This window comes from Acidovorax soli (assembly GCF_014207955.1).
Classification (GTDB): Bacteria; Pseudomonadota; Gammaproteobacteria; order Burkholderiales; family Burkholderiaceae_C; genus Acidovorax; species Acidovorax soli_A.
On record NZ_JACHLK010000014.1, the window covers coordinates 55,885 to 111,772 of the forward strand.

Sequence of the window (55,888 nt, forward strand, 5' to 3'; positions counted from 1 at the left end):
CATCGTGTTCCTCACTTTCGTGCGCGACAACTTCCCGCGCCGCGGCGACCTCACCTGGCTGCTCAAGGGCGGCGGCCTGCTCTCGGGCGCCGAGGTGCCCTCGCACCGCTTCAATGCTGGCGAGAAGCTGATCTTCTGGGGCGGGGTGCTGTTCCTGGGCGCCATCGTCGTGGCCTCGGGCCTGGTGCTGGACAAGCTGATCCCCGGCCTCATCTACGAGCGCGGCACCATGCAGATCGCGCACATGGTGCATGCCGTGGCCACGGTGGTGATGATGGTGATGTTCATGGGCCACATCTACCTGGGCACCATCGGCATGCAGGGTGCCTACCAGGCCATGAAGACCGGCTATGTGGACGAGACCTGGGCCAAGGAGCACCACCAGCTCTGGTACGAGGACATCCAGGCCGGCAAGATCCCCGCGCAACGCAGCAGCAGTGCCGGTACCACGGGTGAGGCAGCGCCAGCCAAGCCCATGCAGGCATGAGGAGGCCCCCCATGGCGATGAACACCCACTTCCTGCGCCCCGCACTGCTGGCCCTGGGCACTGCCTGCACCTGCGCTGCCGCGCTGGCCAAGCTGCCACCGCCCGCGCCCGAGGCCGCCGCCAAGGCGGCCGAAGCTGCGGCCAGGACCGCCTGGGCCGGCAAGGTCGACAACTACAAGCTGTGCCTGTCGCAGGACAAGGTCGCGGCCCATTACCGCAAGACCACCCCTGCGGCCAAGCCGGCGGCCCCGGGCGCAGCGGTCTGTGCGGACCCCGGCCCGTTTGCCTACACGCCCCCCGAAGCCAAGCCGCTGGAGGCGGCCGGTGCGCACTCGCCACCGGGCACGGCCAGCAGCCCACCCAACACCCAGGTGCCGGCCGCCGCGGCGTCGGCGCCCAAATCCTGACCACCGCCCGGTCCCGGCCGGCGTTTCCCCCCAGGGTCTGGCGGGGATGGGGTACGCTGCGCCCATGACCACCCACCCCGGCCTCCTGCCGCGGCTGACCCAGGCCCAGGCCCCGCTGACCCACCGTGTCGAGGTGGTCAACGAGCATGGCGAGCGCGAGGAGCTGTCCATCCCCGCCGAGCGGCCGCTCACCGTGTATGTCGACAAGCGCGAGCTCGTCACGCTGATGACCTTGGGCGCGCACCCCGAGCTGCTGGTGCTGGGCTACCTGCGCAACCAGCGCCTGGTGGAGTCGGTGCAGGACATCGAGTCGATCACCGTGGACTGGGAGGTCCACGCCGCGGCGGTGCGCACGCGCCATGGCATCGCGCGCATCGAGGAGCGCACGGCCAGCAAGGTGGTCACCACCGGCTGCGGCCAGGGCAGCGTGTTCGGCGGCCTGATGGACGAGGTGGACCGCATCGTGCTGCCCGAGGCGCGGCTCACGCAGGGCCAGCTCTACGGCATCGTCAACGCCATCCGCCTCAAGGAGAGCACCTACAAATCGGCCGGCTCGGTGCATGGCTGTGCGCTGTTCCAGGGCGAGGAGCTGCTGGTCTTCGTCGAGGATGTGGGGCGCCACAATGCCATCGACACCATCGCGGGGTGGATGTGGATGGCTGTCGCAGGCGCGGCGCCGATGGCCGGCACCGACAAGGTGTTCTACACCACGGGTCGGCTGACCAGCGAGATGGTCATCAAGTCGGCGCAGATGGGCGTGCCCATCGTGGTCTCGCGCAGCGGCATGACGCAGATGGGCCATGCCGTGGCCGAACAGCTGGGCCTGTGCGCCATCGGCCGTGCCACCAACCGGCGCTTCGTCTGCTACAGCGGCAGCCACCGGCTGGTGCTGCAGCCCGGGCTCGCGCAGGCCGCGCCTGCCCCCGGCTGACACCGGGCCGCCGCACGGCGGTGGCATGATCGGGCGATGCGCGACCAGAAATCCACCCACGCCTGGCCCGACACGCTGCCCAGCCAGTTTGGCCCCTACGACCTCGACGAGGTGCCGGAAACCCACCGCGCGCCGGTCGAATCCGTGCCGGCAGCAACGGACGGTGCCCCGCCCGCACCGCCCACCGCAGCCCCTGCTGTGGCCGCCGCGCCTGAGCGGCTGGCCGGGGCGCGCTGGTTGCTGGAGGGGTTGCGCGCCTCCGTGCTGAAACGGCCGCGCACGGGGGCTGCCGCTCCTGCGCCCGGGCAGGCCATTTGTCTCGTGCTGTTGTGCAGTGCCGTGCTCGTGGGTCTGGAGCGCCTGCACATCCCAGGCCCTGCGGCGTTCCATCTCGGGGGCTGGCTGACGCTGTGGTGGTCTCTGCCCGCACTGCTCGGGGCCGCCTGGTGGGCCCTGTCGCGCCCGCCGGCCGCTGGCACCGGGGACCGGCTTGCGGGCGGCGTGCCGGCCTGGCTGGTGCTGTCCACCGTGGCCGTGCTGCCGGCCTCGGTCGTGGCCTATGGGCTCATGGCCCTGGGGGCGCACGATCCCGCCCGCTGGTCCGCGGGCTACGGTTACTGGGCCTTCTGGGCCATCTATGGCGTGACGCTGCTCTGGGACCTGCTGGTCCAGACCGTGCTGATGGCACGCTTCACGCGCTCGCGGGGCCGTACCGCCGTCTTCGTGCTGGTGCTGCTGGCCGTGACCGGGGGCAGCCTGTACTACATGTCGTCCCAGTCCTGGGTGGCCCGTCCGGAAGCCAGCGAGGGGGATGCGCCCCACCCGCGCGCCTGCACCTGTCGCAGTCCGTCTTCGAGGCCCAGCAGGACCTGATGCAGCAGCAGGCCGAGGCCCTGGTCGCCGAGCGCCCCGGCGTGACCGATGTCTATGCCCTGGTGTTCGCCCCGTACGCCAGCGAGAACGTGTTCCGCCGCGAGAGCACCATGGTCAGCCAACTGCTGCAGGAGCGTTTCGATGCCCAGGGCCGGGTGCTGCACCTGCTCAACCACGCGGAGACCACCGACACCCATGCCTGGGCCACGCCCGAGAACCTCGAACGCGCCGTGCACGCCCTGGCCGCGCGCATGGACAAGGACAACGACCTGCTCGTGGTCTACATGACCTCGCATGGCGCCAGGAACCACCAGCTCGCGGCCTCGCACTGGCCGCTGGAGGTGGCGCCCACCACCCCCGAGATGCTGCGCGAAGTGCTGGACGCGGCAGGCATCCGCCACCGGGTGATCGCCATCTCGGCCTGCTACTCGGGCGGCTGGATCGACACGCTGGCCAATCCATCGACCCTGATCATGACGGCGGCCGACGCCACCCACACCTCCTACGGTTGCGGCGCGCTGTCGGAGCTGACCTTCTTCGGCCGGGCCGTGTTCGACGAGCAGCTGCGCAGCACGCACTCCTTCGAGGAGGCGTTCAAGAAAGCCGTGCCCCTGATCCAGCAGCGCGAGGTCGAGGCGGGCAAGAACGACGGCTTCTCCAACCCGCAGATCCGCGTGGGCGCCGAGATCGCTCCCGTGCTCAAGGGGCTCGAAGAGCGCCTGAACGCCACGCCACGCTGAGCCCGCCGGCCTGAAAGGGCCTGCGCGCCGGCTGGAAATGGGCCATTGCCGTGGTTGGACGCGCTTTTGCGCTAATGTCACGCCCATGAACCTCTCATTTATCCGCCTGGGCTGGCGCACCCTGCTGCGCGACCTGCGCGCGGGCGAGCTGCGCCTCTTGGTCGTGGCCGTGACGCTGGCCGTCGCTGCACTCACCTCCGTGGGCTTTTTTGCCGACCGCCTGCAGGGCGGCCTGCAGCGCGACGCCCTGCAACTGCTGGGCGGCGATGCCGTGGTGGCCAGCGACAACCCCACGCCCGCCGTGTTCGCCGAGCGCGCCAAGGCCCTGGGCCTGCAGAGCGTGACGACCATGGGCTTCCCCACCATGGGGCGGGCCGGCGACGACAAGGGCGGCGCCAGCAAGCTGGTGGCCCTCAAAAGCGTGCAGCCGGGCTACCCGCTGCGCGGCACGCTCACCGTGGCCGTGGGCCCGGGCGCGGCCGAGCAGACCACGCGCGACATCCCGGCGCGTGGCGAGGTCTGGGTGGACGCGCCGCTGCTCGAATCGCTGGGCCTGGCCATGGGCGACATGCTGCTCTTGGGCGATTCGCAGCTGCGCATCACCCGCATCATCGTGATCGAGCCCGACCGGGGTGCCGGCTTCATGAGCTTTGCGCCGCGCGTCATGCTCAACGAGGCCGACGTGGCCGCCACCGGCCTGGTGCAGCCCGCGAGCCGCCTGACCTACCGCTTTGCCGTGGCCGGGCCGGCCGCGGCGGTCAAGACCTTCAGCCAGTGGGCGGCCGACGAGGCCAAGAAACCCGAACAGCACGGCGTGCGCGTCGAGTCGCTGGAGAGCGGCCGCCCCGAGATGCGCCAGACGCTGGACCGGGCGCAGAAATTCCTGAGCCTGGTGGCTCTGCTGGCCGCACTGCTCTCGGCCGTGGCCGTGGCGCTGGCCGCGCGCGGTTTTGCCACCGACCACCTCGATGCCTCGGCCATGCTGCGTGTGCTGGGCCAGAGCCAGCGCACCATTGCCGGTGCCTACACCACCGAGTTCGCGCTCATCGGCATCTTCGCCAGCGCCCTGGGCGTGGCCGTGGGCTACCTGGTGCACTACGTCTTCGTGCTGCTGCTGGCCGGGCTGGTGGAGTCGGCCCTGCCCGCAGCCAGCCTGTGGCCCGTGGCCTTCGGCCTGGGCATGGGGCTCACCCTGCTGTTCGCTTTCGGCCTGCCGCCCGTGCTGCAGTTGGCCCAGGTGCCGCCGCTGCGCGTGATCCGGCGCGACGTGGGCGGGCTCAAGCCGGCCTCGCTGGCCGTGCTGGGCGTGGGCGTGGCGGGCTTCGCGGCCCTGCTGCTGGCGGTGAGCAGCGACATCAAGCTCGGTCTGATCGCCGTGGGCGGCTTTGCGGGCGCGGTGGCGCTGTTCGCGGGCCTGAGCTGGGTGGCCGTGAAGCTGCTGCGCCGCAGCGTCAACGAAGCCACTGCGCCGCGCTGGCTGGTGCTGGCCACACGGCAGATCTCCGCGCGCCCGGCCTATGCCGTGGTGCAGGTCAGCAGCCTGGCCGTGGGCCTGCTGGCCCTGGTGCTGCTGGTGCTGCTGCGCACCGACCTCATCAGCAGCTGGCGCCAGGCCACGCCGCCCGATGCGCCCAACCGCTTCGTCATCAACGTGATGCCTGAGCAGGCCGACGCCTTCCAGCAAAGCCTCAAGGATGGCGGCGTCAAGCGCTACGACTGGTACCCCATGATCCGCGGCCGCCTGCTGGCCGTGAACGGCAAGGCCGTGGGCCCGGCCGACTACACCGATGACCGCGCCAAGCGCCTGGTGGACCGCGAGTTCAACCTCTCCACCGCGCTGCAGCAGCCGCCCCACAACCAGATCGTGGCCGGCAAGTGGACCGAGAACGAGCAGGGCGCCGTCAGTGTGGAAGAGGGCATTGCCGAGACGCTGGGCCTGAAGATGGGCGACATGCTGCAGTTCGACATCGGCGGCGTGCAGAACGAGGCGCGCATCACCAGCCTGCGCAAGGTGGACTGGGGCTCCATGCGCGCCAACTTCTTCGTGATGTACCCGGTGGACCACCTCGAAGGCGTTGCGGTCACCTACCTGGCCGCCTACCGCGCGCCGGACAAGGCGGGCTTCGACAATGCGCTGGTGCGCCAGTTCCCCAACATCACCAATGTGGACATGGGCGCTACCATCACCCAGGTGCAGCGTGTGCTCGACCAGGTGATCCGTGCGGTGGAGTTCCTCTTCGCCTTCACGCTGGCCGCCGGGCTGGTGGTGCTGTTCGCGGCCGTCACGGCCACCCGCGAGGAGCGGGCGCGCGAGTTCGCCATCATGCGCGCCGTGGGCGCACGCGCCAGCCTGCTGGGCCAGGTGCAGCGTGCCGAGCTCATGGGCGTGGGCCTGCTCGCGGGCTTTCTGGCCAGCACCGTGGCCGTGGTCGTGGGCTGGGCACTGGCGCGCTTTGTCTTCGACTTCACCTGGACGGCATCGCCCTGGGTGCCGCTGGCCGGCGCCGTGGCCGGTGCCGTGCTGGCGCTGGCCGCCGGCTGGTGGGGGCTGCGCGAGGTGCTGCGCCGCCCCGTGGTGGAGACGCTGCGCCGCGCGGCGGAATAGCCGCTTTACGCCGCCCGCGCAAACGGCGTGCGGATGTCCGACAGGAACTGCTGCGCGCGCGGGTGCTGCGGGCGGGTGAAGAACTCGCCCGGCGTGGCGCGCTCGAGCACGCGGCCCTCGTCCATGAAGAGCACGCGGTCGGCCACCTCGCGCGCAAAGCCCATTTCGTGCGTCACGCAGACCATGGTCATGCCGTCACGCGCCAGGTCGCGCATGACCAGCAGCACCTCGCCCACCATCTCGGGGTCGAGCGCGCTCGTGGGTTCGTCGAACAGCATCAGCGGCGGCTCCATGGCCAGGGCGCGGGCAATGGCCACGCGCTGCTGCTGCCCGCCCGAGAGTTCGCTCGGCCAGGCGTGCGCCTTGTGCGCCAGCCCCACGCGATCGAGCAGGGCCAGTGCACGCTGCTCGGCCTGCGGGCGCGAGAGCCCGCGCAGCTGGATCGGTGCCAGCGCGCAGTTGTCCAGCACCGACAGGTGCGGGAACAGGTTGAACTGCTGGAACACGAAGCCGATGCGCGAGCGCAGCGTGTTCACGTTCACATCGGGCCCGTAGATGTGGTGCCCGTCGATCAGGATGCGCCCACCCTGGATGGGTTCGAGCCGGTTGAGCGTGCGGATCATCGTGGACTTGCCCGAGCCCGAGGGCCCGCAGACCACGACCACCTCGCCCTTCTCGATGGTCTCGGTCACATCCACCAGGGCGTGGTAGCTGCCGTACCACTTGTTGACGTCGTGCAGTTCGATCATGTTGCGAGGGATTGGGTGGAGGTGGATGTGGGGGGCGAAGCGGGGGAGGGCGCCGATGGCGCTGCGGCGCGCCGCGCCAGCCGGCGCTCCAGCGCATAGGCCAGGCGCGACAGGCCGAAGCACAGCACGAAGTAGGTCAGGCCCAGGATGCCGAAGACCTCGGCCGGGCGGACGAAGACCTGGCTGTTGATCTGCGTGGCGATGAAGGAGACTTCGGTGAGCCCGATGATGTAGCCCAGCGAGGTCTCCTTGATGGTGGAGACGAACTGGTTCACCAGCGAGGGCAGCATGCTGCGCAGCGCCTGGGGCAGCACCACCAGGCGCATGGCGCGTGGGTAGGACAGGCCCAGGGCGCGCGCGCACTCCATCTGCCCGCGCGGCACACCCAGAATGCCGGCGCGCACGATCTCGGCCAGGTAGGCCGCGTTGAAGACCACGAGTGCGAGCAGCATGGTGGTGAACTGCCCGGTCTTCACCCCGGTCACGCTGGGCAAAAAGAAATAGGCCCAGAAGATCACCATCAACAGCGGCGTGCCGCGCACCACGAAGACCAGGGCCGTGACGGGCCAGCGCACCAGGCGCCAGGGGCTCACGCGCGCCAGGCCGAACACGATGCCCAGCGGCAGCGCCAGCAGCAGCGCGCCAGCCGCGAGCAGCAACGTGAGCGCCAGGCCACCCAGCGGGCCATTCGGGTACTGGCCAACCAGGAAGTACAGCCAGTAGGTGTCGATGAGTTCCAGCATCTAGATCGTGCGTACGGGATAGCGGTGGTGGTACCAACTGGCCATGCCGGTGATGAGCAGAGAGACCGTGAGGTAGGCAGCGCTCGCAAAGGCAAAAGCCTCCACGCTGCGGAAGGTGGCGCTTTCCACCTTGGCGGCCTGGTACATCAGTTCGGCCACACCGACCACGGTGGCGATGGAGGTGTTCTTCCACAGGCTCAGCGACTGCGAGATCAGCGGCGGCACGGTCACGCGCAGCGCCTGCGGCAGCACCACACGGCGCATGGTGGCCAGGAAGCCGAAACCCAGCGCACGGCCCGCCTCCATCTGCACCGCTGGCACCGAGCGGATGCCGCTGCGGATGTCCTCGGCCATGAAGGCCGCGGTGTAGAGCGACAGTGCCACGATGGCGGCGGCTGCCTCGGCATGGCCGCTGTCGTAGAGCCACTGCTTGGCGGCCTCCGGCAGCAACTCGGGCGCACCGAAGTACCAGAACAGCATGTGCGCCAGCAGCGGCACATTGCGGATGCCCTCGACAAAGGCAAAGCCCGCCCAGCGCAGCGCTGCCACGGGTGCCAGGCGCAGCAGCGCCACGACCAGGGCGATCGGCAGGGCCGCCAGCAGCGATGCGGCCAGCAGCTGCAGCGACAGCAGCAGGCCACCCACCAGCATGAGGTGGTACTGGCCGCTCAGCAGCAGGGAATAGTCAAACACAGGCATGCATGCCGGCCCGACGCGCCACAGCCGCGAGAGCGTGCACCAATGGCACGTCCCCAGGCCCCGGCGCGGGGCCGCCCACCACCATCAGCCGTCGATCTTGTCCGACTCGAACTTGAACGGACGGGTGGTGAACTTGATCTTGGTGTTGGGGCCATACCACTTGAAGTAGATCTTCTCGGCCTCGCCCGACTTCTCCAGGTCGCGCAGCGTGTCGTCCACAATGGACTTCACGGCGCTCTCGCCCTTCTTGATGCCCAGCGCCAGCGGCTCCACGCTCAGGTTGGTGGGCAGGATGGCGTAGTCCTTGTTGCGCGCGCCGAGCTTGCCGAAGTCGTCGATCAGCGAGGACTCGTCGTTCACATAGCCCACGCCCTTGCCCTGCTGCAGCGCCAGGAAGGCCTGCTGCGTGGTCTCGAAGGTCACCACCTCCACGGTGGGCACGGCCTTGCGCACATTGGGCTCCTGCGTGCCGCCTTTGACGGTGACCACGCGCTTGCCGGCCAGGTCGGCCACGTCCTTGATGCCGCTGGCCTTCTTCACCAGCACCTTCTGGCCCGTGACGAAGGTGGTCAGCGAGAAGTCGATCTGCGCCTCGCGCTCCTTGTTGTGCGTGAGCGAGGCCGCCAGGATGTCCACATGGCCCTGTTGCAGCTCAGGGATGCGCGCGGCCACGGCCAGTTGCTTGAACACGGGCTTGACGCCGATCTTCTTGGCGATGGCCTTGCCCAGGTCCACCTCGTAGCCGATCAGCTCGCGTGTCTTGGGGTCGATGAAGCTGTTGGGCTCATCGGTGCCCAGCACGCCGACGACCAGTTCGCCCTTCTTCTTGATGTCGGCCAACTGGTCGGCATGGGCGGCGCCCGCGACGGCAAACGCGGCGGCGACCAGGGAGGCAATGAAACGGATGCGCATGGTGTTTTCTCTCTCCAGATGGGTTGGAGCACCAAGACTACGCTTCCAACTGAGAGATATGAACATCGCATTTCTTATAATCAAACTCGCCAAACGTGCTTGGCGCAGACTGTGACCCCATGGACGACGACACCCCCGAAAACACCACCCCCGCCACCACACCCTTCGAATGGATCGGCGGCGAAGAGCGCGTGCGCGCCCTGGTCGAGCGCTTCTACGACCTGATGGACCTGGAGCCGGGCTATGCCGCACTGCGCGCCGCCCATGGCAGCGACCTTGCCAGTGCGCGGCAAAAGCTGTTCTGGTTCCTCTGCGGCTGGCTGGGTGGGCCGTCCTACTACACCGACCAGTTTGGCCACCCGCGCCTGCGCGCGCGCCACATGCCGTTTGCCATCGGCCCGCTGGAGAGCCGGCAGTGGGTGGCCTGCATGGACCAGGCCATGGGCGAGACGGGCGTGCCCGAGGCGCTGCGCACGCGGCTGCGCGAAAGCTTCACGGGCACGGCGGACTGGATGGTCAACCAACCCCTGGTCGCCAAGAAGCTGATGTGAGCGGTGGTGGAGCGCGGCTGCAGGCATACTGCGGCTGTCCATTCCACTGAAAGGGTCCGCGCCATGCAGCGTTCGCTTGTCCTTGCCGCCAGCCTGCTGGCCTGTGCCCTGTCGCATGCCCAGCCGGCCCCCGCTGCGGCGGACACCTGGAGCAATGTGCCACCGGCATCGGACGACCGCTTCACCAACCCCAAGAGCAAGCTCTACGCGGGGCCCAACGGCTGGCACAACTTCGGCGAGGTGCGGGCCGAGGTGGCGAACGCGGCCAAGACCCGCTACGCCTTCAAGACCGGGCTCACCTACCTCACTACGCCCAAGGCCTTCGTGTTTGCCTCCAACTCCCAGACGCAAGTGGTCGAGGTGGACTTTGGCACCGACCGCCCGGCACCGGGCACCTACGAGGCGTCGGCCAAGCCCGACCCGGCGCAGAAGAAGGTGCGGGTCTCGCTCGGCGATGCGTCGGGTGGCAAGCTGCTGGGCTGGCAGAGCGCCGACAAGGCCGGCACCGTCACGCTGTCCAAGGTGAATGGCTACCTGTACTTCAGCGCGCGCAACCTGCGCCTCGGGCCCGTGGGCATGGGCAATACGGGCGATCTCAAGCAGCCCATGTCGCTGGGCTTTGAGGGGGCGGCCGTACCCGAATGAGCCTATTCAACCCCCGGAGAATCCATGTCCTGCGATGAACGTTTTGCACAGGAAGCCCAGGCGCTGGGCTACCGCTTCGACGGCGAGATCAAGATCGGTGGCAACTACGTGCCGCTGGTGCGCGATGGCCGCCACCTCTACCTGAGCGGCCAGATACCGCGCGTGGGCGATACCGTGGTGGTCACCGGCGCGGCTGGGGCCGATGCCTCGCTGCAGGACGCGCAGCGCGCCGCCCAGGTCTGTGCCATGCGCGCGCTGGCGCTGCTGCAGCGCGCGTTGGGCACGCTCGATGCCGTCACGGCCGTGCTGCGCATCACCGTCTACGTGCAGTCGGCCCCCGGCTTCACGCAGCAAAGTGAGGTGGCCGACGGTGCTTCGGACCTGCTGTTCCGCGTGCTCGGCCCGGCAGGCGCACACACGCGCACCTCGGTGGGGGTGCTGCAGCTGCCCAAGAACGCGACGGTCGAAGTGGACCTGATCGCCACCACCGACTGAGCTGGATCACTCGGCCTTGATGCCGGCTGTTTTCACCAATTGGGCATAGCGCCCGTACTCGGCCGCCACCTGGCGCTGGAACTGCTGCTGCGGCGTGCCCGTGGCGTCGATGCCCTGCGCGGCCAGCTCGGCGCGCGCGGCCGGCGTCTGCACGATGCGCGCGGCATCGGCGGCGATGGCGTCGAGCACGGGCTGCGGTGTGTTCGCCGGCGCGAACAGGCCGAACCAGGTGCCCGAGCGGTAGCCGCGGTAGGTCTCGCCCACGGTGGGCACCTCGGGCAGCAGGGCGTTGCGCTGCTCGCCCGTGGTGGCCAGTGCCACCACGCGGCCGCTGCGGATGTGCGGCAACGCAGGGCCCAGGGCCACGAACATCACTTCCACCTGCCCGGCCACCACGTCCTGCAGGCCCAGCGGCCCGCCGCGGTAGGGGATGTGGGTGGCGAAGATGCCCGCCTGCTGCTTGAGCAGCTCCATGCTGAACTGCAGTGCGCTGCCATTGCCAGCCGAGGCATAGCTGTAGCGGCCCGGCGCGGCCTTGGCGGCACGCACGAAGTCGTTCAGGCTGCGAAAACCTGTCTTGGCGTTGGCCACGAGCACGAAATCCACATGGCCGAGCGAGACCACGGGCACCAGGTCGCGCTGTGCGTCGTAGGGCAGCTTGGGCTGCAGGTTGGGCAGGATGGTGATGGGCCCGTCGCCGCCGACCAGCAGGCTGTGTCCGTCGGGCGGGGCCTTGGCCAGCGCGTCGGCCGCGACGATGCCGCCGGCCGCGCCGCGGTTGTCCACCACCACGGGTTGCTTCCACTGCTCGGCCAGGCGCTGCGAGAGGTAGCGCGCCAGCACATCGGGCGCGCTGCCGGGCGAGTTGTGCACCGTGAGGCGCACGGCCTTGGTGGGGAAGGTGGCTGTCTGGGCCGAGGCGGCAAGGGCCACGCAGGCAGTGGCCAGGGCCACGGCGAGGGATCGGAGGGAGGCTGCAGCGCGCATGGCCGGTTCGCAAGAAAGTCGAGGAAGGCCGGGATTCTGGAGGCCCTTGCGCGAAACGGGAACGATCCTTTTTTCAGATCCTTAGCTGCAAAAGATCTAAGCCATGCGTCCGGGGGTCAGGGATGGCGGGGCCCTGCCGGCTGCAGCAGCACCAGCAGCGCACCCGCGCCGCCATCCACAGGCCGGGCCTGCACGAAAGCCAGCACCTCGTTCTTCTGCACCAGCCAGCGCTGCACCCGGCCCTTGAGCACCGGGCTCTTGCCGGGTGAACCCAGGCCCTTGCCGTGCACCACGCGCACGCAGCGCAGGCCGCTTTTGTGCGACTGGCGGATGAACTGGCCCAGGGCTTCGCGCGCCTCGTCCACACGCAGGCCGTGCAGGTCGAGCTGGCCCTGGATGGCCCAGTAGCCCGCGCGCAGCCGCTGCGTGACCTGCACGCCGATGCCGGGGCGGCGGTAGCTCAGTGCATCGTCGGTGTCGAGCAGGGTGCTCACATCGAAGTCGTCGCTGATGGATTCGAGCAGCACGCGCTCCTCGTCCAGCCAGTGCTGCAGCGGCAGCGGCTGGGGTGGGCGGCGCTGCAGCCGCGCCAGGTTGCGCACGCGCAGCGGCGTGATGGGGCCCACGCTGCGGCTGAACAGCTGCTGCTCGGCCTCGGCCCGGGCAGCGGCTTCGCGCCGGGCCTTTTCCTCGGCCTGCTCGCGCTCATGCTGCTCGCGCAACTGGCGCGCCACAGTGGCCAGTTCCTCCAGGTCGGTGATGCGCTGGCTGGCGCGCCGGGGAGCCGGGGCGGGGCGCCGCAGGGGCTTGGCCGCTGGCGCAGGGGGCGTGGCCGGCGGCCGGGGTACGCGTGCGGGCCGGGCCGCCGCCAGGTGGGCCGCGGCCGACGCGCGGCGCGAAGCCCGGGTGGGTGGCGGCACCGGTGGCGCCGCGGCGGGCAACGCTGCGGCCAGGCTGGGGGGCAGGGCCTCCTTGCCCGCGCTGTCGGCCGCGCGGGCCAGGGCCGTCTGCAGCGCCGTGGGCACGGCCGGCGGCGCTGCGGGGGCGGGTGGTCGGGCCGGGGGGGCGGGGCTCACAGCAGCCCCTTCTCGGCCATCGACAGGGCCTGGCCGGGCGCCACGATGACATGGTCGAGCACGCGCACATCGATCAGCGCCAGTGTGGCCTTGAGGGTCTGGGTCAGGGCCTCGTCGGCATGGCTCGGTTGCACGCTGCCGCTGGGGTGGTTGTGGGCCAGCACCACGGCGGCGGCCTGGTGGTGCAGGGCGCGCAGCACCACCTCACGCGGGTAGACGCTGGCCTGGGTGAGCGTGCCGCGGAACAGCTCTTCAAGCGCCAGCAGGCGGTTCTGGTTGTCCAGGAACAGCACGGCGAACACCTCGTGCCCCTTGGCCGCCAGGTGCAGTTGCAGGTAGTGCTTGACGGTGTCGGGCGCGTCGAACACCTCGCGCTCGCGCAGCTGCTGGGCCAGGGCGCGGCGCGCCAGCTCCAGCACGGCCACCAGCTCGGCGCGCTTGGCCGGGCCCAGGCCCTTGATGCGGGACAGGTCGTCGGCCGTGGCGTTGAGCAGGCCGGCAATGCCGCCAAAGCCACCCGCCACCTTGCCGGTGGCGGCGTGCAGCACGGGCGGATCGAGCAACTCCTGCGCCATCTGCAGCACGCCCTTGCCCACGATGCCCGTGCGCAGCAGGATGGCGAGCAGCTCCGCATCGGCCAGCGCGGCGGGGCCGCGTGCGAGCAGTTTTTCGCGCGGCTGGGCGTCCGGGGGGAGGTCTTTGATGGCCATGGCGTGCAGGGAAAAAGGCGGCTCAGGGGTATCCAGCCATGGGGGATTGCCCGTTTTTCTACAATAGGGGCCAGTTTATCGGGACTTTCATGACCTCTACCGCCACAGCCCTTCCCACCGTACAGCCGGGCTCCTTTCTCACGCTGCACTATCGCCTGGCAGGTCCGGCGGGGGATGTGATCAACACCTTTGCCGACAAGCCGGCCACCCTGTCCCTGGGCACGGGCGAGCTCTCGCCCGCCATGGAGCAGCGCCTGCTGGGTCTGGTGGAGGGCACGCGCGCCACCTTCGAGCTGGCCGCAGGCGAGGCCTTTGGCGAGCGCAACCCCGACATGCAGCAGTGGGTGGCGAAAAAGCTGCTCAGCGACCTGGGCAGTGCCGACGAGCAGTACAGCCCGGGCGACGTGGTGCAGTTCCCCACCCCCGATGGCATGGGCAGCTATGCCGGAGCGGTGATGCAGGTGCGCGAGGACGGTGCCGTGCGTTTCGACTTCAACCACCCGCTGGCGGGCCAGCCCGTCACCTTCGAGGTGCACGTGATCGGGATCCTCTGATGCAGACCCCCCAGGAAATCCTGCTCGCCGAGCCGCGCGGCTTCTGCGCTGGCGTGGACCGCGCGATCGAGATCGTCGAGCGTGCGCTGCAGAAGTTCGGCCGCCCGATCTATGTGCGCCACGAGATCGTGCACAACACCTATGTGGTCAATGACCTCAAGGCCAAGGGCGCGATCTTCATCGAGGAACTCTCGGACGTGCCCCCGGGCGCGACCCTGGTCTTCAGCGCCCATGGCGTGAGCAAGGCTGTGCAGCAGGAAGCCCAGGCGCGCGGCTTTTCCATCTTCGACGCGACCTGCCCCCTGGTGAGCAAGGTGCACGTGGAGGTGGCCAAGCTCGCCAAGGAAGGCTACGAATTCATCATGATCGGCCACAAGGGCCACCCCGAGGTGGAAGGCACCATGGGCCAGCTCGACTACGGCATCCACCTGGTGGAAGACGTGGCCGATGTGGCCCGCGTGCAGCCCGGGCAGACCGCCAAGCTGGCCGTGGTGACGCAGACCACGCTGAGCGTGGATGATGCCGCCGAGATCTCGGCCGCCGTGCGTGCCCGCTTTCCGCAGGTGCGCGAGCCCAAGCACCAGGACATCTGCTACGCCACGCAGAACCGGCAGGACGCGGTCAAGGTGCTGAGCCCCCAGGTGGACCTGGTGATCGTGGTGGGCAGCCCCACCAGCTCCAACAGCAACCGCCTGCGCGAGCTGGCCGCCAAGCTGGGCACCACGGCCTACATGGTCGACAGTGCCGACGAGCTGCAGGCCGAGTGGTTCAACGGCGTGGCGCGCGTGGGCCTCACGGCCGGTGCCTCGGCGCCCGAAATCCTGGTCAAGCAGGTCATCGACCGCATCAAGGCGCTGGGCGCCGTGTCGGTGCGCAGCATGAACGGCATCGAAGAGACCATCAAGTTCCCCTTGCCCAAAGGCCTCAAGATCGATGCCGCCACGGGCTTCGAGATCCAGGAGCGCCAGCCCGAAACCGGGCCGGCCGGCCGCTGACTGTACGGCTTACAAGGGCACTGCGGGCCCGCTCCACAAGTCCAGCGGCGGGTCGGCCGCCACCGCGCGCAGGATGTCGGTGCGCGAAATGAAGCCCGTGAGCCGCCCCACGTCGTCCGCCACCGGCAGGCCGGGCAAGCCGGTGTCCAGTAGCACGGCGGCCACGCGGCGCAGCTCGGTATCGGCCGCCACAGCGGGTACCGGGCTCACCATCACCTCCGAGACGGGGCGCCGGGCCAGCTCGATGGCCTGCTTCACGGCGCCCGGTTCGGGCAGCAGGTCCAGCGGCGCCATGTCGGCGCGCAGCAGCAGGCCCACCACGCGGCCTTGGGTATCCACCACCGGCGCCTGGGCCACATGGTGCTCCGCCAGCCGCTGCCAGGCGTCGTTGACGCGGGCTTCGGGCGCCACGGTCAGGGCCTCGCGCGTCATCACATCGCTCACCAGCGTCAGCGGCTGGCGCGCCTGGGGCGGGCCCTGCTCGGTCTGGGCGTAGGCGCTCACGGCGTCCTGCAGGCGCAGGTTCACCGGCAGCGCCGCGGTGTGGACGGTCTGGGGCAGGATTTCGGGCTGCGCCTGCTCGTCCAGCGAGCGCGTGCGCAGGGCTTGCGGCCGCTGCACGCGCCGCACCGGGGCCACACTGGCCAGGTTTTCCGCCCCGCCGCGGTACATCTGGCCCGAAGGGCCGAATACGAAGAACATGCCTGCAACCTCCTCTGGGGCGGTCTGCCCTCTACAGTCGCCCCTGGCCATGTTATCGGCAGAAAAAAGGCCGGGGCACAGGCCAGGGTGTATCCAGGTGTGGCGGGTGGCGGCCGCCCCGGGCATCTACACTCTGCAGTTGTCCTGAATCCGGCCCTTTGGGGCCTTTGCATCCCCATGATCGACCGCGCCGCCATTTCCGCCGCCCGCGCCCAGCTGGCCTCCCGCCCCGATTTCCTGCGCACCACGCCGCTGCTGCGCATGAGCGGCCGATCCCTGGGCGTGGGCTGCGCCGAGGTCTGGCTCAAGCTCGAGCACCTGCAGGTGGGCGGCAGCTTCAAGGCGCGCGGCATGCTGTACCGCCTGCTGGCCAACCCTGTGCCCGACAGCGGGGTCATCATTGCCTCGGGCGGTAATGCCGGCATTGCCGTGGCGGCGGCCGCCCGTGCGCTGGGCGTGCGCTGCGAGGTCTTCGTGCCCGAGGTGTCGCCCGAGGCCAAGCGTGCCCGCCTGCGCGCCCTGGGGGCCGACGTGGTGGTCACTGGCGCCGCGTACGCCCAGGCCTTTGAGGCCTGCGTGGCGCGCCAGCAGGCCACGGGCGCCCTGCAGGCCCATGCCTACGACCAGCCCGAAGTGGTGGCTGGCGCCGGCACCCTGGCCGCCGAGATCGAGGAGCAGGGCGGCCGCCTGCCCGACACCGTGCTCGTGAGCGTGGGCGGCGGCGGCCTGATCGGCGGCGTGGCCGCCTGGGTGGAAAGCCGTGCCCACGTGGTGGCGCTAGAGCCCGAGCGTGCCCCCACCCTGCACGCGGCGCGTGCCGCCGGTGCACCGGTGGACGTGGAGGTGGGCGGCATCGCGGCCGATTCGCTGGGCGCGCGCCGCATCGGCGCCATCGGCTGGGAGGTGAGCCAGCGCCACGTGCACGCATCGCTGCTCCTGCCCGACGAGGCCATCCGCTCGGCCCAGCAGTGGCTGTGGAAGGAGCTCAAGCTGGCCGTGGAGCCCGCCGCCGCGCTGGGCCTGGCGGCCCTGCAGACGGGCGCCTACAAGCCGCAGCCGCAAGAGACCGTCGCCATGGTTCTCTGCGGCGCCAACTTTGACCCCAGCGGCCTTGCCTGAGCCCCGCCGGCCTGTCCCTCTAAAATCGCCCCCATGCTAGACATTCTTCTTCTCCGCAAAGACCTCGACACGGCCATCGCGCGCCTGGAAACCCGCAAAAAGCCCCAGGCCTTCCTGGATGTGGCCGCCTTCCAGGGCCTGGAATCCGAGCGCAAGACCCTGCAGTCGCGCACCGAAGAGCTGCAATCGCAGCGCAACCAGCTGTCCAAGCAGGTCGGCATGCTGATCAGCCGCGGCGAAAAAGACGCGGCCGAGGCCACCAAGGCCCAGGTCACCGCCATGAAGGCGGAGCTCGACCAATCGGCCGCCCGCCTGGAGCAGATCCAGGCCGAGTTGCAGGCCATGCTGGTGGCCGTGCCCAACCTGCCGCACGAGAGCGTGCCCGTGGGCTCCGATGAGTCGGGCAACGTCGAAGTGCGCCGCTGGGGCACGCCCGGCACCTACGCCTTCGAGGTCAAGGACCATGTGGACGTGGGCACGCCCCTGGGCCTGGATTTCGACATGGGCGTCAAGCTCTCGGGCTCGCGCTTCACGGTGATGAAGGGACAGATCGCGCGCCTGCACCGCGCGCTGTCGCAGTTCATGCTGGATGTGCAGACACAGGAGCATGGCTACACCGAGTGCTACGTGCCCTACGCCGTCAACGCCGATTCGCTCAAGGGCACGGGCCAGTTGCCCAAGTTCGAAGGCGATCTGTTTGCCGCCAAGAAGGGCGGCCAGGATGGCGAACCCGTGCCCGACAATGCCGCGCTCTACCTCATTCCCACCAGCGAGGTGCCGCTGACCAACTTCGTGCGCGACGTGATCGTGGCCGAGGCCGAGCTGCCGATCAAGCTCACGGCGCACACCCCGTGCTTCCGCTCCGAGGCCGGCAGCTACGGCCGCGACACGCGCGGCATGATCCGCCAGCACCAGTTCGACAAGGTCGAGATGGTGCAGATCGTGCACCCCGAAAAGAGCTATGAAGCGCTCGAAGAGATGACCGGCCACGCCGAAGCCGTGCTGCAAAAGCTCGGCCTGCCCTACCGCGTGATGAGCCTGTGCACGGGCGACATGGGTTTTGGCGCCGCCAAGACCTACGACCTCGAAGTGTGGCTGCCCGCGCAGAACACCTACCGCGAGATCAGCTCGGTGAGCAACTGCGAGGCCTTCCAGGCGCGCCGCCTGCAGGCCCGTTTCAAGAACGCCCAGGGCAAGAACGAACTGCTGCACACCCTGAACGGCTCGGGCCTGGCCGTGGGCCGCACCCTGGTCGCCGTGCTGGAGAACTACCAGCAGGCCGACGGCAGCGTGACCGTGCCCGAAGTGCTGCGCCCCTACCTGGGCGGCTTGGCCGTGCTCGCGCCGCAGGCTTGATGCAAGGCGTCTGCACTCCTTGATGAACGGGCCTGCGGGCCCGTTTTTCATGGCCATGCACGCTCTTGGGCATGCGCCAGCAGCCTTTCGCGCGTTGTGGTGCAATGCGTTCCGGCAGCGTGCCCACCACCCTGAGAGCGCGCGCCGCATCCCCTTACCACCCTTGCAGGACCGACTTCCATGACCCACCCCATGCACACCTCCAGCATCCCCGTGTTCCGCCAGATGCTGGGCGCCCTGAAGGACGTGCTCGCCAAGACCGAAGCCCATGCCACCGCGCGCAAGATCGAGCCTGATGCGCTGCTGCAGGCCCGCCTCTACCCCGACATGTTCTCCATGGCGCGCCAGGTGCTCATCGCCTGCGACTTCGCCAAGGGCGTGAGCGCGCGCCTGGCCGGCGTCGAGGTGCCCTCGTTCCCCGATGGCGAGCGCCCCAGCTTTGCCGATCTCAACGAACGCATCGACACCGTGCTCGCCTTCATCGAGGGCTTGCCCGCCGAGAATTTTGCCGAGGCCGCCACGCGCCAGATCACCCTGCAGCCCGGCACCCCGCGCGAGCGCCAGTTCCTGGGCCAGGCCTACCTGCTGCACTACGGCCTGCCGCAGTTCTTCTTCCACGTGACGACCGCCTATGCACTGGCGCGCCACAACGGCGTGGAGCTGGGCAAGAAGGACTACATGGGCAAGATCTGACCGGTGCGATGGTTCAAGCCTTGAACGTCACCCAGGGCTTGAGCCGCACCGCAGCCCGCACCAGGCCCGCCGTTTCCTGCGCATCGATCACGGGGCCGATGGGCTTGTAGGCCTCGGGTGCTTCTTCGATGCGGCGCTCCTCGCGCAAGGTCACGCATTGCCAGGGCTGCGCCGCGTCGTCTGCTGCCCGCGGGCGCAACGCCCGCACGGCCTGCCGGCGCATGCGCCGGCCCGCGCCGTGGCTGCACGACCAGAGCCAGTCGGCCGAGCCCAGGCCTGTCACCAGGTACGAGGCATCGCCCATCGACCCGGGGATCAGCGCGAAATCTCCCGCATGTGCGGGCGTGGCCCCCTTGCGGTGGATGTTCATGCCTTGCTCGCGCAGCACCACGTTGTGCGGCACATCCACCACCAGGCGCGAGCCCGCTGCGCCGACGACCTGCTCCAGATCCTTGCGCACCAGTTCCGCCAGCACCACCCGATTGGCCCAGGCGTAGCGAGCTGCCACGCCCATGGCCTGCAGGTATTCGCCGGCCAGGGGGCCCGAGAGGCCGTACAGACCGCTTTCCGGGTGGCGCACGCCCCGGGGCCATTGGGCCCTGGCGCGGTCCATCCAGGCCTGGCCGACGTGAAAGCCCACATCGCGCGAGCCGCTGTGGATCATGACCACCACGTCGCCCGCGCGCAGCCCTGCTTTCCAGGCGGCGTGCCGGTCCAGCACCTCTTCGACCACCTGCAGTTCCACGAAGTGGTTGCCCGAGCCCACCGTGCCCAGGCCCGGGTCGCGGAAGACCGCGTGCCGCTCCTGCAGGTAGGCATCGGGTGCGTAGCGTGCGCTGCCGCCAAAGCTCGCTAGTCCGATGCAGGAGTCAAGTTCCACCCGCAGGCGCGCCTTGTCGGCATGCGCCCAGAGGCCTTCACTACCCAGCCCGTCGATGAAGGCGCCGGGGCCCTCGTCGAACAGCGCACGGAAGGCGCGCGTGCTCACGGGCACGTCGCGTGCATTGTTGAGCAGGCTGGCCGTGAGCAGGTCCACGAGCCGCTGCTTGTGGGGCGCGAGCTGGTCCAGCCGCGCGCCGGTGGTCAGCAGGCGCACGCTGCAGTTGATGTCGGTGCCGATGGCCGCCGGGATCACGAAGTCCGGCGGCGTGGCCACGATGCTGCCCACCGGCGCCACCGTGCCGGGGTGGAAATCCGGCGTGGCGCACGCGCGGCAGACGGCGCCGTGGCCGTGGGGATCGCGCACGGCCGCAAAGGCCAGCAGCTGGCGCACGGCCTTGTCCTCCAGGGGCAGGCTGTCGGGCAGAAGGATATGGGCTTCGGCCTGGTCGTCGCGCACGTGGTAGATGCCGTCGCGATAGTCCAGGGCGATGCCGGTGCGCGCAAAGGCGCGCTGAAGTCGTTGGTAGGTACCCATGGCTGCAAATTCCGCGAGGCCGGTTGGCGCTCGCCGTGTCCGGGTTGCTTCGGTCATGTGAAGCAGACTTTTCTCGGACGATGAAAGACACCCGGGGCCTGTAGGCCCGGGAAGCGTCCTTCTTGCAGCAGCAGGGTCAAGAAAGGAAAGGCCGCGCAGTATAGCCGCGCTCTTCCGGGATGGGCAAGCAGGCGCGGCGCCACGGGTAAAACGGCCATGGCGGACACGCAATTGCAATCCGCCAAAAAAGCCTGCTATAATCGCAGGCTTCGACACACAGGAGAGGTGGCAGAGTGGTCGAATGTACCTGACTCGAAATCAGGCGTAGTGGCAACACTACCGTGGGTTCGAATCCCACCCTCTCCGCCACTGACAGAGCCCCGTTGCTATTGATGAAATAGCACGGGGCTTTTTCTTTTTCCGGGATCGATGGGGTTCAGCGCCGGGGGGCAGAGCGGTTTCGGTACCGCTGCGCGGCAAGCCGGTGGTCGCCATGCACATGGTCCCGGAACAGCTGCCAGATGCTCCACACCCACAGCAGCAGGCTGGCCAGGAACAGCGCGAGGCCCGGCCCGTAGACCAGGGCCTCGGAAGCCGATGTAAAGCGCAGGGTGCGCGCCGTGTCCAGCACGATGATCCACAGCCATCCGAGCACAAAGGCCAGTGCACCGGCGCCGATGGTGGCCAGTGCACGCCACGGGCCCAGCGCATGCGCCAAGCGATCCCTGTCGAACAGTGCCCATGCCAATTGACGGTCTCCTTGCTGGCATCTTAGTCCCGGCTCCAACCCAGACCACGGGGCCTGTGTCGGAGCGGCGCCGCGCTGCAGCAGGTGATGGGCCGTCAGGCTGCGGGGTTCTTCTTGGCGGTCCAGGTGCCCGAGGACGCGGCGCGGGTCCAGGTTCCGCTGCCGGCGGGCGGCTTGAGCGAGCCCTTGATCTGCACGTTCTGGGCGCTTGCTGGCGTCAATTGGCCTTGGCTGTCGATGTCGCCGCCCGTGCCAAAGGTGACGGCCTGGCTGCGCGAGCGGCACAGGCCCGTGAAGGTGCCGGTGGCGGCCGATGCGGAGGGCATGGCGATGTCCACATTGCACAGCAGGGTGTCATCGCTCGCATCGAGGGTGAACACCCAGCCCCCTGCATATTGAAGAAGCGGATTCTCTGGCGGCGCGTCGTCGCCGCCCCCGCATCCTGCCAGGCCCATGGCCATGGCCAGGGCCAGGGCGGTCGTCGCTATCCCTACTGCTTTTCTCATTGCACTCCCTCGGTGGGTGGTTTTTGTTGGTGGACGCCGATCCTAGTCGGGCGGCGAGAGGTAACCAGGCGGTAACTCTTGCCCAGTTGCATCCATGTGTAGACCGGTCGAGGGTGGCCGGCATGCGCGGAGTTGCCTGAATCGGGTCCTGGCTGCCGCAGCCCTGGCGGCGCAACGGGCGGGCGGGTGCGGGCGGGGCGGCTCAGGCTGCAGTCGCTACCGAAGGCCGGTAACGGCTCGGGGTGGCACCGGCGGTTTTCCTCATCATGCGCCGCAGTGCCGTTGCGTCCTGGTAGCCGACTGCCTCGGCCACCTGCTCCACGCCCATGCGGCTGGTTTCGAGCAGCGTGCGTGCGCGCTGCCAGCGCACGCTCTGCACCAGTGCCAGCGTGCCCTTGCCGGTGGCCTTGTGCACGTGGCGCGACAGCGTGCGCTCGCTCATGCAGAACTCCTGCGCCAGCGCCGCAACCGTGGGCGGGTGCGGCAGGGCCGCCTCCACCCGGGCCGCCAGGCGTGCCACCAGTGCATCGCCGCTGGCCAGCGCCTGCGGCACGATGAACGGGGCCTGGGCTTGGCGCGCGTCCAGCAGCAGCATGCGCGAGACCGCCTGCGCCAGGGCCGGGCCGCAGCGCTCGCGCAGCAGGTGCAGCACCAGGTCGGTCTGCGCGAAGGCGGCGCCGGCCGTGGTCACCGGCCCGTCGGTGCAGACCATGCGGTCGGCGTCCACCGTGCAGTGGGGCTCCATGCGCTGCAGCAGGGGAGCCAGCCACCAGGTGGTGGTGGCGCGGCGGCCGGCCAGCAGGCCTGCGGCCTGCAGCAAGAACACCGCCGAACACGATGCCGCCACCTGCCCGCCCGCGCGGGCATGCCGGGCCAGGGCGCGCGCCAGGGCCACGGCGTCGGCGTGCGCCAGGCGCTCGTGGAGCCGCCCGGGCGTGTCCATGCCCATGCCGGGCAGCAGCCAGATGGAGCGGTCGCCGCCGTGCCGCGCGGGCAGGCGCGTGGTCTGCACCGCCATGCCGCCCTGCAGGCGAACCAGGCCTCCGGCGATGGAGCAGGTGCGCCAGCGCGGCGCTGCGGCCCCGGCATGCCCGGCCAGCGCGCCGGCGGCGGCAAGCATGTCCTGCGTGGCCGCCACGCTGCTGGCATAGGCCCCTTCGGGCACCAGAACGGTGAAATCGTGCATGTCGGATATCGCCTTGAAACTGTCGGAACAGACACTCCTATTGTGGCGGCCGCGGGCGTCCAATGCCAGCTTTCCACCTCAACAGGAGCGCATGTGCCCAACATCCTCGTGAAGATCCCGAAAGGGTCGTTCCCCGGCGAACACCGCCGTCTGCTGGCCCGCGGCATCACCGCCGCAGCCACCGCCGCCGAACAAATGCCGCCCGACGACCCTGCTGCCCAGGCCTTGTGCTGGGTGCTGGTGGAGGAGGTCGATGCCGGCCTGTGGACCTGTGGCGGCGCCGACACCACCGCCCTTCTGCTGCCCTGCCTGGCCATCGTGCACGTGCCGCAGGGCGTGCTGGACGAGGGCGCCCGGGGCCGCTACGCACAGCAGATGCACCAGGCCTTCGTGCAGGCCATGCCGGCGGACGATGCGCGACGGCTGGCCACTTCCACCCTGGTGCAGGAGGTGCCCGATGGCCACTGGGGCGCCAACGGCCGCCTGTGGCACCTGGCGGACTTCACCCGCGCCGCGGGCTACGCGCACCTGCAGCACCTGCTGGCGCCAGGCGCCCCGGCGGCCGCGTGATGCCGTGCCGCCGCATGGACCAGGACGACGCCCTGGAGGATTTCGACCGGCGCGAGGTCACGCTCGCGGGCGTGGCGCGCACGGTGTACCAGGCAGGCTGCGGCCCGGCCGTGGTGGTGATGGCCGAGATGCCCGGCATCAGCCCGCAGGTGGCGCGCTTTGCGCGCTGGGTGCGCGCTGCCGGCTTCACGGTGTTCATGCCCTCGCTGTTCGGCCGCGACGGCGCGGTGCCGGCGGTCGACGAGGGCATCGCTGTGTTCCGGCGCACCTGCATCAGCGCCGAGTTCAGGGCCTTGGCCGGGCAGGGTGACACCCCGGTGGTGCGGTGGCTGCGCGCGCTGGCGCAGCTGGCGCATGCGCAATGCGGTGGGCGGGGCGTCGGCGCCATCGGCATGTGCTTCACGGGCAGCTTCGCGCTGTCGATGGTGTTGGAGCCTGCGGTGATCGCCCCCGTGGTGTGCCAGCCCTCGCTGCCGCTGAACGACCCGGCCGGCACCGGCATGGGTGCTGCCGAACTGGCGGCGGTGCGCCAGCGCCTGGAGCAGGGCGGGCTGACCGCGCTGGCCTACCGCTTCGAGGGCGACCGGCACTGCCGGGCCGAGCGATTCGCGGCGTTCTCCGAGGCCCTGGGTCCGCGCTTCGTCGCCCGTGTGCTGCCCGACAGCGCGGCCAACCCGGAGACGGCGCCCTTCTTCGAGCACGTGGTGGCCAGTCCGCACAGTGTGGTGACTGCGCATCTCATCGACAGCGCAGGCCAGCCGACGGCGGCAGCGCGCGACGAGATTCTGGCCTTCTTCCGCCAGAAGCTCGTGGCGTGACATTGTCCTGGCCCCGGGCCGGGGCATCACCCGTTTGTAGTGTGGTGGAAACAGGCCAAAAGCGGTAGGCTGCCAGGTTTGCGCTTGGATTCCGAGCGTCGCCTCTTGCCCGCACGAAGCGTTCAACGGCCTTGTGCAAGAATTCGCGCGTACCTGCCCTTTCCATTCATTTCATGCCACAAAGGATGTGCCAATGATCTCCCTCCGCAATTCTGCCCTCGCACTGGCCGTCGCCATGGCGGGCCTGGCTGCTGCGCCCGCACACGCGGCCGACCCTGCCGTGTTCGATGCGGCCACGGGCCGCCTGCGCTTTCCCATCCTGCAGATCGACGGCAACCTGAAGTTCCGCGATGTGGTGATCCAACTGGTGTCGCCCGGCCAACTGCGGCTCAACGATACCAGCGTGGGGACCGAGATCAGCTTCACCTCGGCGGGCAATGTGCTGCGCATTCCGCAACTGAACTTCGGCGGCACCCTCTACCCTGCCGTCAGCCTGACCGGCCCCGGCTTTTCGCTGGTGAGTTTCGGTGATGTCGTGATCGATGCAGGCACCCCCAGCAACTACACCCTGGACATCCGCGTGACGGCGCAGGGCACGCCCGTGCCCCTGATCACCATCAACAACATGCCCAAGCCCGGCAACCAGGCCGCGTTCTGCAGCGATCCGGCGCTGCAGCAGACGGTGCTGGAAAACGCCGGCGCTGCGCAGGCCACCTGGACCATGTCGACCTGCACCTTCAGCGGCAACACCGGCCGCATGACGGGCACGCTGACCATCACCACCCCGGTGGCGGCTGCGATTCCCATCGTTGCGAACTTCACGTACCGCTGACCGATCGGTTCTTGCCTTTCAGTTCTTCATAGCGCGGTGCGCCACCCGCGATGCATGAAACTGGCGCGGCACAAGCCAGTGCCCCCGTGCAAGGGCCGCCCCGCCGCACTGGGGGCGTCCCCCTCCCGGCTCGCGCAGCGAGGCGAGAGAGAGGGGGAAGGCGCGAAGCGACTCAGGGGGTGTTTCACTTCAATGCGCGGGGGCCTCGATGTGGCCCGGCGCATCCACCTGCACCGTGGCATGGCCGATGCCATGCGCGCGGCGCAGGTAGCCGGCCACCTGGGCCGGCAGGGCCAGCGGGTCGGTGCCCGGTGCGGGCGCCACATGCACGGTGGCCACCGTGCTCTCGTCCGTCAGGGTCCAGGCATGGAAGTGGCCCACCTCGGCCACGCCGGGCAGGGCGCGGATGCCGGCCTCGGCAGCCGCCAGGTCCAGCCCCTTGGGCGCGGCTTGCAGCAGCACCACCAGCGCATCCGACACCAGCCCCCAGGCCGAGCGCACCACGAGCACGGCGACCAGCACCGAGAGCAGCGGGTCCAGCACCGTCCAGCCCGTGGCCATGATGCCGATGGCCGCCGCGATGGCGCCCACCGAGCCAAGCAGATCCCCCACCACATGCAGCAGGGCGCCGCGCAGGTTGCCGTCGTTGCGCTCGCCACGCATGAGAATCCAGGCGCCCACCAGGTTCACCAGCAGCCCGATGGCTGCCACGATGAGCATGGGCCCGGCCAACACCTCCGAGGGGGCGCGAAAGCGCTGCACCGCCTCCCAGGCGATCCAGGCCACGAGCAACAGCAGCGAGGCCCCGTTGGCCAGCGCCGCGAGCACGCGCACGCGGTGAAAGCCGTAGGTGCGCTTCAGATCCGGCGGGCGCCGCGCCACGCGGTAGGCAATCAGCGCCAGCAGCAGGGCCGCCGCGTCGGAGACCATGTGCCCCGCATCGGCGATCAGCGCCAGCGAGCCTGACAGCGCGCCGCCGACGGCCTGTACGGCGGCATAGCCCGCCGTCATCCCAAAGACCAGGCGGATGCGCCGTTCGTTGGCGGCCGTGACCGAGGGGGCATGGCTGTGCTCGCCGCCTGGCGCATGGCTGTGGCCGTGGTCCCCATGGTGGTGGGGCTCGCCGGGTGCGTGGGCATGTGGGTGTTCGTGCATGGCGCATTCTGGCCCAGGCGGGGCGCGTCTTCAGGTCCGCCCGCCCGCCTCCGCCGCCTGCACCAGCGCCTTGCGCAGGGCCTTGGCGAAGCGCGGGTCGGTCACCGCGCCCACGTTGAAGCGCGACCAGCGCGAGGTCGCGGCAAAGTCCACCGAGAAGATGCGCCCTGGCGCCATGACGATCTGGCGCGGCAGCATCTGCTGCGCGAAGGCCAGCGAGTCCTGCACGCCGGGCAGGGCCACCCACTGGTAGAGCGACTGCGGGTTGCGCGTGAAGACCTCGGCGCCCACGGCATCGAAGATCTGCGTCGCGCTCTGCGTGGCGGCAGCCAGGCGGTCGCGCAGGCGCTGGATGTGGCGCTGGTAGTGGCCCTCGCTCAGGATCACGTCCACGGTGCGCTCGGCGTACTCCGAGCTGCTCACATGGATCAGCGCCTTGAGGTCGGCAATGTCGCTGGCCAGGTCGGCCCCGCAGGCGATATACCCCACGCGCAGCGCGGCCGAGAAGGACTTGGAGAAGCTGCCGATGTAGATCGTGCGCTCGAGCTGGTCCAGCGCGGACAGGCGCGGCGCGCCGGTGGGCTTGAAGTCGGCCAGCGGGTCGTTCTCCACGATCATCAGGTCGTACTTCTGCGCCAGCTGCAGCACGCGGAAGGCCTTGGCGGCCGTGAGGTCCGAGCCTGTGGGGTTGTGCGCGACGGACTGGGTGAAGAACAGCCGCGGTTTGTGCACGATGAGCAATTGCTCCAGCGCCTCCAGGTCCGGCCCATCGGCCAGCCGTGGCACGCCCACGATGTGCGCGCCCGCCAGCTTGAGCTTGCCGAACAGCGGGTAGTAGCCCGGGTCGTCCACCAGCACTGGCGCCCCGGGCGGCACGAAGTAGCGGATCACCGTGTCCATGGCCTCGTTGGCCCCGTGGGTGAGCACGATCTGCCGCGGCTCGGTGCCTATGCCCAGGTCCGCCAGCTTGCGCACCAGGTGGTGGCGCAGTGGCTCGTAGCCAAAGCGGTTGCCATAGCGGAACAGGGCACCCAGGCCGGTGCGCACCACCTTGTGGTGGAACTTGTCCAGGCGCACATCGGCCAGCCATTCCACGGGCGGAAAGCCGTCGCCCACGGCCAGCGCGCCGGGCTCGGACTTGAGCTGCTCGCGCATCAACCACACGATGTCCATCGCGCGGCCCAGCGAGCCGGCTTCTTCCTCCTTGGGCGCGGCCTGGGGTTGGGCGCGCACGAAGTAGCCCGAACCGCGGCGCGGTTCGATCAGGCCGCGCGCCACGAGCATCTCGAAGGCGGCAACGATGGTGTTCTTGGCATAGCCGTGCAACTGCGCCAGCTCGCGCAGCGAGGGCAGCTTGTCGCCCGCCTGGTAGGCGCCGTCGCGGATCTGCCGGTCGATGGAATCGGCCAGGGTGAGGGTCAGCGAGGCGGTCTTGGGCGCGGCTTTCATGCAGGTTCCACAACGGGTTGATCCACTATGACACAGACCATGTGTACCTGGACAGTGGCCGCAACTGTCCCTGAAAACTGTACCCATTGATACTGGTACAGATGGCCTAGAGTCCACTCCATCACATCCCGAGGACATCTCCAACATGGTCGCCGACTCCCGACTCCCCAACTTCCGCGCACTCAGCCCCGCCCAGCGCTTCGACCATGTGGTGCAGGCCGCCGGGCTCACCGCCGATGAGGCCGCGCTGCTGGCCGGGCCCGGTGGCGCCCTGGGCGTGGAGCGGGCCAACGGCATGATCGAGAACGTCATCGGCACCTTCGAGCTGCCCTTTGCGGTGGCCGGCAACTTCCAGGTCAACGGCCGCGAGGTGCTGGTGCCCATGGTGGTGGAAGAGCCCTCGGTAGTGGCCGCCGCGTCCTACATGGCCAAGCTGGCGCGCGAGTGCGGGGGCTTCCAGGCGTCGAGCACCGGGCCGCTGATGCGCGCCCAGGTGCAGGTGATCGGCATCGCCGACCCGCATGGCGCGCGCCAGGCCCTGCTGCTGCAGCGCGAGGCCATCCTGGCCGTGGCCAACAGCCGCGACAAGGTGCTGATCGGCCTGGGCGGGGGGTGCCGCGATATCGAGGTGCATGTCTTCGACGATGCGCCGCGCGGCGCCATGGTGGTCATGCACCTCATCGTGGACGTGCGCGACGCCATGGGCGCCAACACCGTCAACACCATGGCCGAGGCCGTCTCACCGCTGGTGGAGCAGATCACCGGTGGCACGGTGCGCCTGCGCATTTTGTCCAACCTGGCCGACCTGCGCCTGGCCCGGGCGCGCGTGCGCCTGACACCCGAGGTCATGGCCACGGCCGAGCACAGCGGCGAGCGCATCATCGACGGCATCATCGACGCCTGCACCTTCGCGGTGATCGACCCCTACCGCGCAGCCACGCACAACAAGGGCATCATGAACGGCATCGACCCCGTCATCGTCGCCACCGGCAACGACTGGCGCGCGGTGGAGGCTGGAGCCCACGCCTACGCCTGCCGCGGCGGGCGCTACACCTCGCTGACACGCTGGGAGAAGGACGCCAGCGGCGCCCTGGTCGGCAGTATCGAGATGCCCATGCCCGTGGGCCTGGTGGGCGGCGCCACCAAGACCCACCCGCTGGCGCGCCTGGCCTTGCGTATCCTCGGCGTGCAGTCGGCGCAGGAGCTGGGCGAGGCGGCCGTGGCCGTGGGCCTGGCACAGAACCTGGGCGCCCTGCGTGCGCTCTCCACCGAAGGCATTCAGCGCGGCCACATGGCCTTGCACGCCCGCAACATTGCGCTGGTGGCCGGTGCCACCGGGGACGAGATCGACCGCATTGCCAAAAGCATGGCGCAGGAGCACGACGTGCGCGTGGACCGTGCGCTGGCCCTGCTCGCAGAGATCCGCGGCTGAACAAGGCCCGGCCGGGCAGGCCTGCCAAGGACCGCCCTTTTTCATGAACGACAACGACAGGAGACAAGACATGAAGCTGAACCACCGCATCCCCTCCCTGGTCCGGCCGCTGATCGCGGCTGCGGCGCTGGCGCTCGGCCTGTCCGCGGCCCAGGCGCAGGACATCCGCTTCGGCTTCAATGCCGACCAGTCGGGCACCGGCGCGGCCGAGCTGGGCGTGGCCGCGCGCCACGGCTTCGACCTGGCCATCGAGGACATCAACAAGGCCGGCGGCCTGCTCGGCCGCAAGGTCGTGGGCATCGTGCGCGACGACACCGGCCAGCCCCCGAAGTCCATCCAGAACATGACCGAACTGATCGACAGCGAGAAGGTGGCGGCCGTGGTCGGACCCACCAACTCGGGCAACGCCCTGGCCTGGCTGCACATTCCGCAGCAGAAGAAGGTGCCCGTGATCGTGCCCGTGGCCACGGCCACCGACATCACCAAGCGCTACGCCAACGAGGCGCAGAACTACATCTACCGCGTCTCCATGGTCGACCGCGAGCAGGTGGCGCTGCTCATCGCCTATGCGATCAAGGCCACCAGGAACCAGAAGATCGCCTTCATCGCCGACTCCACGGGCTTTGGCCAGCAGGGCGTGAAGGACCTGACCGAAGTGCTGGCCCTGCATGGCGCCAAGGCCGTGGCGGTGGAAAAGTTCGGCCCCAAGGACACGGACATGACCTCGCAGCTGGCCAAGATCCGCGATGCCGGGGCCGACACGCTCATCGTCTACGGCCTGGCCGACGCCAACGCCCAACTGCTGCGCAGCATGGAAAAGATCAACTACCTGCCCACCACCCTGGGCACCTGGGGCAACATGAGCACGCCGCTGCTCAACACGGCCGGCAAGAAGCTGGCCGAGCACATCATCTTCGCCACCTCCACGGCCGAAGACAGCAACCCCCGCGCCGTGGCGCTGGCCGCGCGCGTGCGCGAGCGCTACCCGCAACTGCCGACCTTCGTGGCGGCCGCGCAGTCCTACGACTCGGTGATGCTGCTGGCCGCTGCCGTGAAGAAGGCCGGAAGCACCGATGGCGACAAGCTCGCCGCCACGCTGGAGAACGGCCTGCCCGACACCCAGGGCGTGGTCAAGCTCTACCAGAAACCCTTTGCCAAGGGCGACCATGAGGCCCTGTCGGTGGCCGACTTCCACCTGGCGCGCTGGCGCGATGGCAAGGTGGCGGCTTATGAAGACGCCATCACCAAGGCGCTGGCGCCGGCCGACTACAAGAAGTGATGCGCGCCCAGCGCGCCACAGCGGAGCCCCACAGCCCATGACCAATGTCCTGCAAGCCTTGCTGAGCGGCCTGGCCCTCGGTGGAATCTATGCGCTCGTCGCCCTGGGTTTCAGCATCACCCACACGACCACCAAGACGCTCAACTTCGGCCAGGGCGAGTTCCTGGTCGCGGGCTCCTTCATCGCAGTGGCCACCCTGCTGCTGCTTTCGGGCAAGGGGCACACGGGCGTGCTGGCCGCGGCCGACGTGAGCTTTGCGCGCTATGGCCTGGCGCTCGTGGTGTCGCTCGCGCTGCTGGCGCTGCTTGGCGTGGTGCTGTACTTCACGGCGGTGCGGCCCTTCGTGGGCGCCACCGGCATGGCCTGGGTCATGAGCACCATCGGCTTCGGCATCATCGTGCAGAACACCGCGCTGGCCATCTGGGGCCCGGGTTCCATGGCCATGCCCTCGCCGCTGGGCGACGAAGTGATCCGCATCGCGGGGGCCGGCATCCGTGCGCAGGAGATCCTGGTGCTTGGCGTCACGGCCGTGGTCATGCTGGCGCTGGACTACGTGCTGCGCCGCACCAAGATCGGCAAGGCCGTGCGTGCAGTGGCGGTGAACAAGCAGGCCGCCGCCCTCATGGGCATCAACGTGGGGGCCATGGTGGTGCTGGCGTTTGTCATCTCTTCCAGCCTGGCGGGGCTGGCCGGCCTGCTGATCGCGCCCATCACCACGGCCTCGGTCTTCATGGGGCTGGCCATTGCCCTCAAGGCGTTTTCGTCGGCCATCGTGGGCGGGCTCACCAACCCGCGCGGCTGCATCGCCGGGGGCTTCTTGCTGGGCTGCATCGAGGCGCTGGTGGGCCTGTGGCGTGCCGAGCTGCGCGAGATCACGGTCTTTGCGCTCATCATCCTGGTGCTGGTGGTCAAGCCCGAAGGGCTGTTCGGCCAAAAGCCTTTCGAGAAGGTGTGAGCACAGCATGCGCACCCATACCCTGGCGTTCATCGCAGCCGCTGCGGCGGCCTTGCTGGTCCCCCTGGCGATCGGCAACGATTTCCACCTCAAGATCATCTTCACGGCTGGCATGTACTACCTGGCCGCAGCCGGCCTGAACGTGCTGGTGGGCTGGAGCGGGCAGAAGTCGCTCGGCCATGCCGGCCTGTTCGCCGCCGGTGCCTACACGGCGGCCCTGCTCACAGCCCAGGCGGGCTGGAATCCGTGGCTCGCGCTGGTGGCTGCAGCCGTGGTGGCCGGGCTCTTCGGCGTGCTGATCGCGCTGCCTTCGCTGCGCGTCAAGGGGCCGTCGCTGGCCATGGTGACCATCGGCTTCGGCATCGTGGTCGAGAAGATCGTGACCGAATGGCAGGTGCCCTTTGGCGGCCAGCAAGGCATCTACGGCATCGTTCCGCCCTCCATCGGCGGGCGCATGCTGGACATGCGCGGCTGGGCCTGGCTGGTGCTGGCCTTCGCGTTGGCCACCCACTTGATGCTGCGCACCCTGCTGGGCGGCAAGTACGGCCGCGCCTTCCAGGCCGTGCAGGCGGCCGAGGTGGCGGCCGAGAGCGTGGGCATCGACGTCTACCGCACCAAGGTGCTGGCCTTCGTCATCAGCGCCGTGACCTGCGGCGTGGCCGGGGCCCTGGTGGCGCAGCAGAACCAGTACATCAATTCGGACTTCATCAGCTTCAACCTGTCGATCTTTCTGCTGCTCATCGTGCTGTTTGGCGGGCCCTCGGTGATGGGGCCGGCCGTGGGCGCCATCGCGCTCACGCTGCTCGATGCGTTCCTCGCGCGCTGGCCTGGCCTGCAGCATTTCACCTACGGGGCACTGCTGCTGTTTGCCTTGTACGCCATGCCGCAAGGCCTCGCCGGGGCCCTGCAGCGGCTCGGGCGGCGCCTCTGGCCGCGGCTGCACCAGGCGCAGCCATTGCCGGTTGTGCAGGGGGAATGGCAGCCCCGCCAGGCACCGGGTGCCGAGGCCGGGGGGGTGATGCTCAGCGCCCAAGGCCTCTACAAGGCCTATGGTGGGGTGGTGCCGACCAACGAGGTCAGCCTGTCGCTGCGCGCGGGCCATGTGCATGCGCTGATCGGCCCCAACGGCGCCGGCAAGACCACGCTGCTCAACATCCTGTCGGGCATCGTGGCGCCGGACCGGGGGAGCATCGAGTTCGCAGGCCAGGGCATCGCCCGCGTGCGTGCCAGCCAGATCTGCCGGCTGGGCATAGGCCGCACCTTTCAGAACCTGCGGCTGTTTGCGCACATGAGCGTGCTCGACAATGTGCTGGCCGGCCTGCACCCGCACCTGCGTGTGGGCTTCTGGGCCAGCCTGCTCGGCCTGCCGTCGGCGCGCCGCGAGGAGCGCCAGGCGCGCGAGGAGGCGGTGCGCCTGTTGCAGTTCGTGGGCATGCTGGACCGGGCCCACGACGAGGCCGGCAGCCTGCCCTATGGCCTGCAGCGCCGGCTGGAGCTGGCGCGGGCGCTGGCCACGCAGCCGCGCCTGCTGCTGCTCGACGAGCCGGCCGCGGGCCTGAACCCGCAGGAGACGCAGGCGCTGACGGAGCTGATCCGGCGCATCGGCGCCAAGGGCATCACCGTGCTGCTGATCGAGCACCACATGGACCTGGTGATGGCCGTGTCCGACCATGTGGTGGTGCTCGACTACGGCGCCAAGATCGCCGAAGGCGCGCCCGCCGCCATGCAGCGGGACCCCAAGGTCATTGCCGCCTACCTGGGCGTGGATGACGAGGAGGAAGACGGCGCCGCAGCCACACCAGCCCCTGCCCATGCCCTTGCCTGAGATGCCCATGCTCCAGATCGAACAGCTCGCCGTGAACTACGGCGCCATCCAGGCTCTCAAGGGCGTGAGCCTCACGGTGGCGGCCGGAGAGGTCGTCACCCTCATTGGCGGCAACGGGGCCGGCAAGAGCACGCTGATGAAGGCCATCTCGGGGCTCGAGCCCTGTGCCGGCGGGCGCATCGCCTTCGACGGCCAGGACCTGGCGCGCACGCCGGCGCACCGGCGCGTGGCCCTGGGCATTGCCCAGTCGCCCGAGGGGCGCCAGGTGTTCCCGGACCAGAGCGTGCGCGACAACCTGCTGCTGGGCGCCTACCTGCGGCCCGCGGGCGATGCGTCCATCGCCGCGGACCTGGAGGAGCAGTTCACCACCTTCCCGCGCCTGCGCGAGCGCCAGCACCAGATGGCCGGCACGCTCAGCGGTGGCGAGCAGCAGATGCTGGCCATCGGCCGCGCGCTCATGGCGCGCCCGCGCCTGCTGCTGCTCGACGAGCCTTCGCTGGGCCTGGCCCCGCTGATCGTCAAGGAGATCTTTGCGGTGATCCGCACGCTCAAGCAGCGCGGCATGACCATCCTGCTGGTGGAGCAGATGGCCAACCAGGCGCTCAAGGTGGCCGACCGGGCCTATGTGCTCAAGACCGGTGAGATCGCCTCGTCGGGCCCGGCGCAGGCACTGCTGGAAGACCCGGCCGTGCGCGAGGCCTACCTGGGCAAGCACTGAATCAGGGGCTTGCGGCCTGCCATTGGGCCCAGGCCAGGTAGGCCGCCATGCCCAGCATGGCCAGGGCCACGCCCGCATCGAGCAGGCGCATGGTGCGTGGCGAGGCCATGTGGCGCCGCACGCGGCCGGCGCCCGCCACCAGGGCGCAGAACCACAGCAGCGATGCGGCCACGGCGCCGGTGGCAAAACCCGCGCGGGCACCCGGGGCCAGCGCCGCCCCAACGGTGCCGATGACGAGGACCGTGTCCATCCAGGCGGCCGGGTTCAGCAAGGAGTTCAGCAGCAAGGGCCGCAGGCCGGTAGACAGCGCCGGCGCGGGGCCCGGGTGCGGCGCACTGGAGGGGCTCAAGGCATTGCGCAGGGCCTTTGCGCCATGCACCAGCAGCAGGCCGATGCCCAGCCACAGGGCCGCAGCCTGCCAGCTCGGGGCCTGGCTCAGTGCGGCCGACAGGCCCAGGATGCCCAGAGCGATCAGGGCAGCGTCGCTGCCCACGCCGATGCCGATGAGCAGCATCGAGGGCCGGCCCGCCAGGGCCTCGCGCAGGATGAGAACGTCCTTGGGGCCGGGGCACAGAAAGACGCCGAGGCCCAGAATGAATCCCTGCAGCAGGGAGGAGAGGTCGAACATGGAGCATGCCGACAACCTCTCAAGCTGAACCGGTACCGATGGTGTGCCGCCATCATAGGGGATCTCGGGCCTGGGGCTCCTGCGGCCTCAGTGGTGCCCGTCCTACAGGCCTTCGGGCGCTGCGGGAGGCGGCGCATCCCCTGCGCGAAAATACGATGGGGCCAGACACAACAGACCTCGCAGTCGAAAGGAAAGGCTCCCATGAAAAGTTGGTACAAACTGTCGCTGGGCAACGATGCCCAGGCTTTCGAGCCCACCCAGCGCATCCAGCAGATGTTCATGTCGCAGTTTCTGATCTCGCCTGCCGGATCGAAGCGTGCCCTTTTCTCGTGCTATGACAAGCAGGCCGACAAGCTGTGGCTGTTCTTCTCGCCCGCCGCGCAGGACATCGCGCTGCGCGTGTACGCCCAACCCTGCGATCCGCCCACGGCGCTCGACTGCATCGGGCTGCTGGCGGGCGAGGGCGATGCGCTTTCGGACCCCGTGCACGAAGCGGAAGCCGAGGTCGCCACGGTTTGACGGGCCGGCCCCGGTTCACTCCGCCGTTGCCGCCACTGCGTCGGTCTGGGGCAGCACCAGGCGGAACTCGGCTCCCTTGCCCTCATCGCTCTCGACCTCGATGCTGCCGCCATGGCGCTGCACTACGGTGCGCACCAGGGCCAGGCCCAGCCCCACGCCGGCGATGCCGGGATGGCTGCGGTCGTGCAGGCGCTGGAACGGGGCGAACAGCTTGTCCTGCAGGGCCGGGGCGATGCCGGGGCCCTCGTCGCGCACGGCCAGCACCCACTGGCCCGGCCGTTCTGCCAGGGTGCAGCGCACGGTGCTTGCGCCCGGGCTGTACTTGATGGCGTTGTTCACCACGTTGCCAAGGGCGCGGCACAGCAGCGAGCGGTCGCCCGTGAACGCGGCGGTTTCCGGCGCCTCGGCCACCACCACCTCCACATCGGCATCGCGGGCCAGCACCCAGGCCTCGTCCACGGTCTGGTGCAGCACGTCCACCAGGTCCAGCGGTTCCCGGCGCATGGCCTGCGATTCGGCGCTGGCCAGCTGGATGAAGTTCTCGGCCATGCCCAGCGAGGTCTTGGCATAGCGCGCGATGAGCTGCATGAGCTCTGCATCCGTCATGCGGCCCGGGTAGGCCTGGTGCATCTCCAGCAGGGTGAGGATGGAGGCATTGGGCGCGCGGATGTCGTGCGAGATGAAGTGCATGGCTTCGTCGCGCTGCTGCAGGGCACTGCGTATCTCGGTCAGGTCCACCAGGGTCACGAGCCAGCCCGATTGCGCCAGGTCGGTGAACTGGCGGCTTTGCACCAGCACGCTGCGGCCCTTGGCATCGCGCCCCTCCCGGCGGGCCGGCAGGCTGCGGCTGGCCAGCCGCTCGGGCGTCACCAGCGGCTGCTCGGTGGCGATGTCGATCAGGTCCCCCAGCACATCGGCGATCTGTCGACCCTGCAGGGGCCAGACCATGGGATCGCCCTCGACCTCGGCCACCCCCAGCAGATGGCGCCGTGCCGCAGTGTTGGCCAGCAGGATGCGGCCTTCCGTGTCGCAGACCATGGTGGGCGAGGGCAGTTGCTGCAGGCTCTCGCTCACGAAGTGGTGCATGTCGCGCAGCTGGCGCGACGCATATTCCACCGCGTTGATGCGCCGTTCCAGGAAGTCGCCGCTGTGGGCCGCCGGGCCACGCAGGGGGATCACCAGGCCCTGGCGCTGCAGGTTCTCCATCTGCAGCCGCAGGAACTGGGCCGCCGCACTCAGGCGCCGCCAGCTCCACAGCGGATAGGCCAGCACCAGGCCGATGAGGGCCGCCGCGGGCGCGAACTGCAGGCCGGTCCAGACGGGCAGCACCACGGCCAGGGCCAGGGTCAGTGCGCCCAGTGCGATGCTGGTGAGCAGGGCCGCGAAGGGGCCGAGCAGCAGCAGCGCCAGCAGCGCCAGCACCACGGGCAGCAGGTTGAAAGCCATGTTCAGCGCGGGCGGCGCGCTGTGGATGTGCACGCCGGCCAGGTCGGCGTCGAGCACCTGGGCGATCACCTCCACACCGGGCATCAGGCGCGACTCCTGGCCCACCGGGGTGGCGAACATGTCGCCCAGCCCGGCCGCGACCGATCCCACGAGCACGTACTTGCCGCGGAAGGCATCGGCCGGTACCTCGCCGCGCAACACGTCGATATAGGAGTAGGTGGTGAAGTGCCCCGGGCCGCCCGCATACGGGATCAGGCGCCGGCCGGCACGCTCCCAGCGCGCACCATCGGCTGGCGGGTCGCTCCAGCGGGCCGGCGGGCAGCCACCGAGCGAGGGCGTGGCCACGCAGCGCATGGCCATGCTGAAATGCTGCCAGGGCGCGCTGGCGGGCCCTTCGCGGGTGTACAGGCTGCGCACCACACCGTCCTCGTCGGCGGCCACATGCACATGCCCGAGCCGGGCCGCGGCCTGCTCCAGCGCGGCAATCGGCCGGTCTGCCCCGTCGCCCGGGTCGTACGGACCCTGGCGCTGCATCACCGGCAGCACCACCCGGCCGCTTCGGGCCACGGCATCGGCCAGCAGCAGGTCGTCTTCGGGGTAGTCGAGGTCGTCTTCGTTGAACAGCACGTCCATGCCGATCACCAGCGGCTGCTGGCGCGAGACGTTCTGGATCAGCTGGGCATGCAGGGCACGCCGCCAGGGCCAGCGCCCGATCACGCCGATGCTGCGGTCGTCCACCGCGATCACGGCAATGCCGGGCTGCGGCGGGCGCGATACCAGGCGCAGCCCGGTGTCCTGCACCAGGTGGTTGGTGCGCGGCAACGCGCTGGGCGTGCTCAGCCAGGCCACCAGGGCCAGCAGCGTCAGCGCAATGGCGGCCCATTCGACCCGCCGCTGCTGGTTGCGCGTGCGGGAGTGCTGCGTGGGCATCGGGTGCGGCCGGCTCAGGGGCGGCGCACCGGATCACCGCCCATGGTGGACAGCGGCAGCCCGGAGCTGGTGTTCAGCCCCGTGCCCACGCGGATGCTGCGCGGCGGCGAGAACTCGCTTTGCAGGCCCGAGGGGTCCAGCACCTGGATGCGCACGAAGTACGGGCCCGGGGAGAGATCGGCCGCCGAGGTCCAGCGCGGTTCTTCGAGCTGGGTGTCCTGCAGGATCCGGGTGAATTCCAGGTCCGAGGCCAGTTGCACGCGGAAACGCTGGCCGGCCTGGGCGGGCCAGTGCAGGCGCACGATGGTGTCGCCATCGCTGGCCTGCATGGATGCCAGGTCCAGGGCGGCGGGCTGCTGCGCCACGGTGAAGGGCTGGGCGGGGGCAAACGGCCCCTGGTCCAGCGCGCCACCGGCCAGTTCGGCGATGGTGGCGGCGCGCCAGAAGTAGTTGCCCAGGGGCAGCGTGGCCAGTGTCAGCTGGCAGGGGTTGAGGCGGCCTTCGTCCAGCAGTGGCGTGGCGAAGTCTGCCGTGGCGGCCACCTGGATGCGGTACCAGCGGGCCCCGGGCACTTCGGTACAGCGCAGCATGCCGGTCACACGCGGCAGCACGGCGCCGGGGGCCGGCTGCTGGTACAGCGGCGGCACCGGCCGGGTCTTGATGGTGATGGGGCGTGTGGCGGGCTGCCCGGCAATGCCGGCCTCGTCCACGGCGCGCACGGCCAGGTGGTAGCTGCCATCGTCGAGTGCCGCCCAGCGCAACTGGCCGTCGGCAAAGCGGCCACTGCGCAGCACCTGCGTCATGGTGGCATCGCGTGCCACCTGGGCCACATAGGCCGTAGAGCCCTGCGTGGGCGGGATGTTGATGGCCAGCAGGCCCAGGTCGTGCAGTTGGGCCGGCACGGTGGACAGGTCGGGTGGTGCGAGCAAGGGGCGCGGCGCACCCAGCGTGCCATCGGGCGCCACCGACAGACCCTGCCCGCGCGCCAGCAAGGTGGCATCGGCTGCTGGCTGGGCCGCGTTTTCGGAGCGGGCCTGCACGGCCACCGAGCCTTCGAGCACCGCGGCCGTCGCCTGGCCCGAGGCCGCCAGCGCCACACCGAACTCGGTGCCGCGCACGCTGGTCACGGCGCGCGGTGTGCGGATCTCGAAACGGCGCAGCGCGTCCGTGCTGGGCGTGACGCTGGACTCCACGCTGCCGGCGCGCATCTCCATCACCGACTGGATGCTGCCCGCACGCCCGCGCCGGCGCAGTTGCCGCAGCTGCAGGTCGGACTGGGGCTGCACGCGCACCACCGTGCCATCGGCCAGGCGCACGGCGACAAAGCTGTCCGGCCCCACCTGCAGGCGCGTGCCTTCATCCAGCCGGGACCCCGGCGTGAGCGGTTGCGCGTCGCCGCGCGGCGCCTGTGCCGTGGCGTTGCCCTGCACGAACTCCACCTGGGCCGAGACCTGCGGCTGCAGGCGCACCGGGATCCACACGGTGGAGCCGGGCTGCAGGCGCCTGGGATCGGCCACCTTGTTGCGCTGCTGCAGCAGCGGCCACTGGCGCGGGTTGTCCAGGTAGGCGTTGGCCAGGCCTTCGAGCGTGTCGCCGGCCTTGACCGTGTGCGGGATCTCATCGGTCTGGGCGCCGGGGGTGGCTTGCGCATGCGCGCAACCCAGGCCCGCTGTGAGCAGGGCAGCTGCGGACAGGGGCAATGCAAGGCGGTGGATGGCCACGTCAACTCTCCTACGGGCCGCGGCGGCGGCGGTCTTCTTCATTGTCTGCGGTTTGGCGGGGCTCGGGGAAGCAGGGGATCTTGCGCTGCAAATCAAGGCTTGCGGTCGGCTTCCACGGCTTCGAAGCGGTAGCCCACACCATACACGGCGGTGATGAAGTAGCCGTTGACGGGGCGCAGGTCCAGCTGGGTGCGCAGGCGCGAGACATGGGTGTCGAGCGAGCGCGAGAGCACGTCCGAGCCCTGGCCCCAGATCACCTCCTTGAGGTGGTCGCGCGAGAGCAGGCGCCCCATGTTCTGGAACAGGAACAGCGCCAGGTCGTACTCGCGGTTCTTGAGCTCGGCCACCTTGCCGTTGATCTGCAGCGAGCGCGATTCGGGGAAGAACTGGTAGCGGCCGAAGTCGAGCACGCCACTGGTGCTCTGGGGATAGGCGCGGCGCAGCAGCGCTCCCACGCGTGCATTGAGCTCGCCGATGCGCACGGGCTTGACCATGAAGTCATCGGCCCCGCTGCCCAGGCCCTCGACGATGTCGCGCTCTTCCTGCCGGTTGGTCACGAACAGGATGGGCAGTTGCTTGCCCACGTTCTCGCGCACCCAGCGCACCACCTCGGGTCCCGTGGTGTCGGGCAGGTGCCAGTCCACGATCAGCAGGTCGAAGGTCTCGCGGCGCATCTCGCGCATCAGCGCGGCGCCGGTCAGGTGGGTATGGCACACGTGGCCCATCGCTTCGGTGGCCTGTTTGATCAGATCCAGCTGAAGCGCATCGTCGTCTAACGCCGCTATGCGCATGATTCGTCGTTCCCCTCAAGATTCACCCCGCATTATTCGCGATGTCTGCCGCTCGGTTCCATGCCCGAATTTGGGGATGGTCAAGTTTGACAGTTGTTCACCGTACCACGGGCGGTGCGAGCCGGCGTGTGGTAGCGGGGCGCGGGGCCGGCCGGGTGGGCGCCCGGGGCGTGATTTCGCGCAGCAGCCGCATGCCCACCAGGGTGTAGCGCGTCTGCGGGCTGTTCCAGTTGCGGTAGCCGCAGCGCGCATAGAAGGACCAGGTGTGCCAGGAGCCGCCGCGGCGCACGCGCACGCTGCCCTCGGCCGGGCCCTGCGGGTCCACGGCAGGCGACTCGGCGTAGTAGTGGTCGCCATGCCAGTCGGCCACCCACTCCCAGGCATTGCCCAGCATGTCCTGCAGGCCGAAGGCATTGGGGGCGTAGCTGCCCACGGGGGCCGTGAAGGCGTGGCCATCGCTGCCGCGCAGCGCGTGCTGCTGCCAGCGCAGCCATTGGGGTGCGGCCTCCTGGTCGAAGGTATTGGCGGTGCGCAGCAGCCCTTCGGGGTCATCGCCGTGCGGGTAGCGCGTGCGGGTGCCGGCGCGGCAGGCGTATTCCCACTCGGCCTCGGTCGGCAGGCGGTAGCGCTGGCCTTCGGTGCGGCTGAGCCATTGCGCCAGGGCCTGGGCGTCGTTCCAGGTGACATTCACCACGGGGTGGTCGTCGCCCTGTGCGAACCCCGGGTTGCGCCAGGAGTAGCGTGGGTCGCGCCCCTCGAAGGCATCGCCGCGCCGCGTGGTGGCCGGGTCGTAGCGCGGGTTGTAGCCATAGCCGCCGGTACCGTCGGCTTCGGATTCGGGCTGGTAGCCCGAGGCCTGCAGGAAGCGCCGGAACTGGCCCACCGTGACTTCGTGCTGCCCCAGGTAGAAGGCCTGGCGGATGACGACGCGGTGGGCCGGGCCTTCGTCGGTCAGTTCGGCAAAGCGCTTGGGCTCCAACTGCGGGTAGGCGCGCGCCAGCACGTCGGGTGCCTCGGGCCCGCCCATCACGAAGCTGCCGGCCGGCACCTTCACGAAGGGCATGCCCAGGCTGTTGGTCCACACCGGGTGCTGCCGGTCGTGGTGCACCTGGGCCAGCACCGGCAGGGCGGTGGCCAGCGCGAGCACGGCGACGGCAGGTCGGCACCGGGCCATCGGGCTCAGCGATTGGGGTTGTCGCTCACGCACTCGAAGACCAGGCGCGACCCCTCATTGCGCAGCAGCTTGGGGAACAGCGCCAGCTTCTGGCATTCCCGGGTGGCGGCGTTGTAGGCGGGCGAGGCGTCGTTGCCATAGACCGGCACGCTGAAGGTGCGGTCCCGGCCCGAGGCCATAGGGCCCGAGGGCGGGCGGGTGGTGGCCGATTCGCAGCCCGCCAGCAGGGCGAGCAGGGTGGCCGATGCGATCAATGCTTTCATGGTGGTCTCCCCAGGGATGCCAAGGCAGTCTAAGACAGAGTGCGCCAAAACCCGCACGCCATTTGTAAAACTGGGGCCGCGTGCTTTGCCGCACCTGCACTCTGGGATACAGTGCCTCACGTGAACACATTGTGTTACATGCAATGGAGGGCGTGTGGCCACGATCCGGACGGCATGGGCAGGGGATGCAGGGCGCCAGTGGGCGCTGCGCCTGCTGGTGCCGCTGGCCCTGCTGGCCCTGTTGCACCTGCTGCCGGTGTGGCAGCCCTTGCAGCGGCTCGAATACGACCTGTTCAGCAGCCTGACCGCGCCCGTGCGACCCGATGCCGGCGTGGTGGTGGTCGGCATCGACGAACCCAGCCTGGCTGCGCTCAAGACCGCGCCGCCTCTGCCGCGGCGCCTGCATGCGCAACTCATTGATGCGCTGGCGGCCTCCGGGGCGGCGGGCCTGGGCATCGATATCCTGTTTTCCACCCCGCAGTCCCCCGAGGACGATGCGGCACTGGCCCGCGCCTTGCAGGGGCGCATGCCGGTGGTGCTGGCCAGCGCCGAGGTGGCGGTGCACAGCGGCCAGGTCGCTCAGTACCAGCAGACGGTGCGCTCCGTCTTTGGCCAGGCGCTCCACGGCGACGTGGGCATGCGCCCCGACGACGATGGCGTGCAGCGCGCCCTGCCGGCGCAAGGCGATGCCCTGTGGCGCGTGCTGGCGCAGGCGACGGGCCGCAGCGTGGTGCCGCCGCCACCCGGTGCGTTGCTGCGCTACTACGCGCCCGAGGTGGCGCTGCCCTATGTGCACTACACGCAGGCGCTGGACCCGGCGCGGCTGCTGGCACCCGGTGCGCTGCAGGGGCGCTTGCTGCTGCTGGGCCAGAACACCCCGGTGGGTGGGGTGGACCAGTTCACCACGCCATTGCGCGCGTTGGGCCATGGCAGCCAGTCGGGCGTGCTGCTGCATGCCACCGCGCTGATCAATGGCCTCACCGGCGACTGGATCGTCCCTGCGCACCCGGCGGGCCCGTTGCTGCAGGCGGTGGCGGCCATTGCCCTGGTGGCTGCGCTCACGCGGCGCTGGCGTGGCTGGCTGGCCGTGTGGCTGAGCGTGGCGCTGGCCCTGCTCGCACTGATCGGCGGCCTGTGCGCCTACCTGCAGGGCGTGTGGTGGCCCACGCTGCCCACGCTGGTGGCGCTGGTGCTGCATTTCAACGTGGGCGCGACCGACAGCTACTGGCGCGAGCGGCGCCAGCGCGAGCGCCTGCGGCTGGATTTCGGGCGCTATGTGCCGCCGGCCGTGGTCAGTGCCCTGATCGCCAGTGGCGAGGTCCCCGCCGTGCGCGGTGAGCGGCGCGTGCTCACGCTGCTGTTCTCGGACCTGGCGGGCTTCACCTCGGCCAGCGAGCGCCTGCCGCCCGAGTCGGTGGCGCAGGCGCTCAATGCCTACTTCACCCGCATGACCTATGCGGTGCACCGCCATGGCGGCACGCTCGACAAGTTCATCGGCGACGCGGTCATGGCCTTCTGGAACGCCCCCGTGGCCGAGCCACAGCATGCGGCACGCGCCCTGGCCTGCGCGCAGGACATGCAGCTGGAGATGCAGGCCTTGCGCAGCCTGTGGGCCGGAACCCCGTTTGCCGAGCTGCAGTTGCGCATCGGCCTGCACACGGGTGAGGCGGCCGTGGGGCACCTGGGATCGGAGGGGCGCTTCACCTACACCGCCGTGGGCGATGCCGTGAACACCGCGGCCCGGCTGGAGGGGGCCAACAAGGCCTTTGGCACCGGCATCCTGCTGTCGGCCGCCACGCGCAGCGCTTTGCCGCAGGACCCGTCCCGGCCGCCGCCTCTGGCCTGGCTCGATGCCGTGGTGCTGGCCGGCCGCAGCAGCGGCATCGATGTCTACACCCCCTGCGGTGATGCCGCCCTGGTGGCCGCCAGCCTGGCCTTGCGTGAGCATGTGCATGCGGGCCGCTGGGGCGACGCCCTGGCGTGCTGCGCCGAGTGGCGTGCCCGGGCGGTGCACCTGGCCCCGCTCTGGGCGGCCCAGGCCGACCGGCTGCAACTGCAGGTACAGGCCCTGGCCGATGCCCGGCCGCTTGCGGTGGCGGGTGCTGCGGCGTTTGCACACTCGCTCGAAAAATGACCCGGAAAGGCCCGCCATGCCTTCGACACGCCCTTGGATGACGACCCCGGTGGCCCTGGCCGCTGCCACCCTGTGCCTGCCTGCTGCCTGGGCCCAGTGCGCGGGAGGGAGCGTGGCATCCGGCGCCGCGGCCGCGCAGATCGTGGCCCTGGCCGGCCAGGGCCAGACCCGGCCCGCAGGGGACGGCCCCTGGTCGCCTGCCGTGCTGGCCCAGCAACTGGGCGCGGGCGCAGGCGTGCGCACGCTGGAGCTGTCGTCGGCCGCCCTGCTGCTGGCCGACCGCACGCAGATCCGCATGTCGGCCCATGCGCAATTGCGCCTGTGCGAGTCGCAGCCCGAGCGCAGCCTGCTGGAGCTGGCCGCCGGGCGCTTGTGGGCCCGCACCAAGAAGGCCCCGGCCGCGCTGCAGCTGCAGACCCCGGCGGCCCTGGCCGTGGTGCGTGGCACCGATTGGGATGTGGAGGTCGATGCGGCCGGCCGCACCACGCTCACCGTGCTGTCGGGCCAGGTCGACCTGTCCAATGCCTTTGGCCGGGTGGAGCTGGGGCCAGCGGAACAGGGCTATGCCGAGCCCGGCAAGGCCCCGGTCAAGCGCCTGCTGGTGCGCCCGCGCGACCGTGTGCAGTGGGTCATGGCCAACCCGGTGGATGCCGAGCGCTGGGCCGAGATGAACGCCCCCGGGATCCCCCCCCCGTTGGCGGCCATCCGTGACGACCTGCGCACGGGCCAATGGCCGCGCGCGCGCGCGCGGCTGCTGGCGTTGTCCGCCAGCGGGCAGGGCGGGGCCGTGGCGGAGCTGCTGCTGGCCGACCTGGAGGTGTTTGACGACCGCATGGACGCGGCCCAGCAGCGCCTGGCTGCCGCCTGGCAGCGCACCCAGGACCCGCGCACCGCGGCCCGCCGGGCCGAGCTCCTGATGGCGCTGGACCAGGGAGCAGAGGCGCGCCGCTGGCTCGATGCCGCGCGCGCCCAGGCACCCGAGGCCACGGCGCTGCTGCGGGCCGATGCCGACTGGCAGCGACTGGAGGGGCGTGGCGACGAGGCCATCGCGCTGTACCGGCGTGCCGTGGCCGGTGCCCAGGCGCGCCAGGAACCGGCCGTAGACCAGGCTGCCGCGCAGTGGAGCCTGGGGCGTGCCTTGCGCGAGCGTGGCGACCTGCGCGGTGCGCGCGAGGCCTTGGCAAGCGCCGTGGCGCTGGCCCCGGAGCACCCGGCCTACCAGGGCGAGCAGGCCACCCTGGCGGCCGAGGCCCTGCGCCTGGGCGATGCGCGGGCCGGCTTCGATACGGCCCTGGCGCAGGCCGGTGACGACTATGTGAGCCTGGCCGGTGCCGGCCTGGTGCTACTGCAGCAGGGCGACCCGGCCAGCGCGCGCATCCAGTTGCTCAAGGCCCTGGTGATCGAGCCGCGCTACGCGCGCGCCCAGGTCTGGCTCGCGGTGGCCGAATACCAGCTGGGCGAGCCTGCCGCGGCGCTTGATTCGCTGGCGCGGGCCCGTCTGGCCGATCCCAAGGATCCGCTCCCCTGGCAGATCGAATCGGTGCTGCGCAACGACGAGGGTGAACCCGTCGCCGCCATCGCCGCTGCGCGCGAGGCGCTCACCCGGCTGCCCTTCCTCAAGTCGCTCGATCCGCTGACCAGCGACAGCCAGGGCTCGGCCAACCTGGGCAAGGCGCTCGGGGACTTCGGCCTGGAGCACTGGGCGCGTGCCTATGCCAGTGCCTCGTACTACCCGCTGTGGGCCGGCAGCCATTTCTTCCTGGCCAACCGCTACGAAAGCGATTTCAGCAGCAACTCCGAGCGCTACCAGGGCTACCTGAGCGACCCCACGGCCTTTGGCTCCAGCGAGAAGCGGGCGCCGCTGATGCTCACCCAGGGCAGTGAATGGCTCTGGATCGCGAGCGCCGAGCGCGGCCCGGTGCACGACAAGTTGGCAACCGACGTGGGCCACCGCGGGTTCGCCGCAGCCCCCGTGCCCGTGGCCTGGCAGGTGCGCAGCAATGGCGTGCAGTTCTGGCCGAACAACGGCAACGCGCCCAGCTACCGCCTGTCGTCGCCCGGCTTCGACATCGCACTGGGCCTGCGGCCGAGCGAAAGCCTGGGCCTGTTCATGCTGCACACCGAAGACCGGGTGCGCTACAGCTTTCCCCAGGGGCGCGACCTCGGCAACGGTGTCACCTTCAACGGCCTGGCGCGCCAGCGCACCCAGCGCACGGATGTGGGCGGCTCGTGGCGCTGGTCGCCCGACGCGCAGACCTGGCTCAAGCTGCACCGTGCACGCTACGGCCAAGGCCTGGTCGTCGACGATGAGGTCTGGGGGCCGCAGGACTCGCGCACCACCGACCGGGACGATGGCGTGCTGCTGCGCCATACCGTGCAGCAGGGCGGCCAGCGCCTGAGCCTGGGTTGGGAGGACACGCGGGGCGTGTTCGCCACCCACCTGTCCGACCCGCTGGTGACCCTGGCCGGGGCCACGCGCGCGCGCTTTCGCATGCCCTGGCTGGCCGGAGAATGGCGCCAGGGCCCGTGGACCTGGCATGCCGAGGCCTACTGGCCGCGCCTGGATGTGCGGTACGACGACCGCTTCTATGACTCGCTGACCGGTGAGGATCTGGGCGATCCCATTGCCGCCCGCGCCGGCCATGCCCGCCAGGCGTTGCCGCGGCTGGGCCTGTCCTATCGCCTGGGGCCGGGCCGGGCACTGCACCTGGCCTACATCGAGAACGTGCGCTCGCCTGGCGCGCACACGCTCTCGCCGGTGGCGCTGGGTGCCATTGCCATCGACCACCACTACCAGTTGCCGGGCAGTTTCGGGCGCAAGCGTGCGGCGCAGCTCGACTGGGAGTTCGACGAGCGCAGCTTCGGCGCGGCCACGCTCTCCAGCCAGGACATCGTGAACCCGACCTTCGCGGGTGGGGGGCTTGCCTTGCCGCCCAGGGTCCTGGTGGGCCTGGACCGCGTGGGCACCCTGGGCGCGCAGATCCAGACCGCGCAGACGGTCGTGGACCCCTACGACGAGTCCCCGGTGTTCAGCCAGGGCCGTCTGCACCAGGCGGGGCTGGCGTTCAACCGGGTGCTGGCACCGCGCTGGAGCATGCTGGGCGCCTACACCTGGGCCCAGTCGCGCAACCTGGGCCCCCGGTTCACGGGCAATGCCCTGCCGGGGTTTGCGCGCCACACCGTGGCGCTGGCCAGCGTGTGGAAGCACGGCGGGCGCGATCTCACGGCCGGCTCGCTGGTGTACCGCGGCTCGCGCTTTGCCGACGAGGCCAACGCCGTGGCGCGCAGGCCGGGTTGGGGCCTGATGCTCGTGCACTCCCTGGATTCGGCGGACCGGCGCTGGTCCTTCATCGCCACGGCGCAGGCGCCGCTCAATGGCGATACCCGGCCCACGCTGTGGATGCGGGTGCGCTACCGGGATTGACCTGGATCAGCTGGCTGCCGCGGCCTCTGCCAGCGCCTGCAGTGCCGCCGCCACGTCGGCCGCCTCCACCCCCTCCACAGGAGCCAGGCGCGGTGCCAGTGCCTGCAGGGCGTCGCCTCCCTTTTGCAGCTGGGCGATGGCCTGGCCGGCATCTTTGGGCGCATCGAAGCCGGTGCTCTGCAGCAGCAGGCGGCCATCGGCCGCGACGAACTTGAAGTAGAACTTGCCATCGGCCTCGCGGTACTGCTTGAACGAGGGCAGGGCCACCTTGGTCGCCTTGGGGGCCTTGGTGGTGGATCCGGCCTGCACCAGGGTGCGCAGGCCCACGGCCGAGCGCAGCTCGCGGATGAAGGGCGTGGCCAGCGCGCGGGCACGCTCGGCACCGGCCAGCAGCGTGGTTTCGATGCGGGCGGGGTTGTTGATGAGCTCGTCGTAGTGCGCACGCATGGGCGCGATCACCTGGTCCACGCGCTCCAGCAGCAACTGCTTGGCATCGCCCCAGGCAATGCCGTCGGCATATTGCTGGCGCAGCGCGGCGGTCTCGGCCTCGGTGGCGAAGGCCTGGTAGATCTGGAACAGGGCCGAGCCCTCCACCTCCTTGGGCTCACCGGGCGCGCGCGAGTCGGTCAGGATGCCGCCGATGAGCTTCTTGAGCTGCTCGCGCGAGCTGAACAGCGGGATGGTGTTGTCGTAGCTCTTGCTCATCTTGCGGCCGTCCAGCCCGGGCAGGGTGGCCACATGGTCATCGATGGCGGCCTCGGGCAGCACGAAGTGCTCGCCGTAGAGGTGGTTGAAGCTGGCCGCCATGTCGCGCGCCATCTCGATGTGCTGGATCTGGTCGCGGCCCACGGGCACCTTGTGGGCCTTGAACATCAGGATGTCGGCGCCCATGAGCACAGGGTACATGAACAGGCCGGCCGTCACGCCGTCATCGGCATCGCGCTCGGCCGCGGTGTTCTTGTCCACGCTGGCCTTGTAGGCGTGGGCGCGGTTGAGCACACCCTTGCCGGTCACGCAGGTCAACAGCCAGGTGAGCTCGGGGATCTCGGGGATGTCGGACTGGCGGTAGAAGGTGACCTTCTCGGGATTCAGGCCCGCGGCCAGCCAGCTGGCCGCGATCTCCAGCGTGGAGCGCTGGATGCGCACCGGGTCTTCGCACTTGATGAGCGCGTGGTAGTCGGCCAGGAAGTAGAAGCTCTGCACGCCGGGCGTGAGGCTGGCCGCCACCGAGGGGCGGATGGAACCCACGAAATTGCCCAGGTGGGGCGTGCCCGTGGTGGTGATGCCGGTGAGAAAGCGCGTGGTGCTCATGGGAAAGACGGATTCAGCGAAAGGGAGGAAATCAGGGGGCTGGTCAGCGCAGCAAGGCGATCAGCGGCGTGAGCAGCAGGTTGATGGCGCTGTAGCCCAGCGACATCAGCGGGCGCAGCCAGATCGTGCCCACCACGCCGGCGATCACCAGGCCCATCACGATGAAAAAGCCAAAGGGCTCGATGCGCGAGACCAGGTGGGCTGCCTTCCAGGGCAGCAGGCCGACGAGGATGCGGCCGCCGTCGAGCGGCGGCAGCGGGAACAGGTTGAAGGCCCACATCACCAGGTTGACCAGGATGCCGGCGCGCGCCATCTCGATGAAAAAGCGCTCGTCCACCCCCATGCCCACCAGCACCACCAGCAGCACGGCCCAGAAGATGGCCTGGAAGAAGTTCGAAGCCGGGCCCGCGAGGGCCACCCAGATCATGTGCTGCTTGGGGTTGCGCAGATTGCCGAAATTGACCGGCACCGGCTTGGCATAGCCGAACAGGAAGGCCCCCGAGGTGGCGAAGTACAGCAGCAGCGGCATCAGGATGGTGCCGATGGGGTCGATGTGCTTGATCGGGTTGAGGGTGATCCGGCCCATCATGTAGGCGGTGTTGTCGCCAAAATGGCGCGCCGCGTAGCCATGGGCCGCCTCGTGCACGGTGATCGCAAAGAGCACGGGCAAGGCATAGATCAGAACGGTTTGGATGAGATTGGAGGGGTCCACCCGGCCAATTGTCTCAGACACGCGACAACAACCCTTTGGCACAGTCACTTTCCAGGATTGTTACGATGCTTCCGTTGTTTCAAATGGATACAGGCGTGGCAGACTCGGGCGAGGTTATGCCCGCGCTACATTGTTGAACGCAACGGTCGCCATACACATACAACACTGATATCGGAGATGAATTCCATGGGCCTGGATCGTTTGAAGATTGGAACGCGCCTCATTCTGGCGTTTGGTGCCATTGCCTTCCTGGTGGCGATATTGATGGTGGTGGCCAGTTCGGGCATCGGCCAGGCCGACGACGCCTACCGCGCTGCGGTGGGCTCGGCGACCGGCCTCACCGCGGAGCAGCGCGCCCCTCTGGAGCAGGCCCTGCGGGCCGGCCATGCGCACCTGGAGAGTGCGCGCCTGTGGGTGCTGCTGCTGGGGGCCGGTGTGTTCGTGGTCTCGCTGGTGTCCTTCGTGCTGCTGCGCAGCGGCATCGTGCACCCGCTGAACCAGGCCATCCTGATCGCCGAGACGGTGGCCGCGGGTGACCTGAGCCAGGAATTCTCGTCCGAGCTCGAAGGCGATTTCGGCCGCCTGCTCACGGCGCTGGGCACCATGGAAGACACGCTGACCGAGCTGGTCTCGGGCATCAAGCAGTCCACGGACTCGATCACCGAAGCGGCGGCCGACATCGATTCGGGCAATTCCGACCTGGCGCGCCGCACCGAAGACCAGGTCAATTCGCTGGCCGATACGGCCGGCAGCATGGCCGATCTGACCTCCACCGTGCGCCAGAACGCCGAGCGCGCGCGCTCGGCCAGCAGCCTGGCCGTCAATGCCTCGCAGATCGCCGAGCGCGGCGGCGCCGTGGTGGGCGACGTGGTGCAGACCATGCAGGCCATCAGCGGCAGCTCGCGCAAGATCGTGGACATCATCCAGGTCATCGAAGGCATCGCCTTCCAGACCAACATCCTGGCGCTGAACGCGGCGGTGGAAGCCGCACGGGCCGGCGAGCAGGGCCGGGGTTTCGCCGTGGTGGCCAGTGAGGTGCGCAACCTCGCGCAGCGCAGTGCCGTGGCGGCACGCGAGATCAAGACCCTGATCAGCCAGTCGGTCGACCAGGTCGAGAGCGGTGCCGGCCATGTGGGCCGCGCCGGCAAGACCATGGAAGAGATCGTGGGGGCCGTGGGCCAGGTCACGGCGCTGCTGGGAGAGATCTCGGGGGCATTGCACGCGCAGAGCTCGGGCATCGAGCAAGTGAACGGCGCCGTGGCGCAGATGGACAGCGCCACGCAGCAGAATGCGGCGCTGGTGCAGCAGGCGGCCAGCGCCGCCTCGGCCCTGTCCTCGCGCGCCCAGGAACTGCAGCGCGCCGTCGGCGCCTTCAAACTGGATTGACACCCCCTGAGTCGCTTCGCGCCTTCACCCCTCTCTCGACCCGCTGCGCGAGTCGGGAGGGGGACGCCCCCAGCGCGGCGGGGCGGCCCTTGCGCGGGGGCACTGGCATGGGCCGCGCCAGTCGTATGCGCCGTGGGTGATTGCTAGCGTAGAGAACTGCCCAGTCCTTACATCCCCAATGCCTGCAGGCTGCCGCGGCCTTCGCGCACCACTTCGGGGTCGCCGCCGGTGCCCATGGGCGTGAGGTCCACCACGGTGGTGGGCTCCAGCGGGCAGGCGCCTGCGTCGACGATGGCGTCCAGCAGCTTTTCGTAGCGCGCGCGGATTTCCTGCGGGTCGTTGAGCGGCTCGCTTTCGCCCGCCGGGATCAGCGTGGTGGCCAAGAGCGGCGCGCCATGCAGCTCCAGCAGCATCTGCAGGCCCTTGCGGTCGGGCACGCGCAGGCCGATGGTCTTGCGCGAGGGGTGGCTCACGCGGCGCGGCACTTCCTTGGTGGCTTCGAGGATGAAGGTGTAGGGGCCGGGCGTGCCCAGCTTGAGCAGGCGGTACTGGCGGTTGTCCACGCGCGCGTAGTTGGCCAGCTCCGAGAGGTCGCGGCACAGCAGGGTCAGGTGGTGCTTCTCGTCCACCTGGCGGATGCGGCGCAGCCGGTCCACGGCGTCCTTGTCGTCCAGGTGGCAGACCAGGGCATAGCTCGAATCGGTGGGTACGGCAACGATGCCGCCTTTTTGCAGCAAGGTGGCGGCCTGCTTGAGCAGCCGGGGCTGGGGGTTGTCGGGGTGGACTTCGAAATACTGGGCCATGGTGCGGGTGGGGCGGCGCGGCTTACGCGGCGGCCGGGCGGATGCGGTCGGCCAGCAGCTCCCACACCGGGGTCAGCGTGGCAGGCAGGGGGGGCAGGGTGCCCAGGTCGGTGTGCGACTCGTCGGGGCTGTGGAAATCGCTGCCGCGCGAGGCGGCCAGGCCGAACTCTTGCGCCATGGCGGCATAGGTCAGGTACTCGGGCGGGCTGTGGCTGCCGGTCACGACCTCGACACCGCGCCCGCCATGGGCCTTGAATTCGGAGAACAGCGCGAACTCCTCGTTGGCGCTGAACTTGTAACGTGCCGGGTGGGCGATCACCGCCATGCCGCCGGCCTCGGTGATCCAGCGCACGGCATCGCCCAGGCGGGCCCAGCGGTGCGGCACGTAGCCGGGCCTGCCTTCGGTGAGGAAGCGGCGGAACACCTCGGAGGTGTCCTTGCAGACCCCTGATTCCACGAGGAAGCGCGCGAAGTGCGTGCGCGAGATCAGTGCCGGGTTGCCCACGAACTTCAGTGCGCCCTCGTAGGCGCCTTCGATGCCCACCTGGGCCAGCTGCTGCGCCATGTCCCGGGCCCGTTCGCCGCGCCCGCCGCGCGTGGCCACCAGGCCCTCGGCCAGCTGCGCGTCGTCGGGGTCGAAGCCCAGGCCCACGATGTGCACGGTGGTGTCGGCGAAGGTCACCGAGATCTCGACGCCCGTGAGGTAGGCCATGCCCTGTGCCCGGGCGGCCGCGGCGGCCCGGTGCTGGCCGCCGATTTCGTCGTGGTCGGTCAAGGCCCACAGCGCGACCCCGTTGGCCTTGGCGCGCGCTGCCAGTTCCTCGGGGGTCATGGTCCCGTCGGATACCACGGAATGGCAGTGCAGGTCGGCGTTGAGCAGGGTGGTCACCAGACCATTTTAGGGCTTGTACCGATAACGCGGTGTGCGGATTCCAGCAACACTGGTTACGAGGGCGTGGGCTCTGCTGCACTGCCCGGACGGGCACGGCAGTGGTGGACGTTTGGACGACGGTTTCCTGAGGCGAAAACTTACAAAGCGAAGGCAGATCCTGCCTTATGCACAGCGCAAGAACCTGTTCTAAGGATCGACCATGAAATTCGACAACCTGCGCGTGGCCCACAAGATGTGGACCGTGATCCTGGGCCTGCTGGCACTGATGCTGGTGACCGCCATCTGGACCCAGTGGTATGGGCGGAAGGTGACGGCCGAGACCGAGGAGGCCGTGAGCCGGTACGAGGGGGCCATCACCACGGCGGTGAGCTGGCGCGGCCTGGCCGAAGTGGCCGTCACCATGTCCATGTCCAGCTTCGTGACCACCGACCAGGCGCTCAAGGCCGACTTCGACGCGCGCGTGGCAGCCCTCACGGCACGCATCACCCCGGTGCAGGAAAAGATCGGCAAGACCTCGGTCTCGCCTGAGGACAAGGCTGCGCTGGCCAAGGTCGCCGCCACCCGCGCCGACATCCGCGGCCAGACCGACAAGCTCAAGGAATTGACCGATGCGGGCGATGCCGCCGCCAAGCAGGACTACCTGGCCAAGGTCTACCGCCCCAAGGCCGTGGCCTACCTGGAGTCCATCGACCAGTTTGTGGCCGCCCAGGAGCGCCAGCGTGACGCGGCGGTGCAGGCCGCCCACGACTCGCGCGCCAATCTGGTGGTGATCGGTGCCATCGCCGCGGTTGCCGTGGTGGCGCTGGGCATGCTGCTGGCAGCCTTGCTGGTGCGTTCCATCACGCGCCCGCTGGACCGGGCCGTGTCGCTGGCCGAGGCCATTTCCGCCGGCGACCTCACGCAGAACATCCACGACGACCGCAAGGACGAGCTGGGCGTGCTGACGCGGGCGCTGTCCGGCATGTCCACCCGCCTGCGCAGCGTGGTGAGCGAAGTGCGCCACGGGGTGGACTCGGTGTCCTCGGCCTCGGTGGAGATCGCCAACGGCAACCACGACCTGTCGGCGCGCACGGAGCAGACGGCCTCCAACCTCGAAGAGACCGCGGCCAGCATGGAACAGCTGACGGCCACGGTCTCCCAATCGGCCGACACGGCGCGCCAGGCCAACCAACTGGCCGGCACGGCAGCGCAGGCGGCAGCGCGCGGCGGCGAGGTGGTGGGCCAGGTGGTCAGCAGCATGCAGCAGATCACCGACAGCTCGCGCAAGATCAGCGACATCATCGGCACCATCGACGGCATCGCCTTCCAGACCAACATCCTGGCGCTGAACGCGGCCGTGGAAGCGGCGCGTGCCGGTGAACAGGGCCGTGGCTTTGCCGTGGTGGCCAGCGAAGTGCGCAGCCTGGCGCAGCGCAGCGCCGAGGCGGCCAAGGAAATCAAGACCCTGATCAGCGCCAGCGTGGAGAACGTGGAATCGGGCTCGGCCCAGGTGGCGCAGGCCGGGCAGAGCATGGAAGAGATCGTCTCGAGCGTGCAGCGCGTGAGCGACCTGATCGGGGAGATCACGGCCTCGTCGACGGAGCAGCGCGACGGCATTGCCCAGGTCAACCAGGCGGTGACGCACCTGGACCAGATGACGCAGCAGAACGCGGCGCTGGTGGAGGAATCGACGGCGGCGGCGGCCTCGATGCGCGACCAGGCGCAAAAGCTGGCCGAGGTGGTGTCGATGTTCAACGTGGGCGCCGTGGCTGCGCGGGCACCGGTGGCGCCACCACCACGCCCTGCGCCCGCGGTCGGCAAGCCTGCCGGTGCACGCCCCGCCGCAGTCGGCGCCTCGACCGCCGGCAAGGCTGCAAAGGCCTCCACGCCCCGCTTGGGCAGCGCCGCCAAGGCGGCGCCCGCAGCCACTGCCCCTGCGGCAGCGCCCAAGGCCGCCGCACCGCGCGCGGCGGCTGGTGGGGGCGATGACGATTGGGAGAGCTTCTGACCACCGATGTGGTGGCTGTCGGAGGCTTTGAGCGGGCCCGAAGCCGGTGCAGGAATGTGGCCGGCTCGCGCGAATGCGGGTTTTTCCCGGTGAAACGAAGCCGTCGGCGGCCCATTGGCTGGCGTAGGCTATGGCCTGTCTGGATGTAATGGAATGTTTCCGCTGGTGCCTGTGCGGAGCAGCCATGCACCACAGGTTCACAAGGAAAGAGCATGCAATTCGACAATATCCGCGTCTCCCGCAAGCTGTGGGGCGCATTCCTGGGGCTGATGATCGCGATGCTGCTGCTCTCCAGCTTCGCCCAGAACCGCGGCAACAATTCGATGGCGTCGGCGATGGACGACATCATCGAGATCGAGGGGCGCATCTCCTCGGCCGTGCGCTGGCGCGGCGCCACCGAGACCGCGGTCAACATGGTCATGGGCGGTGCGGTGACCACCGATGCCGTGCTGGCCGAGCAGTACGGTGCCAAGGTCAAGGAGATCATCGGCGCCATCAACAAGGTGCAGGAAAAGATCGTCGCCTCGGCCACGGCGCCCGAGGAAAAGGCGGCGCTCGACAAGGTGCTCGATGCGCGCAAGGCGGTTCTGGCTGCCACCGCCAAGACCTGGGAGCTCAAGGGCGCGGGCGATGCCGTGGCCACCCAGCAGTTTGCGGACAGGGAGTTCGCACCCCTGGTCACGGTCTACCTCAAGGCCCAGGACGATTTCGTGGCGGTACTGGAAAAGCGCCGCGATGCCATCCGCGCCGATGCCACGAGCCGCCGCATCCAGAACGCCATCTCGGGCATCATCCTGTCCATGGTGCTGCTGGCGGTGGGCATCTTCCTGGCCTGGCGCCTGGTGCATTCGATCAGTGACCCGCTCAACCAGGCGGTGGGCATCATCGACGCCATCGCCGCGGGGGACCTCACGCGCGAGCTGAGTTCCACCCGCAAGGACGAGTTCGGCCACATGCTGCGTTCGCTCTCGGCCATGTCGGCGCGCCTGCGCAGCGTGGTGAGCGAAGTGCGCCACGGGGTGGACTCGGTGTCCTCGGCCTCGGTGGAGATCGCCAACGGCAACCACGACCTGTCGGCGCGCACGGAGCAGACGGCCTCCAACCTGGAAGAGACGGCGGCCAGCATGGAACAGCTGACGGCCACGGTCTCGCAATCGGCCGACACGGCGCGCCAGGCCAACCAACTGGCCGGCACGGCAGCGCAGGCGGCAGCGCGCGGTGGCGAGGTGGTGGGCCAGGTGGTCAGCAGCATGCAGCAGATCACCGACAGCTCGCGCAAGATCAGCGACATCATCGGCACCATCGACGGCATCGCCTTCCAGACCAACATCCTGGCGCTGAACGCGGCGGTGGAAGCGGCGCGTGCCGGTGAGCAGGGTCGCGGCTTTGCCGTGGTGGCCAGCGAAGTGCGCAGCCTGGCGCAGCGCAGCGCCGAGGCGGCCAAGGAAATCAAGACCCTGATCAGCGCCAGCGTGGAGAACGTGGAATCGGGATCGGCCCAGGTGGCGCAGGCTGGGCAGAGCATGGAAGAGATCGTCTCGAGCGTGCAGCGCGTGAGCGACCTGATCGGGGAGATCACGGCCTCGTCGACGGAGCAGCGCGACGGCATTGCCCAGGTCAACCAGGCGGTGACGCACCTGGACCAGATGACGCAGCAGAACGCGGCGCTGGTGGAGGAGTCGACGGCGGCGGCGGCCTCGATGCGCGACCAGGCGCAAAAGCTGGCCGAGGTGGTGTCGATGTTCAACGTGGGCGCCGTGGCTGCGCGGGCACCGGTGGCGCCGCCACCACGCCCTGCCGCTGCAGCCGCCCGGCCGGTTGCGGCCCCTGCCCGGGCGGCCGTCGCCG

52 protein-coding genes and 1 tRNA gene (2 of these 53 running past the window's edge) are annotated in these 55,888 nt (G+C 69.7%); 29 read left to right on the top strand and 24 right to left on the bottom strand.

Features of this window, described 5'->3' with window-relative positions:
* The 6 genes from HNP48_RS26865 to HNP48_RS26885 all read left to right on the top strand — a co-directional run.
* Positions 1–487 carry the final stretch of a formate dehydrogenase subunit gamma gene (locus HNP48_RS26865; protein ID WP_184862985.1) on the top strand. It extends 710 nt beyond the left edge of the window, so the window shows 487 of its 1,197 coding nt (coding positions 711–1,197); its start codon lies beyond the left edge, outside the window; its stop codon occupies positions 485–487.
* An 11-nt stretch (positions 488–498) separates the two neighbouring features.
* Positions 499–894: a hypothetical protein gene (locus HNP48_RS26870; protein WP_409362585.1), complete on the top strand. Its 396-nt coding sequence runs from the start codon at positions 499–501 to the stop codon at positions 892–894.
* Positions 895–958: 64 nt separating this feature from the next.
* Entirely contained in the window at positions 959–1,825 is an 867-nt protein-coding gene (locus HNP48_RS26875; protein ID WP_260420401.1) for a formate dehydrogenase accessory sulfurtransferase FdhD, read from the top strand.
* Positions 1,826–1,861: 36 nt separating this feature from the next.
* Positions 1,862–2,698, top strand: a complete 837-nt coding sequence (locus HNP48_RS35700) for a hypothetical protein (RefSeq protein ID WP_311773864.1) — start codon at positions 1,862–1,864, stop codon at positions 2,696–2,698.
* Positions 2,698–3,438, top strand: a complete 741-nt coding sequence (locus HNP48_RS35705) for a C13 family peptidase (RefSeq protein WP_311773865.1) — start codon at positions 2,698–2,700, stop codon at positions 3,436–3,438. Before HNP48_RS35700 ends, HNP48_RS35705 begins: the two co-directional genes overlap by 1 nt.
* Positions 3,439–3,523: 85 nt before the next feature.
* The gene (locus HNP48_RS26885; RefSeq protein WP_184862988.1) at positions 3,524–6,043 is read left to right on the top strand and encodes an ABC transporter permease; all 2,520 of its coding nucleotides are present in this window, start codon (positions 3,524–3,526) and stop codon (positions 6,041–6,043) included.
* 5 nt (positions 6,044–6,048) lie between these two features.
* Here HNP48_RS26885 and HNP48_RS26890 read toward each other — a convergent pair whose 3' ends face one another.
* The 4 genes from HNP48_RS26890 to HNP48_RS26905 all read right to left on the bottom strand — a co-directional run bounded on the left by HNP48_RS26890 (position 6,049) and on the right by HNP48_RS26905 (position 9,146).
* Positions 6,049–6,792: an amino acid ABC transporter ATP-binding protein gene (locus tag HNP48_RS26890; RefSeq protein WP_184862990.1), complete on the bottom strand. Its 744-nt coding sequence runs from the start codon at positions 6,790–6,792 to the stop codon at positions 6,049–6,051.
* Positions 6,789–7,535 carry an amino acid ABC transporter permease gene (locus HNP48_RS26895; protein WP_184862991.1) on the bottom strand — a complete coding sequence of 249 codons (747 nt, stop codon included), beginning with the start codon at positions 7,533–7,535 and terminating at the stop codon, positions 6,789–6,791. Before HNP48_RS26895 ends, HNP48_RS26890 begins: the two co-directional genes overlap by 4 nt.
* The gene (locus HNP48_RS26900; protein WP_184862993.1) at positions 7,536–8,234 is read right to left on the bottom strand and encodes an amino acid ABC transporter permease; all 699 of its coding nucleotides are present in this window, start codon (positions 8,232–8,234) and stop codon (positions 7,536–7,538) included. It abuts the gene before it with no gap.
* A gap of 84 nt (positions 8,235–8,318) precedes the next feature.
* Positions 8,319–9,146 carry an ABC transporter substrate-binding protein gene (locus HNP48_RS26905; RefSeq protein ID WP_184862995.1) on the bottom strand — a complete coding sequence of 276 codons (828 nt, stop codon included), beginning with the start codon at positions 9,144–9,146 and terminating at the stop codon, positions 8,319–8,321.
* Between the two features lie 119 nt (positions 9,147–9,265).
* Here HNP48_RS26905 and HNP48_RS26910 point away from each other — a divergent pair, with 119 nt between their 5' ends.
* The 3 genes from HNP48_RS26910 to HNP48_RS26920 all read left to right on the top strand — a co-directional run bounded on the left by HNP48_RS26910 (position 9,266) and on the right by HNP48_RS26920 (position 10,837).
* Entirely contained in the window at positions 9,266–9,697 is a 432-nt protein-coding gene (locus tag HNP48_RS26910; RefSeq protein ID WP_184862997.1) for a group II truncated hemoglobin, read from the top strand.
* Positions 9,698–9,760: 63 nt separating this feature from the next.
* A complete protein-coding gene (locus HNP48_RS26915; RefSeq protein ID WP_184862999.1) occupies positions 9,761–10,342 on the top strand; it encodes a hypothetical protein in 582 nt (193 codons plus the stop codon).
* A 24-nt stretch (positions 10,343–10,366) separates the two neighbouring features.
* Positions 10,367–10,837: a RidA family protein gene (locus tag HNP48_RS26920; RefSeq protein ID WP_184863001.1), complete on the top strand. Its 471-nt coding sequence runs from the start codon at positions 10,367–10,369 to the stop codon at positions 10,835–10,837.
* A gap of 6 nt (positions 10,838–10,843) precedes the next feature.
* Here HNP48_RS26920 and HNP48_RS26925 read toward each other — a convergent pair whose 3' ends face one another.
* The 3 genes from HNP48_RS26925 to radC all read right to left on the bottom strand — a co-directional run bounded on the left by HNP48_RS26925 (position 10,844) and on the right by radC (position 13,610).
* Entirely contained in the window at positions 10,844–11,824 is a 981-nt protein-coding gene (locus HNP48_RS26925) for a tripartite tricarboxylate transporter substrate binding protein (RefSeq protein ID WP_184863003.1), read from the bottom strand.
* 116 nt (positions 11,825–11,940) lie between these two features.
* The gene (locus HNP48_RS26930) at positions 11,941–12,627 is read right to left on the bottom strand and encodes a Smr/MutS family protein (RefSeq protein WP_184863227.1); all 687 of its coding nucleotides are present in this window, start codon (positions 12,625–12,627) and stop codon (positions 11,941–11,943) included.
* A gap of 269 nt (positions 12,628–12,896) precedes the next feature.
* Complete coding sequence (gene radC / locus HNP48_RS26935; RefSeq protein WP_184863004.1) at positions 12,897–13,610, bottom strand: RadC family protein; 714 nt, start codon at positions 13,608–13,610, stop codon at positions 12,897–12,899.
* A gap of 89 nt (positions 13,611–13,699) precedes the next feature.
* Between radC and HNP48_RS26940 the strand changes: the two genes are divergently transcribed.
* Both HNP48_RS26940 and ispH read left to right on the top strand, forming a co-directional pair.
* The gene (locus HNP48_RS26940; RefSeq protein ID WP_184863006.1) at positions 13,700–14,164 is read left to right on the top strand and encodes a peptidylprolyl isomerase; all 465 of its coding nucleotides are present in this window, start codon (positions 13,700–13,702) and stop codon (positions 14,162–14,164) included.
* Entirely contained in the window at positions 14,164–15,159 is a 996-nt protein-coding gene (ispH, locus tag HNP48_RS26945; RefSeq protein ID WP_184863008.1) for a 4-hydroxy-3-methylbut-2-enyl diphosphate reductase, read from the top strand. The genes HNP48_RS26940 and ispH overlap by 1 nt, the downstream gene beginning before the upstream one ends.
* Positions 15,160–15,168: 9 nt before the next feature.
* On the opposite strand, the gene HNP48_RS26950 is transcribed toward ispH, so the two are convergent.
* Positions 15,169–15,861 carry an HPP family protein gene (locus HNP48_RS26950; RefSeq protein WP_184863010.1) on the bottom strand — a complete coding sequence of 231 codons (693 nt, stop codon included), beginning with the start codon at positions 15,859–15,861 and terminating at the stop codon, positions 15,169–15,171.
* 177 nt (positions 15,862–16,038) lie between these two features.
* Here HNP48_RS26950 and HNP48_RS26955 point away from each other — a divergent pair, with 177 nt between their 5' ends.
* From HNP48_RS26955 to HNP48_RS26965, 3 genes are all read left to right on the top strand, one after another.
* Positions 16,039–16,980, top strand: a complete 942-nt coding sequence (locus tag HNP48_RS26955; protein WP_184863012.1) for a threonine/serine dehydratase — start codon at positions 16,039–16,041, stop codon at positions 16,978–16,980.
* A 33-nt stretch (positions 16,981–17,013) separates the two neighbouring features.
* On the top strand, positions 17,014–18,336 hold the full coding sequence (gene serS / locus HNP48_RS26960; protein ID WP_184863014.1) for a serine--tRNA ligase: 1,323 nt from the start codon (positions 17,014–17,016) through the stop codon (positions 18,334–18,336).
* A 180-nt stretch (positions 18,337–18,516) separates the two neighbouring features.
* Positions 18,517–19,029, top strand: a complete 513-nt coding sequence (locus HNP48_RS26965) for a DUF1993 family protein (protein WP_184863016.1) — start codon at positions 18,517–18,519, stop codon at positions 19,027–19,029.
* Positions 19,030–19,042: 13 nt separating this feature from the next.
* Here HNP48_RS26965 and HNP48_RS26970 read toward each other — a convergent pair whose 3' ends face one another.
* Positions 19,043–20,446 carry an RtcB family protein gene (locus HNP48_RS26970; RefSeq protein WP_184863018.1) on the bottom strand — a complete coding sequence of 468 codons (1,404 nt, stop codon included), beginning with the start codon at positions 20,444–20,446 and terminating at the stop codon, positions 19,043–19,045.
* A gap of 279 nt (positions 20,447–20,725) precedes the next feature.
* On the opposite strand from HNP48_RS26970, the gene HNP48_RS26975 reads away from it, so the two are divergent.
* Positions 20,726–20,815, top strand: a tRNA-Ser gene (locus HNP48_RS26975).
* Positions 20,816–20,882: 67 nt separating this feature from the next.
* Here the strand turns inward: HNP48_RS26975 and HNP48_RS26980 are convergent.
* The 3 genes from HNP48_RS26980 to HNP48_RS26990 form a co-directional block, all read right to left on the bottom strand.
* On the bottom strand, positions 20,883–21,194 hold the full coding sequence (locus tag HNP48_RS26980) for a hypothetical protein (RefSeq protein ID WP_184863020.1): 312 nt from the start codon (positions 21,192–21,194) through the stop codon (positions 20,883–20,885).
* A 95-nt stretch (positions 21,195–21,289) separates the two neighbouring features.
* Positions 21,290–21,700, bottom strand: coding sequence for a hypothetical protein (locus HNP48_RS26985; RefSeq protein WP_184863022.1), 411 nt, complete (start codon positions 21,698–21,700; stop codon positions 21,290–21,292).
* Positions 21,701–21,902: 202 nt separating this feature from the next.
* Complete coding sequence (locus HNP48_RS26990) at positions 21,903–22,886, bottom strand: GlxA family transcriptional regulator (protein WP_184863024.1); 984 nt, start codon at positions 22,884–22,886, stop codon at positions 21,903–21,905.
* A 93-nt stretch (positions 22,887–22,979) separates the two neighbouring features.
* Here HNP48_RS26990 and HNP48_RS26995 point away from each other — a divergent pair, with 93 nt between their 5' ends.
* The 3 genes from HNP48_RS26995 (at position 22,980) to HNP48_RS27005 (ending at position 25,106) form a co-directional block, all read left to right on the top strand.
* Positions 22,980–23,456 carry a tautomerase gene (locus HNP48_RS26995; protein WP_184863025.1) on the top strand — a complete coding sequence of 159 codons (477 nt, stop codon included), beginning with the start codon at positions 22,980–22,982 and terminating at the stop codon, positions 23,454–23,456.
* A 14-nt stretch (positions 23,457–23,470) separates the two neighbouring features.
* A complete protein-coding gene (locus HNP48_RS27000; protein ID WP_260420402.1) occupies positions 23,471–24,274 on the top strand; it encodes a dienelactone hydrolase family protein in 804 nt (267 codons plus the stop codon).
* A 193-nt stretch (positions 24,275–24,467) separates the two neighbouring features.
* Complete coding sequence (locus HNP48_RS27005) at positions 24,468–25,106, top strand: hypothetical protein (RefSeq protein WP_184863029.1); 639 nt, start codon at positions 24,468–24,470, stop codon at positions 25,104–25,106.
* A gap of 189 nt (positions 25,107–25,295) precedes the next feature.
* Here the strand turns inward: HNP48_RS27005 and HNP48_RS27010 are convergent, their stop codons facing one another.
* Both HNP48_RS27010 and HNP48_RS27015 read right to left on the bottom strand, forming a co-directional pair.
* Positions 25,296–26,261 carry a cation diffusion facilitator family transporter gene (locus HNP48_RS27010; protein WP_184863031.1) on the bottom strand — a complete coding sequence of 322 codons (966 nt, stop codon included), beginning with the start codon at positions 26,259–26,261 and terminating at the stop codon, positions 25,296–25,298.
* A 30-nt stretch (positions 26,262–26,291) separates the two neighbouring features.
* Entirely contained in the window at positions 26,292–27,710 is a 1,419-nt protein-coding gene (locus HNP48_RS27015; protein ID WP_184863033.1) for a PLP-dependent aminotransferase family protein, read from the bottom strand.
* 145 nt (positions 27,711–27,855) lie between these two features.
* Between HNP48_RS27015 and HNP48_RS27020 the strand changes: the two genes are divergently transcribed.
* The 5 genes from HNP48_RS27020 (at position 27,856) to HNP48_RS27040 (ending at position 33,919) form a co-directional block, all read left to right on the top strand.
* The gene (locus HNP48_RS27020; protein WP_184863035.1) at positions 27,856–29,142 is read left to right on the top strand and encodes a hydroxymethylglutaryl-CoA reductase, degradative; all 1,287 of its coding nucleotides are present in this window, start codon (positions 27,856–27,858) and stop codon (positions 29,140–29,142) included.
* Between the two features lie 70 nt (positions 29,143–29,212).
* Complete coding sequence (locus HNP48_RS27025; protein WP_184863037.1) at positions 29,213–30,421, top strand: ABC transporter substrate-binding protein; 1,209 nt, start codon at positions 29,213–29,215, stop codon at positions 30,419–30,421.
* A gap of 37 nt (positions 30,422–30,458) precedes the next feature.
* Positions 30,459–31,376: a branched-chain amino acid ABC transporter permease gene (locus HNP48_RS27030; RefSeq protein WP_184863039.1), complete on the top strand. Its 918-nt coding sequence runs from the start codon at positions 30,459–30,461 to the stop codon at positions 31,374–31,376.
* A 7-nt stretch (positions 31,377–31,383) separates the two neighbouring features.
* Positions 31,384–33,201, top strand: coding sequence for an ABC transporter permease subunit (locus tag HNP48_RS27035; RefSeq protein ID WP_184863041.1), 1,818 nt, complete (start codon positions 31,384–31,386; stop codon positions 33,199–33,201).
* Positions 33,202–33,208: 7 nt separating this feature from the next.
* Entirely contained in the window at positions 33,209–33,919 is a 711-nt protein-coding gene (locus HNP48_RS27040; protein WP_184863043.1) for an ABC transporter ATP-binding protein, read from the top strand.
* 1 nt (position 33,920) lies between these two features.
* Here HNP48_RS27040 and HNP48_RS27045 read toward each other — a convergent pair whose 3' ends face one another.
* Positions 33,921–34,547 carry a LysE/ArgO family amino acid transporter gene (locus HNP48_RS27045; protein WP_184863045.1) on the bottom strand — a complete coding sequence of 209 codons (627 nt, stop codon included), beginning with the start codon at positions 34,545–34,547 and terminating at the stop codon, positions 33,921–33,923.
* A gap of 201 nt (positions 34,548–34,748) precedes the next feature.
* Here HNP48_RS27045 and HNP48_RS27050 point away from each other — a divergent pair, with 201 nt between their 5' ends.
* A complete protein-coding gene (locus HNP48_RS27050) occupies positions 34,749–35,066 on the top strand; it encodes a hypothetical protein (RefSeq protein ID WP_184863047.1) in 318 nt (105 codons plus the stop codon).
* Between the two features lie 15 nt (positions 35,067–35,081).
* On the opposite strand, the gene HNP48_RS27055 is transcribed toward HNP48_RS27050, so the two are convergent.
* From HNP48_RS27055 to HNP48_RS27075, 5 genes are all read right to left on the bottom strand, one after another.
* Positions 35,082–37,442 (bottom strand): CHASE2 domain-containing protein, encoded by a 2,361-nt coding sequence (locus HNP48_RS27055; protein WP_184863049.1) that lies wholly within the window; start codon positions 37,440–37,442, stop codon positions 35,082–35,084.
* Between the two features lie 14 nt (positions 37,443–37,456).
* Positions 37,457–39,205, bottom strand: coding sequence for a FecR domain-containing protein (locus HNP48_RS27060; RefSeq protein WP_221480366.1), 1,749 nt, complete (start codon positions 39,203–39,205; stop codon positions 37,457–37,459).
* A gap of 50 nt (positions 39,206–39,255) precedes the next feature.
* Positions 39,256–39,954: a response regulator transcription factor gene (locus tag HNP48_RS27065; RefSeq protein WP_184863051.1), complete on the bottom strand. Its 699-nt coding sequence runs from the start codon at positions 39,952–39,954 to the stop codon at positions 39,256–39,258.
* A gap of 97 nt (positions 39,955–40,051) precedes the next feature.
* Positions 40,052–41,128, bottom strand: coding sequence for a formylglycine-generating enzyme family protein (locus HNP48_RS27070; protein WP_184863053.1), 1,077 nt, complete (start codon positions 41,126–41,128; stop codon positions 40,052–40,054).
* A 5-nt stretch (positions 41,129–41,133) separates the two neighbouring features.
* Positions 41,134–41,391, bottom strand: coding sequence for a hypothetical protein (locus HNP48_RS27075; RefSeq protein ID WP_007856660.1), 258 nt, complete (start codon positions 41,389–41,391; stop codon positions 41,134–41,136).
* Positions 41,392–41,545: 154 nt separating this feature from the next.
* Between HNP48_RS27075 and HNP48_RS27080 the strand changes: the two genes are divergently transcribed.
* On the top strand, positions 41,546–43,525 hold the full coding sequence (locus tag HNP48_RS27080) for an adenylate/guanylate cyclase domain-containing protein (protein ID WP_184863056.1): 1,980 nt from the start codon (positions 41,546–41,548) through the stop codon (positions 43,523–43,525).
* A gap of 16 nt (positions 43,526–43,541) precedes the next feature.
* Positions 43,542–46,949, top strand: coding sequence for a FecR domain-containing protein (locus HNP48_RS27085; RefSeq protein ID WP_184863058.1), 3,408 nt, complete (start codon positions 43,542–43,544; stop codon positions 46,947–46,949).
* Positions 46,950–46,955: 6 nt separating this feature from the next.
* On the opposite strand, the gene HNP48_RS27090 is transcribed toward HNP48_RS27085, so the two are convergent.
* Entirely contained in the window at positions 46,956–48,260 is a 1,305-nt protein-coding gene (locus tag HNP48_RS27090) for a tryptophan--tRNA ligase (RefSeq protein WP_184863060.1), read from the bottom strand.
* A gap of 43 nt (positions 48,261–48,303) precedes the next feature.
* A complete protein-coding gene (locus tag HNP48_RS27095) occupies positions 48,304–48,972 on the bottom strand; it encodes a site-2 protease family protein (protein ID WP_184863062.1) in 669 nt (222 codons plus the stop codon).
* Between the two features lie 186 nt (positions 48,973–49,158).
* Between HNP48_RS27095 and HNP48_RS27100 the strand changes: the two genes are divergently transcribed.
* Positions 49,159–50,358, top strand: coding sequence for a methyl-accepting chemotaxis protein (locus HNP48_RS27100; RefSeq protein ID WP_184863064.1), 1,200 nt, complete (start codon positions 49,159–49,161; stop codon positions 50,356–50,358).
* Positions 50,359–50,525: 167 nt separating this feature from the next.
* On the opposite strand, the gene HNP48_RS27105 is transcribed toward HNP48_RS27100, so the two are convergent.
* Positions 50,526–51,161 (bottom strand): L-threonylcarbamoyladenylate synthase, encoded by a 636-nt coding sequence (locus tag HNP48_RS27105; protein WP_184863066.1) that lies wholly within the window; start codon positions 51,159–51,161, stop codon positions 50,526–50,528.
* Positions 51,162–51,183: 22 nt separating this feature from the next.
* Entirely contained in the window at positions 51,184–52,050 is an 867-nt protein-coding gene (locus HNP48_RS27110) for a 3',5'-nucleoside bisphosphate phosphatase (RefSeq protein ID WP_184863069.1), read from the bottom strand.
* 202 nt (positions 52,051–52,252) lie between these two features.
* On the opposite strand from HNP48_RS27110, the gene HNP48_RS27115 reads away from it, so the two are divergent.
* Both HNP48_RS27115 and HNP48_RS27120 read left to right on the top strand, forming a co-directional pair.
* Positions 52,253–54,040 (top strand): methyl-accepting chemotaxis protein, encoded by a 1,788-nt coding sequence (locus HNP48_RS27115; protein ID WP_184863071.1) that lies wholly within the window; start codon positions 52,253–52,255, stop codon positions 54,038–54,040.
* Positions 54,041–54,252: 212 nt separating this feature from the next.
* Positions 54,253–55,888, top strand: the 5' portion of a protein-coding gene (locus HNP48_RS27120) for a methyl-accepting chemotaxis protein (RefSeq protein WP_184863073.1). It continues 143 nt past the right edge of the window; 1,636 of the gene's 1,779 nt are visible here — the first part of the coding sequence; it begins with the start codon at positions 54,253–54,255; its stop codon lies off the right edge, out of view.

Coding starts and splice junctions, on each gene's coding strand:
- HNP48_RS26885 (WP_184862988.1), top strand. CDS start 3,524: ATGAACCTCTCATTTATCCGCCTGGGCTGGCGCACCCTGCTGCGCGAC.
- HNP48_RS26950 (WP_184863010.1), bottom strand. CDS start 15,861: ATGTTCTTCGTATTCGGCCCTTCGGGCCAGATGTACCGCGGCGGGGCG.
- HNP48_RS27055 (WP_184863049.1), bottom strand. CDS start 37,442: ATGCCCACGCAGCACTCCCGCACGCGCAACCAGCAGCGGCGGGTCGAA.
- HNP48_RS26915 (WP_184862999.1), top strand. CDS start 9,761: ATGCAGCGTTCGCTTGTCCTTGCCGCCAGCCTGCTGGCCTGTGCCCTG.
- HNP48_RS26920 (WP_184863001.1), top strand. CDS start 10,367: ATGTCCTGCGATGAACGTTTTGCACAGGAAGCCCAGGCGCTGGGCTAC.
- HNP48_RS27105 (WP_184863066.1), bottom strand. CDS start 51,161: ATGGCCCAGTATTTCGAAGTCCACCCCGACAACCCCCAGCCCCGGCTG.
- HNP48_RS26890 (WP_184862990.1), bottom strand. CDS start 6,792: ATGATCGAACTGCACGACGTCAACAAGTGGTACGGCAGCTACCACGCC.
- HNP48_RS27035 (WP_184863041.1), top strand. CDS start 31,384: ATGCGCACCCATACCCTGGCGTTCATCGCAGCCGCTGCGGCGGCCTTG.
- HNP48_RS26955 (WP_184863012.1), top strand. CDS start 16,039: ATGATCGACCGCGCCGCCATTTCCGCCGCCCGCGCCCAGCTGGCCTCC.
- serS (WP_184863014.1), top strand. CDS start 17,014: ATGCTAGACATTCTTCTTCTCCGCAAAGACCTCGACACGGCCATCGCG.
- HNP48_RS27115 (WP_184863071.1), top strand. CDS start 52,253: ATGAAATTCGACAACCTGCGCGTGGCCCACAAGATGTGGACCGTGATC.
- HNP48_RS26895 (WP_184862991.1), bottom strand. CDS start 7,535: ATGCTGGAACTCATCGACACCTACTGGCTGTACTTCCTGGTTGGCCAG.
- HNP48_RS26875 (WP_260420401.1), top strand. CDS start 959: ATGACCACCCACCCCGGCCTCCTGCCGCGGCTGACCCAGGCCCAGGCC.
- HNP48_RS26970 (WP_184863018.1), bottom strand. CDS start 20,446: ATGGGTACCTACCAACGACTTCAGCGCGCCTTTGCGCGCACCGGCATC.
- ispH (WP_184863008.1), top strand. CDS start 14,164: ATGCAGACCCCCCAGGAAATCCTGCTCGCCGAGCCGCGCGGCTTCTGC.
- HNP48_RS35700 (WP_311773864.1), top strand. CDS start 1,862: ATGCGCGACCAGAAATCCACCCACGCCTGGCCCGACACGCTGCCCAGC.
- HNP48_RS26870 (WP_409362585.1), top strand. CDS start 499: ATGGCGATGAACACCCACTTCCTGCGCCCCGCACTGCTGGCCCTGGGC.
- HNP48_RS26910 (WP_184862997.1), top strand. CDS start 9,266: ATGGACGACGACACCCCCGAAAACACCACCCCCGCCACCACACCCTTC.
- HNP48_RS27040 (WP_184863043.1), top strand. CDS start 33,209: ATGCTCCAGATCGAACAGCTCGCCGTGAACTACGGCGCCATCCAGGCT.
- HNP48_RS27060 (WP_221480366.1), bottom strand. CDS start 39,205: ATGAAGAAGACCGCCGCCGCCGCGGCCCGTAGGAGAGTTGACGTGGCC.
- HNP48_RS26925 (WP_184863003.1), bottom strand. CDS start 11,824: ATGCGCGCTGCAGCCTCCCTCCGATCCCTCGCCGTGGCCCTGGCCACT.
- radC (WP_184863004.1), bottom strand. CDS start 13,610: ATGGCCATCAAAGACCTCCCCCCGGACGCCCAGCCGCGCGAAAAACTG.
- HNP48_RS27075 (WP_007856660.1), bottom strand. CDS start 41,391: ATGAAAGCATTGATCGCATCGGCCACCCTGCTCGCCCTGCTGGCGGGC.
- HNP48_RS27015 (WP_184863033.1), bottom strand. CDS start 27,710: ATGAAAGCCGCGCCCAAGACCGCCTCGCTGACCCTCACCCTGGCCGAT.
- HNP48_RS27070 (WP_184863053.1), bottom strand. CDS start 41,128: ATGGCCCGGTGCCGACCTGCCGTCGCCGTGCTCGCGCTGGCCACCGCC.
- HNP48_RS26940 (WP_184863006.1), top strand. CDS start 13,700: ATGACCTCTACCGCCACAGCCCTTCCCACCGTACAGCCGGGCTCCTTT.
- HNP48_RS27005 (WP_184863029.1), top strand. CDS start 24,468: ATGATCTCCCTCCGCAATTCTGCCCTCGCACTGGCCGTCGCCATGGCG.
- HNP48_RS26905 (WP_184862995.1), bottom strand. CDS start 9,146: ATGCGCATCCGTTTCATTGCCTCCCTGGTCGCCGCCGCGTTTGCCGTC.
- HNP48_RS27090 (WP_184863060.1), bottom strand. CDS start 48,260: ATGAGCACCACGCGCTTTCTCACCGGCATCACCACCACGGGCACGCCC.
- HNP48_RS27020 (WP_184863035.1), top strand. CDS start 27,856: ATGGTCGCCGACTCCCGACTCCCCAACTTCCGCGCACTCAGCCCCGCC.
- HNP48_RS27025 (WP_184863037.1), top strand. CDS start 29,213: ATGAAGCTGAACCACCGCATCCCCTCCCTGGTCCGGCCGCTGATCGCG.
- HNP48_RS27065 (WP_184863051.1), bottom strand. CDS start 39,954: ATGCGCATAGCGGCGTTAGACGACGATGCGCTTCAGCTGGATCTGATC.
- HNP48_RS26990 (WP_184863024.1), bottom strand. CDS start 22,886: ATGCACGATTTCACCGTTCTGGTGCCCGAAGGGGCCTATGCCAGCAGC.
- HNP48_RS27100 (WP_184863064.1), top strand. CDS start 49,159: ATGGGCCTGGATCGTTTGAAGATTGGAACGCGCCTCATTCTGGCGTTT.
- HNP48_RS26985 (WP_184863022.1), bottom strand. CDS start 21,700: ATGAGAAAAGCAGTAGGGATAGCGACGACCGCCCTGGCCCTGGCCATG.
- HNP48_RS26900 (WP_184862993.1), bottom strand. CDS start 8,234: ATGCCTGTGTTTGACTATTCCCTGCTGCTGAGCGGCCAGTACCACCTC.
- HNP48_RS27010 (WP_184863031.1), bottom strand. CDS start 26,261: ATGCACGAACACCCACATGCCCACGCACCCGGCGAGCCCCACCACCAT.
- HNP48_RS27085 (WP_184863058.1), top strand. CDS start 43,542: ATGCCTTCGACACGCCCTTGGATGACGACCCCGGTGGCCCTGGCCGCT.
- HNP48_RS35705 (WP_311773865.1), top strand. CDS start 2,698: ATGCAGCAGCAGGCCGAGGCCCTGGTCGCCGAGCGCCCCGGCGTGACC.
- HNP48_RS26965 (WP_184863016.1), top strand. CDS start 18,517: ATGACCCACCCCATGCACACCTCCAGCATCCCCGTGTTCCGCCAGATG.
- HNP48_RS27030 (WP_184863039.1), top strand. CDS start 30,459: ATGACCAATGTCCTGCAAGCCTTGCTGAGCGGCCTGGCCCTCGGTGGA.
- HNP48_RS27000 (WP_260420402.1), top strand. CDS start 23,471: ATGGACCAGGACGACGCCCTGGAGGATTTCGACCGGCGCGAGGTCACG.
- HNP48_RS27045 (WP_184863045.1), bottom strand. CDS start 34,547: ATGTTCGACCTCTCCTCCCTGCTGCAGGGATTCATTCTGGGCCTCGGC.
- HNP48_RS27050 (WP_184863047.1), top strand. CDS start 34,749: ATGAAAAGTTGGTACAAACTGTCGCTGGGCAACGATGCCCAGGCTTTC.